We start from the raw sequence: 54,175 nt of genomic DNA, 5'->3' as shown, positions 1-54,175 counted from the left end.
CGAAGGCGGCGCTGTCGCCGCGTTGCACCCGCGCGACCAGGGCCTGGTCCGCGTCCTTGAACGCATGTTCCTCGGCCATGCCGGGCCGGCTCTCCTCGGATGTCAGCTCGGCCAAGGCCGGGCAATGGGACAACGGCGCGGCGGAAAAGTTCACCGCGGATGGGCGGGCCGGGCCCGCGCCCCGGCCCCGCCGGGGCATGCGCCAGCGGGTGCCGCGGCGTGCGTGCACAGCTTACAGGCAGCGGCCGGGCGCCCTCGCGCCGCGGCGATGCGGCATTGACGCCGCGGGAACCGCGCCGGGATCATAGCCGCCTTCCCGTACGGCAACGGATGGTGACGCATGATCGCCGGCCTCGACGGACTGCGCTTCCGCCACTGGCAGGCCGAACTGCGCGACGACGGCATCGTCGTGCTCGCCTTCGACCGCGAGGGCGAATCGGTCAACACCCTGGCGCAGGAAGTCCTGCTCGAACTCGACGCGCTGCTGGAGCGGCTGGCGCTGGACCCGCCCAAGGGGCTGGTGATCCGTTCCGCCAAGCCCACCGGGTTCATCGCCGGCGCCGACATCCGCGAGTTCCAGGAGTTCGACGCCAAGGGCACGGTGAACGACGCGCTGCGGCGCGGGCAGCTGGTGTTCCAGCGCCTGGCCGAGCTGCCCTGCCCCACGGTCGCGGCGATCCACGGCTTCTGCATGGGCGGCGGCACCGAGCTGGCGCTGGCCTGCCGCTACCGCGTGGCCTCGCGCGACGCCTCCACGCGCATCGGCCTGCCCGAGATCAAGCTCGGCATCTATCCCGGCTGGGGCGGCAGCGTGCGTCTGCCGCGCCTGGTGGGCGCGCCCGCGGCGATGGACCTGATGCTGACCGGCCGCACGCTCTCGGCCCAGGCCGCGCACGCGATCGGCCTGGTGGACAAGGTGGCCGAAGCAGCGGTGCTGGTGGACGCCGCGGTCGAACTGGCCAGGCGCGGCGCGCAGCGCCCGTTCAAGCAACGCTTCCTGGCCTGGCTCACCAACACCTGGCCGGCGCGGCAGGTGCTGGCGCCGATGCTGGTCAAGCAGGTCGGACGCAAGGCGCGGCGCGAGCACTATCCCGCGCCGTATGCGCTGATCGAGACCTGGCGCCGCAGCAGCGGCCCGGTCCTTGCCCTGCTCGAAGCCGAGCGCCGCGCGGTGGCGAAACTCGCCGCCACCTCCGCCGCGCGCAACCTGACCCGTGTGTTCTTCCTGATGGAGCGGCTGAAGAACCTGGGCGGCAGGGAGCACGGCATCGCCCGCGTGCACGTGGTCGGCGCCGGAGTGATGGGCGGCGACATCGCCGCGTGGGCGGCCTACAAGGGCTTCACGGTCACGCTCAACGACCGCGAGCAGCGTTTCATCGACGCCGCGCTCGCGCGCGCCGGCGAGCTGTTCGCCAAGCGGGTGAAGGACGAGGCCAGGCGCCCCGAGGTCGCCGCCCGCCTGCGCGGCGACCTGGTCGGCGACGGTGCCGCCGAGGCCGACCTGGTGATCGAGGCGATCGTCGAGAACGCCGAGGCCAAGCGCGCGCTGTACGCGCAGCTCGAGCCGCGGATGAAGCCCGACGCGCTGCTGACCAGCAACACCTCCTCGATCCCGCTCACCGAACTGCGCGCGGGGCTGGCGCGGCCGGCGCAGTTCGCTGGCCTGCACTACTTCAATCCGGTGGCGATGATGCCGCTGGTGGAGATCGTGCGGCACGACGCGATGGCGCCGGAGACCGAGCGCCGCCTGGCCGCGTTCTGCAAGGCGATCGAGAAGCTGCCGGTGCCGGTGGCGGGCACGCCGGGCTTCCTGGTCAACCGGGTGCTGTTCCCGTACATGCTCGAGGCCGCCACGGCCTATGCCGAAGGCATCCCCGGCCCGGCGATCGACCGCGCCGCGGTGAAGTTCGGCATGCCGATGGGGCCGATCGAACTGCTCGACACGGTGGGCCTGGACGTGGCTGCGGGCGTGGGCGCGGAACTGGCGCCATTCCTCGGCCTGCCGATCCCGGCCGCGCTGTCGGCGCCGCCGCAGGCCGGCAAGCGCGGACGCAAGGACGGCCAGGGCTTCTACAAGTGGGAGCACGGCAAGGCGGTCAAGCCGCCGCTGCCGAAGGACTACAAGGCGCCCGACGACCTCGAGGACCGCCTGATCCTGCCGCTGCTCAACGAGGCGGTGGCCTGCCTGCACGAGGGCGTGGTCGCCGACGCCGACCTGCTCGATGCCGGCGTGATCTTCGGCACCGGCTTCGCCCCGTTCCGCGGCGGCCCGATCGCGCACATCCGCGCGGTCGGCGCGGATGTGCTGCTGGAACGGCTGCGACGCCTGCAGGCGAAGTACGGCGCGCGCTTCGCGCCGCGCCCGGGCTGGGATTCGCCGCTGCTGCGCGGCGCCTGAGGCCGCGGCGGGCGCCGCAGCGCCCGGCGCGGCGGCGCGGTCACATCGTCTGCGTCGGCTTGTCGGCGTTGAGCGTGCCGGCGAGGATGGTCTCGATCTTGCCCTTGATCGCCTCGCCCTCGGCGCTGTCGCTGAACTGCACGCCGATCCCGGCCACGCGCGCGCCCTGCGCGCCCGGCGGCGTGACCCACACCACCTTGCCGGCCACCGGCAGGCGTTCGTTCGACTCGGGCAGGGTCAGCAGCAGGAAGACCTCGTCGCCGATGAAGTAGCGCTTGGGCGTGGGCACGAAGATGCCGCCGTTGCGCAGGTAGGGCATGTAGGCGCTGTACAGCTGGGCCTTGTCCTTGATGTTGAGCGACAGGATGCCCTGTCGTGCACCGCCCGCTCCCGGGATTCCCGTGGTCATTCTCTCCACCTCCTCACGGCCCGCGCGCGCCCTGGCGCCATGCGAGCAGCAGCTCCACCACCACGAGGTCGGCGCGCACCGTGGTGCGCAGCAGCTCGCGGGCCTGGTTGGCCGCGTCGAACCATGTGGCCAGCCTGCGGGTTCGCCCGCGCGCGGTCAAGTCGCGTGCCGCCCGCGCGGCGACGATGTCCGCCGCATGACGCAGACGCAGCCCGGCGTGCTCGTCGGCCACCCACGCCTGCGCGGTCCCGACCACGTCAGCGGTGCCGCGTTCGATCCGCTCCAGGTCGGCCGCCACCTGGCGACGCAGGGCCATGCCCTCGCCGCGCAGCCAGTCATCGGCCAGGCCCGGATGGCCGCGCGCGGCCTCCAGCGCCTCCTCCGCCGCGGCCGGCGCATGCCCCTGCGCCTGCAGCCAGGCCAGCGCCTCGGCGCGCGGCGGCAGACGGAATTCGAGCCGCTGGCAGCGGCTGCGGATGGTCGCCGAGAGCCGCGCCGGTTCGGCGCTGACCAGCCACAGGTAGCGGCCGGGCACCGGTTCCTCCAGCGTCTTCAGCAGCGCGTTGCTGGCGGCGTGGTTGATGGCGTCGGCGGGGTCCACCACCGCCACCTGGATCGTGCCGTATTGCGGCATCAACACCAGCCGTTCGGAGAGCGCACGGATCTGTTCGATCACGATCTCGGTGCGCAGCTTGCCTTCGCGGTTCGGCTCCAGTCCCACCGCATGGAAATCCGGATGCGTGCCCGCATCCATCAACTGGCAGCCACGGCAGGCCCCGCAGGGCTCACCGCCGGCGCCCGGCTGCCGGCACAGCAGGCGCCGCGCCAGGCGCTCGGCCACCGCCCGCTTGCCGATCCCGGCCGGGCCGCAGAACAACTGCGCATGCCCGAGGCGGCCGGCGTCGAACGCGGCCGCGGCCTGCTCGTACACCCGCTGCTGCCAGGGCGCGAGCGCGCTCACCGCATCGCCTCCCGGTAGGCCTGCAGGGCGGCCAGCGCAGCGGTGGCGACCTGCGCCGCGGGCTGGCCGGCGTCGAGCACGCGGATGCGGTCCGGCGCGGCCGCGGCACGGGCGTGGAAGGCCGCGCGCACGCGCTCGAAGAACGTATCCTGCTCGCGTTCGATCCGGTCCGGGTACAGGTCGCGGCCACGCGTGCGCTCGCGGCCGTGGGCCACGCCGATGTCGAGCAGCAGGGTCAGGCCGGGCTCGATGCCGACCACGCGCCGCTCCAGTTCGGCGATGAAGCCTGGGTCCAGGCCGCGGCCACCGCCCTGGTAGGCGTAGCTGGAATCGGTGAAGCGGTCGCTGAGCACCCAGGCGCCGCGCGCCAGCGCCGGCAGGATCGTCTCGCGCACGTGCTGGGCGCGGGCGGCGAACATCAGCAGCAGTTCGGCCTCGGGTGCGGGCGGTTCGTGGTCGCCGGCCAGCAGCAGGCCGCGGATCTGCTCGGCCAGCGGCGTGCCGCCGGGTTCGCGCGTGCACACCACCTCCTCGCCCGCGGCGCGCAACGCGTCGCGCAGCGCGCCGAGCACGGTGGTCTTGCCCGCGCCCTCGCCGCCCTCGATGGTGATCAGCCGCTCGCAACGGCGCAGGCTCATCGGCGCGCGGCCTCCCCGTCCGCCGGCGTCGCTTCGCGTGCGGCCTGCAGCGCCTGGCGGTAGTTGCGGTGATAGGTGCGGATGTTCGCCTGGTGTTCGGCGTAGGTGCGCGCGAACAGATGGCGCCCGCTGCCGTCGCCCACCGCCACGAAGAACAGCGCCTCGCCCGGCGCGGGGTTGGCCGCGGCCTCGAGCGCGGCGCGCCCGGGCATCGCGATCGGCGTCGGCGGCAGGCCGGCGCGGGTGTAGGTGTTGTACGGCGTGTCGGTGGTCAGGTCGCGCTTGCGGATGTTGCCGTCGTAGGCCTCGCCCAGGCCGTAGATCACGGTCGGGTCGGTTTCCAGGCGCATGCCGAGCTTGAGCCGTCGCGCGAACACGCCGGCGATCTGCGGACGCTCGTCGGCCACGCCGGTCTCCTTCTCCACGATCGAGGCCAGGGTCAGCAGCTCCTCCGGCGAACGCAGCACCGTGTCCGGGCTGCGCTTCTCCCAGGCCTGCGCCAGCGCCCGTTGCATCGCCTGGTGCGCGCGGCGCAGCAGGTCGAGGTCGCTGTCGCCGCGGGTGTAGTGGTAGGTCTCGGGCAGGAAGCGTCCTTCCGGATGCTGTCCCGGATGGCCGAGCGCGGCCATCACCTCGGCGTCGCTCATGCCGGCGGTTGCGTGCTTGAGCGGTTCGGCCCTGGCCAGCGCCGCGCGCAGGGTGCGGAAGTTCCAGCCCTCGACGATGGTGAAGGCGTGCCGGATCACCCTGCCGTCGCGCATGCGCACGAGCAGCTCGCGCGGGGTGAGGCCGGGCTCGAGCGCGTATTCGCCCACCTGCAGCCGGCCGGCGGCGCCGAGCCGGCGCGCCAGCAGTTGCCATTCGATCCGTTCGCCCTCGTGCACGCCGAGCGCGCGCAGCTTGGCCAGCACCGCCGGCAGCGAATCACCGCGCTCGACCAGCAGCGTCTCGCCCGGCTCGATCCCGGTCAGCGGACGATCGGCGAAACCGGCGTGGCGCTGCCACAGCCAGGCCGCGCCGAGCGCGAGCGCCCCCAGCAGCAGCACGAACACCAGTTTGGACAGGGCGCCGGACTGGCGGCGACGTCGGCTCACGCGGACTCCTCGGCGAAGGCGGGATGCACGGCCGCCAGGCGCCGGCGCAATGCGTGCACCGCCGGATGCGGGGCCCATGCGCGCGCGCCGAGCCGTGCCACCGGGAGGATACCGCGCACCGCGTTGCACAGGATCACGGCGTCCGCGGCTTCGACCTCCTCCGGCGCGAGCCGGGCCTGTTCCGCATCCGTCTCCTGCAACAGCCAGGCGCGGCACACGCCGGCCACGCCGCAGTGGTCCACCGGCGGCGTGCGCCAGCGCCCCTCGCGCAGCACGAACAGGTTGGCGGCGGTGGCGCAGACCACATCGCCCGCGGTGCTGCGCATCAGGCCCTCGTCGGCCGCGGCCATGCCCGCCTCGGCCCGCGCCAGCACCTGCTCCAGGCGGTTGCAGTGCTTGAGCCCGGCCAGCGCCGGCTGCAGCGCGAGCCGGGTCTCGCACCAGTGCAGCGTCAATCCTGCGCCGGGTGCCGGCGGCGGCAGCGGATGGCGGGCGAGGATCCAGGTCGGCACCGCCGCGTCCGGCGGCGCATAGCCGCGCGCGCCCGCGCCGCGGGTCACGATCAGCTTGAGCACCGCATCGGCGTCGTCGAGCAGCCGTGCGGCCGCCTCGCGCACGCGCCCTTCGTCCGGCAGCGGCAGGTACAGGCGCCCGGCGCCGTGGCGCAGCCGCGCCCAGTGCGCGGCCCACCACGGCACCTGCCCGCGATGCACGCGCATGGTCTCGAACAATCCGTCGCCATACGCCAACCCGCGGTCGTCCGCGGCCACCGCCGCGACCTGGCGATCGCCCATGAAGACGACGGTCGGGACGGGAGAAGGCACTTCAGCCACGGATTGACACGGATGCACGCGGATACAGCGGTGAGAAAGTGGCCAACGCACCAACCGCCACGGTCTTTCTTCCGATTGCCCTATCCGTGCCCATCCGTGTCAATTCGTGGCCAAACATCTCACTCGCCCCCCAGCGCGCGCAGCATGCCGCGCGCCTTGGCGCGGGTTTCGTCCAGCTCGCGCGGCGGGTCGGAGTCGGCGACGATGCCGGCGCCGGTGCGGAAACGCAGCGTGTCGCCTTCGGCCTCGGCGCTGCGGATCAGGATGTTGAGGTCGAGGTCGCCGTCGCGGTTGAGCCAGCCCATCGCGCCGGTATAGGCGCCGCGGCCGACACCTTCGAGTTCCGCGATGATCTGCATGCAGCGCACCTTCGGGCAGCCGGTGATGGTGCCGCCCGGGAACACCGCGCGGATCACCGCCCCGGGCGTGACCCCGGCGCGCAGGCGGCCACGCACGTTGCTGACGATGTGGTGCACGTGGGCGTAGCTCTCCACCGTCATCAGCTCGTCCACCTCGACGCTGCCAGGCGCGCACACGCGGCCCAGGTCGTTGCGCTCGAGGTCGATCAGCATCACGTGCTCGGCGCGCTCCTTGGGATGACCCACCAGCTCGCGGATCCGCGCCTGGTCGTCGTCGCCGGGGAACCGCGGGCGGGTGCCGGCGATCGGGCGGGTCTCGACCAGTTCGCCGCGCACCGACACCAGCCGCTCCGGCGAGGCGCTCACCACCGCCCAGCCCTCGCCCGCGAACAGGCCGGCGAACGGCGCCGGATTGGCGCCACGCAGGCGCGCGTGCAGCGCGGCCGGGTCGAGCGGCGCGTCGAAACGCGCGCGCCAGCCGCGCGAGAGATTCACCTGGAACACGTCGCCCGCAGCGAGGTAATCGAGGATCCGCGCCACCCCGTCGGTGAACCGCGCCGGGTCGTCCTCCTCGAGCCGCGACGGCCCCTGCCACGGCGGCAGCGCGGGCAGCCGCGCCGCCGCGGCCAGGTCGGCGGCGATGCGCTCCAGCCACGACGCTTCCCCCGCTTCCGCCAATGCCACGCACTCGCCGGTGGCGTGGTCGCGGAGCAGTGCCGCCGGGCAGCGCAGCGCGACCGCGACCGGCAGCGCGCCCGGCGCGGGCGGCAGGCGCAGCACCGGCTCGACCTGCGCCGCCAGCTCGTAGCCGAGCAGCAGCGCCCAGCCGCCGCGGAACGGCCAACGCGGCTCCTCGCGCGGCAGCCGCAGCGCGGCCCAGCAGGCATCGAGCGCATCGAGGAACCCGCCCGGCTGCACCGCGCCGCGGGTGTCGCGGGTGCGGCCGTCGGTCCCGAGCCGCAGCGACTCGCCGTCGCCGGCCAGCAGCAGGTCCCAGCGCCCCTGCGCGGTGCCGTGCGCGCTGGATTCGAACAGCACCGGATAGCGCGTCGGCACCAGCCGGTGCAGGGCCAGCAGGTCGGTGTCCGGCGGCAGCGCGCGGGTGACGATCATGCAGACTGCGGTCCGGCCGCGGGCTCACCCGGAGCGGCGCCGCCTCCGCGGCCGGAGACCGCTCCTGGCCTCAGATCCGCCGGAACACCAGCGTGCCGTTGGTGCCGCCGAAGCCGAAGCCGTTGGACACCGCCACGTCCACGCGCTTCTCGCGCGCCACGTTCGGCACGTAGTCGAGGTCGCAGCCCTCGCCCGGTTCGTCCAGGTTGATGGTCGGCGGGATGATGCCGGCGTGCAGCGCCATCACGGTGAAGATCGCCTCGACGCCGCCGGCCGCGCCGAGCAGGTGCCCGGTCATGGACTTGGTCGAGGACACCATGGTCCGGTAGGCGTGCTCGCCGAGCGCGCGCTTGATCGAGAGCGTCTCGGCCACGTCGCCGAGCGGGGTGGAGGTGCCGTGGGCGTTGATGTAGCCCACGTCCTCGGGGTTCACCCCGGCGTCGCGGAAGGCCGCGACCATGCAGCGCGCCGGGCCCTCGCCGTTCTCGCTCGGCGCGGTCATGTGGAACGCATCGGAGGAAGCGCCGAAGCCGGCCAGCTCGCAGTAGATGCGCGCCCCGCGCTTCTTCGCGTACTCGTACTCCTCCAGGATCAGGATGCCGGCGCCGTCGCCGAGCACGAAGCCGTCGCGGTCCTTGTCCCACGGGCGCGAGGCCCGGGTCGGCTCGTCGTTGCGGGTGGACATCGCCTTCATCGAGCAGAAGCCGCCGACCGAGGTCGGCGAGGAGCCGCGCTCGGCGCCGCCGGCGATCATCACGTCGGCGTCGCCGTACTGGATCATCCGCATCGCCATGCCGATCGAGTGGTTCGAGGTGGCGCAGGCGGAGACCGCGGAGAAGTTCGGGCCCTTGGCGCCGGTGATCAGCGACACCTGCCCCGGCAGCATGTTGATGATCGTGCTCGGCACGTAGAACGGCGAGATCTTGCGCGGGCCGCCCTCGTGGTAGCGGATGGTCTGCTCCTCGATCCCGAGCAGGCCGCCGATGCCCGAACCGATCAGGGCGCCGACACGCTCGGCGTTGGACTCGTCCACGGTCAGCCCCGCGTCCTCCAGCGCCATCAGCGCCGCGGCCACGCCGTAATGGATGAACTCGTCCATCTTCTTCGCCTCCTTCGGCGGCACCCAGCGGGTGACGTCGAAGTCCTTGACCAGGCCGGCGATGCGGGTGGTGAAGGCGGAGGCGTCGAAATGCGTGATCGGCCCGATCCCGGAGCGGCCGTTGACGATGCCGTCCCAGGTGCTGGCCAGGTCGTTGCCGAGCGGGGACACGGCGCCCATTCCGGTGACGACGACGCGACGCTTGGACATGTCGGACTCCAGTGCTGTGTCGCCCTACGGCGACGAATGCTCGCTCACAAACGCGCGGGGCCGCGTTCGCGGCCCCGGCTTCACGAAATCAGCCCACCCAACACGATTGCATCGAGGTGATGCTGATCCGCGAAAAGTCCGGCCATGGACGGCCGGGCTCTCGTTCAGGGACGAACATCAAGCCTTCACGTGGGCCTTGATGTAGTCGATCGCCTGCTGCACGGAGGTGATCTTCTCGGCCTCCTCGTCCGGGATCTCGCACTCGAACTCTTCCTCGAGCGCCATCACCAGCTCGACCGTGTCGAGCGAATCGGCGCCGAGATCGTCGACGAACGAAGCGCTGTTGGTGACCTCTTCTTCCTTGACGCCAAGCTGTTCGACCACGATCTTCTTGACGCGTTCTTCGATGCTGCTCATGGGGTCTCGCTCCTCCCGGGAGGGGTGTTCAGACGGATAGTGTAAGGGAATCCCGCGGGGCCGGCGCAGGGGGCCGGACGCCCGCCGGGGGCATCAGGGCATGTACATGCCGCCGTTGACGTGCAGGGTCTCGCCGGTGATGTAGGCGGCGGCCGGGCCGGCCAGGAACGCCACCGCACGGGCGATGTCCGCCGGCTCGCCGAACCGGCCCAGGGCGATCTGGCCGAGCATCGCGTTCCGGGCGTCCTCGGGCAGCGCACGGGTCATGTCGGTGTCGATGAACCCCGGCGCGACCACGTTGACGGTGATGCCGCGCGAGCCGATCTCCTTCGCCAGCGACTTGCTGAACGCGATGATCCCGGCCTTGGCCGCGGCGTAGTTGGCCTGGCCGGCGTTGCCGGTCACGCCGATCACCGAGGCGATGTTGACGATGCGGCCCTTGCGCGCCTTCATCATCCCGCGCAGCACCGCCTTGCAGCTGCGGTAGACGCTGGTGAGGTTGGTGTCGAGGATCGCCTGCCAGTCCTCGTCCTTCATCCGCATCAGCAGGCTGTCTCGGGTGATGCCGGCGTTGTTGACCAGGATCGAGACCGGCCCGAATTCCCTGGCGATGGACTCCACCAGCGCCTCGATCGCGGCGCCGTCGGTGACGTTCAGCACCCGGCCATGGCCGCCCCGCGCCGCCAGGCGTTCGCCGATCGCCTGCGCCCCGGCCTCGCTGGTCGCGGTGCCGATCACGGTCGCGCCCTGTGCCGCGAGCTCGTCGGCGATCGCCGCGCCGATGCCGCGGCTCGCCCCCGTCACCAGCGCGACCTCTCCCTTCAGCACGTCAGTCATCGTGATACTCCGTTAGAAGCGGTGTTGCCACGGATGGACACGGATGAACACGGATCAGAAGTGGCGCCGATTCCGGGAACCCCGATCAACCGCGATCGTGCGGCAATGCCGCATTCTGAGGCCGATCGTTTTCCATTTGCCTTGTCCGTGTTCATCCGTGTCAATCCGTGGCAAAAATCATTCCTTCCAGTCGGCCAGCGCGGCGTCGAACTCGTCGGGTGTGCCGAGCGCGCGCGCGTCGAGCGACTTGTCTATGCGCTTGACCAGGCCCGCGAGCACCTTGCCCGGGCCGCATTCGGCGATGCGCACGGCGCCGCGCGCGGACAGGGCCTGCACGCACTCGGTCCAGCGCACCGGCAGGTAGAGCTGGCGCACCAGCGCGTCGCGGATCGCCTGCACGCCGTCGTGCACCTCGGCGTCCACGTTCTGCACCACCGGCAGCGTCGGCGCCTGCCACTGCATCGCCGCCATCGCCTCGGACAGGCGGTTGGCGGCCTCGCGCATCAGCGGGGTGTGCGAAGGCACGCTGACGGCGAGCCTGACCGCCTTGCGCACGCCGCGCTCGGCCAGCAGCGCGAGCGCGCGCTCCACCGCCGCGGCGTGGCCGCCGATCACGATCTGGCCCGGCGAGTTGTAGTTCGCCGGCACCACCACCTCGCTGCCGGAGGCCTGCTGGCAGACCTCCTGCACCACGGCGTCATCGGCGCCGAGCACCGCGGCCATCGCGCCGGTGCCGGCCGGGGCGGCGTCCTGCATCAGCCGGCCGCGCAGGCGCACCAGGCGCGCGCCGTCGCGCAGCGAGAGCGCGCCGGCCGCGACCAGCGCGGTGTACTCGCCCAGGCTGTGCCCGGCCAGCAGCGCCGGCGACGGGCCGCCGGCGCGCTGCCACGACCGCCACACGGCGACGCCGGCGGCGAGCAGCGCGGGCTGGGTGAACTCGGTGCGGTTGAGCTGCTCCTCCGGGCCCTGTTGCGAGAGCTGCCAGAGATCGGCCTCGGCGCCCTCGGAGGCTTCGGCGAAGGTCTCGCGCACCAGCGGATCGCGCTGCGCGAGTTCGGCCAGCATGCCGACCGACTGCGAGCCCTGGCCGGGGAACACGAAGGCGAGCTGGGTGGAAGGTTCCGTCACGGCGACCCCCTGCGGAAAGGACGCGGCATGATACGGGCGACCGCGCCGGTTCGTCTGTACCGGCGCGTATGCAGCCTCAGTAGCGCAGCAGCGCCGAGCCCCAGGTGAAGCCGCCGCCGAAGGCCTCCAGCAGCAGCAGCTGGCCGCGCTGCACGCGCCCGGAGCGGATCGCCTCGTCGAGCGCCAGCGGCACCGAGCCGGAGGAAGTGTTGCCGTGCCGGTCCACGGTCACGATCACGCGGTCCATCGGCATGTCCAGGCGCTTGGCGGTGGCCTCGATGATGCGCAGGTTGGCCTGGTGCGGGATCAGCCAGTCGATGTCGTGGCGGTCCAGCCCGTTGGCCTCGAGCGTCTCCTCGACCACCGAGTCGAGCGCCTTCACCGCGTGCTTGAAGACCTCGTTGCCGGTCATCAGCACGCGCACGCCGGCGTTCGGCTCGCCGGGCTTGAACCCGGCCGAGACGCCGACCGGGTTCCACAGCAGCTCCTTCTTGGCGCCATCGGCGTGCAGGTGGGTGCTGAGGATGCCAGTCTCGTGGTCGGCCTTCAGCACCACGGCGCCGGCGCCGTCGCCGAACAGCACGCAGGTGGAGCGGTCGCTCCAGTCGAGCATGCGGGTGAGCGTCTCCGAGCCGACCACGAGCGCGGTCCTGGCGTTGCCGCCGCGGATGAACTTGTCGGCGACGGTGAGCCCGTAGATGAACCCCGAGCAGGCGGCGTTGACGTCGAACGCGCCGCAGCCGCTGGCGCCCAGGCGCGCCTGCAGCAGGCAGGCGGTGGACGGGAAGATCAGGTCCGGCGTGGTGGTGCCGACCACGATCAGGTCGAGCTCGTCGGCGGTCACGCCGGCGGCCTCCATCGCGCGGGTGGCGGCATGGTAGGCCAGGTCGCAGGTGGTCTCGCCCTCGGCGGCGACATGGCGCTGGCGGATGCCGGTGCGGGCCGAGATCCACTCGTCGCTGGTGTCGACGAACCTGGCCAGGTCGTCGTTGGTGAGCACCTTGGACGGCAGGTAGCTGCCGGTACCGGCGATGCGCGCGAACACTTGCTGGGTCATGCCTGCCGTACACCTCGTCGGGACGCGGCGGACCGGTTCACGGTGCGCCGCCGGAGGCCCGTGCCGTCTGCGGCGGGGGCCCGAAAGACGGACGCGGCCCGCGGGCCGCATCCCTCCTCACGCTCCGATGCCCGCGCGACGGCGGCCGGGCCGCCGGCCCGCGCAGGCGCCGGGGCTCACTCCTCGTCCACGACCCGCGACTTGGTGTCGATCACCTTGCGGCCGCGGTAGTAGCCGTCGGCGGTGACGTGGTGGCGCAGGTGGATCTCGCCGGTGGTCGGATCGGTCGAGAGCTGCTTGGCGCTCAGCGCGTCGTGCGAACGGCGCTGGCCGCGGCGGGACGGGGTGACACGGGACTTCTGCACAGCCATGGGAATCGCTCCAGCTTGAATTCGGGGTTGCGGTGACGCGTCAGCGGTTGGTGCTGTCCTGCTTCTTCAGCGCAGCCAGCGCGGCGAAGGGGCTCGCGGCGGCCTGCTCGGCCACGCCGGCCGGCCAGTCGCGCTCGACCGCCTCCGTGCCCGGGGCCACCGGCACCACCGGCACGACGAGGATCAGCTCGTCCTCCACCAGCTCGGCCGGCTGCAGCATGCCGTCCTCGGGCACCAGCAGGGCCTCGTAGCCCGGCGGCAGCGCGGCCTCCTCCGCCTCGTCGCGGATCAGGCCCAGCCGCTGCACCAGGGCCACCGGGTGCAGGAACCGCTGCAGGCTGCGCTGGCATTCCAGCGGCAGCTCCGCCTCGATCCGCAGCTCGACGTATGCCACCTGCAGCGCGTCGCGGCCGAACTCGATCCGGACGCGGACGCTGCCCTCGGCATCCACCAGGCTGCCACGCAACCGCGTCATGGCGGCCAGCGGCAACACGCCTTCGAAGCCCCGCCGCGCCGCGACCATGCGCCAGGCGTCGAGCGCCTCGGGCAGCCGGGTCGCGGGTGAATCGGCGGACATAAGCTGCGGAATGTTAGGCGCCCGGGTACCCCCTGTCAAACCGGAACTGCTTGATCCGGAAGCATTCCTCGCCTGGCCGCCGATCGCGGACGGCCGGCGATTGCCGGTCGTGGCCGGCGGCGGCAGACTTCCTCCAGACCTGACGCCCGGGGTTGTGCGTGACCGCGACCGTGATCCTGCTGTTCGTCGCCCTCGGCGCGGCGCTCACCGCCGTCCTGCTGCGCCGGCAGGGGACCCGGCGCCAGCGCGCGGTGCGCGAGCTGCTGGATTCGGCCGACTCGCTCGAGGCCCGGCTGCGCACCGCGCGCAGCGAGATCGAGGCCATCGCCGGCCCCGGCGAGGATCCGGTGCGGGAGGCGATGCAGGAGATGCTGCGCCAGCGGCTGTGGCTGAAGCAGCACGGTGCTTCGGCCAGCCTGGAAGACCTGCGCCGGGTGCGGTCCTCCTTCGACGCCGCCCGCGCCCGCCTCGACCAGCAGCTCGACCGGCTCGAACGGGCCCGCGCGTCCTCCGCATGACCCCGCTGATCCTGGCCTCGACCTCGCGCTACCGGCGCGAGCTGCTGGCGCGGCTGCGGCTGCCGTTCACGGTGGCCCGGCCGGAGGTGGACGAAACCCCGCTGCCCGGCGAGGCGCCCGCCGACCTCGCCCGCCGTCTGGCCCAGGCCAAGGCCGGGGCGATCGCCGCGCGCGCGCCGGAGGCGTGGGTGATCGGCTCGGACCAGGTGGCCGAACTCGACGGCCGGCCGCTGGGCAAGCCCGGCCACGCCGCGGCCGCGGTGGCCCAGCTGCGGGCGATGTCCGGACGCGCGGTGGCGTTCCGCACCGCGCTGTGCCTGCAGCGCGGGGCGACCCGGCTGGAGGCGATGGACGAGACCGTGGTCCGTTTCCGCACCCTCGCCACGGACGAGATCGAACGCTACGTGGCCGCCGAACAGCCGCTGGACTGCGCCGGCAGCTTCAAGTCGGAAGGCCTGGGCATCGCCTTGTTCGAGGCGATCGAAACCCGCGACCCCACCGCCCTCATCGGCCTGCCGCTGATCGCCACCGCCCGCCTGCTGCGCCAGGCCGGCTACGCCCTGCCCTAGCGCACGACCTCGAGCGGCTGCTCGGGCCAGTCCTCCACGCTGCCGTCGTGCCCGTGCAGGCGCAGGCCGAGCCAGTGCCGGCCCGGCGCGAGCCGTTCCGCCGGAACCACCGCATCGAAGCCGACATGCGGATGCGCCGGGTCGGTGCTGATCTTCCAGAAGGCCGCCACGTGCGGCGCCGCCCGCCCGTACTGCGCGCGCGCGACCACGGCGCCGTCGAGCAGCACCTCCACCGCCGCCAGCCCCACGCCGTCCTTGAACGCCCAACCGTGCACGGCGAGCGGTTCCCCGGCGCGGACCTGCGCGCCGGAGACGGGGGCATCCACCCAGGCCATCGCCGGCGCGACGCAGGCGTCCTGCCCGACCCCTGCGCCCAGACGGAACAACAGGAACCGCTGGCGCCCGTGGTCCACCTGCACCACCCGCGGCGGCGGCAGCGGGCCCAGGCGCGCGCACAGGCCGTGGTAGTGCGCGAGCAGATGCTTGTACGGCAGCTCGCTCGCCCCGACCACGAGCAGCTGCGGCGCCTGCGGCAAGGCATCGCGCTGTTCGCGCAACAATCCCCACAACCGCAGTTGCGGCGCGCGGCCGTGGTGTTCGTTGAGCGGATGCGGCAGCACCAGGAGGTCGGGATCGCCGAGCGCGAAGCCGAGCTCGGCGCCGAGCTTGAAATTGTCGGCCAGCACGCGCGTGCCGGCGGGCATCGTCGCCAGCTCATCACGCACCGCGTCCGCCACCATGTCCCAGCCGGCGAAGTTGGCCGGGTACCACTTCATCGCCGCGAGCCTGGCGCGCAGGCCGGCGTCGGAGACCAGGACGTAGTAGCCCATCCCCAGCACGAGCCCGGCCAGCGCGACGATCCGGGTCAGCGCGCGCAGCCACCGCGGCCAGCGTTCGAGCAGCGCCGGCAGCAACGGCAGCAACGCCAGGTAGCCGGGCAGCGGCCAGTGGAAGCTGACCCGCTCGACGTCGGCGAAGAAGCCAAGGACGAAGAAGCCGAGCACCAGGCCGCCGCCAGTCAATGCGAACCAGCGTCGCGACGCCTCGCCGCTGCGCCATCCGTGCCGGGCCGCGAGCAGCAGCGCAGCGAACAAGGGTGGCGTGACCAGCAGCGCCTGCACCGGCAGGAACCACAGACCCTGCGCATGCAGCGCCCACGGATGGCGTTCCACCAGCTGGAAGCGCAGGCCGGCGTCGGCGTTGGCCAGGTTCCAGGCGAGCAACGGCGCCCAGGCCGCGGCGCCGATGGCGATCGCGCCCCACACCCGCGGATCGCGCAATGCACGCCGGCCTTCGGGCAAGGCGAGCAGGGCGAGGAATCCCACCCCGATCACGGCCAGGAAGCGGTAATGACTCAGCGCACCGAGCGCGAGCCCGGCCGCGAGCAGCGCCACCGCGCGCCATTCGACCCCGCGCAGCAGGCGCGCGCCCGCGTCCACGCACAGCAGCGCGGCGAAGGCCATCGGCACGTCGGGCAGGGCCAGCAGGCCGAGCGTGCCGGCCAGCGGCAGCAGCAGCGCGAAGAGGCCCGCCTGCCAACCGGCACGAACTCCGAATTCGCGCCGCGTAATCCACACCACCCACCACGGCAGCAGCGCGCCGAGCAGCAGGAACGGCGCACGCAACGCGAGCGGGGCATGACCGCCAAACTCCACCCCGATCCGGGTGAGCCAGGCCGTGAGCCCCGGCAGGTCCGAATACGCCAGCGCCGGATGCTGGCCCTCCTGCCAGTAGAACGCCTCGTCCACGAACAGCGGCAGACGGGCGGCGACCAGGAGCTTGACCGCAGTCAGAAGCGTCCACGCGGCGAGGAACCACCGCCGCAGGGCACCCGCCGCGCCGTCGTCCGTCGGGGTCTCGTACCGCATCGGTGGACGTCCTCGCTACACTCGCTCGACCGGGTTCCCGAAGGCGCGCGCCATGTCCGCAGTCCCCGCAGCGAAGATGCTACCCGATGCCCTGCGCGCCTCGCTCCGCGATGCCCTCGCCCAGGTCAACACGCTCGTGCTCGGCAAGTCGCACGAGGTGCGCCTGGCCTTCGTCGCGCTGCTGTCCGGCGGCCACCTGCTGATCGAGGACCTGCCCGGCCTGGGCAAGACCACGCTCGCGCACGCGATCGCGGCCACCCTGGGCCTGGGCTTCCAGCGCGTGCAGTTCACCTCCGACCTGCTGCCGGCGGACATCCTCGGCGTGTCGGTGTACGACGCGCAGACCCGGCAGTTCGCGTTCCATCCCGGCCCGATCTTCACCCACGTCCTGCTCGCCGACGAGATCAACCGCGCGCCGCCGCGCACCCAGAGCGCGCTGCTGGAGGCGATGGCCGAGCAGCAGGTGACGGTGGACGGCACCACCCACGCGCTGCCCAACCCGTTCTACGTGATCGCCACCCAGAACCCGGTGGACCTCGCCGGCACCTACCCGCTGCCGGACTCGCAGCTCGACCGCTTCCTGCTCCGGCTCACCCTCGGCTATCCGGACGAGCAGGCCGAGCGCGAACTGCTGGCCGGCGAGGACCGGCGCCTGCTGATCGCGCAGACCACGCCGGTGCTCGAGCGCGGCGACGTGCTCGCGCTGCGCAAGGCCGCATCCCAGGTGCATGCGAGCGAGGCGCTGGTGACCTACGTGCAGGCACTGCTCGCGCGCAGCCGCCGCCATCCCGGCGTACGCGTGGGCCTGTCGCCGCGCGCGGGGCTGGCCCTGCTGCACGCCGCGCGCAGCCACGCCCTGCTGCTCGGCCGCGAGCACGTGCTGCCCGAAGACGTGCAGGCCCTGTTCGTGCCCGTCGCCTCGCACCGGCTGGTCGCCGACGCCGATGCCGGCAGCGGCGAGGCGCTGGCCAAGGCGATCCTGCACGCGGTGCCGGTGGACTGAACATGCGCGGGCAGGCGCTGGCCGCGCGCTTCGAGGGCTGGGCGCGGCCGCGCGCACGGGAAACGTTCCCGGTGCGTCTGGACCGGCGCCGCATCTATGTGCTGCCCACCCGCTTCGGCCTGTTCTTCCTGCTGCTGCTGGGCACGATGACGCTCGGCGCGCTGAACTACAACAACAACCCGGCGCTGCTGCTCGCACTGCTGCTGGCGGGCGCGGCGTTGAGCAGCCTGTTCGCCGCGCACCTGCAGCTCAGCGGCCTGGAGTTCCATGCCCTCGACGCCGAACCGGTGGCGGCCGGCAGGCCGATGCAGGTGCGCCTGCACGCGCGCGCGGACGATGGCCGCGAACGGCGCGGGTTGCGGGTGCGGCTGGCGCAGGCAGAAGCGCCGCTCTCGCTGGAGGACGGACGCGGCGTGGCCACGTTCGCGGTGCCGACCGAGTGCCGCGGCTGGCTGCGGCTGCCGCGGCTGCAGGTTTCGACCACGCAACCGCTCGGCCTGGCGCACGCCTGGGGCTACGTGTGGCCGGCGCAGGCGCTGCTGGTGTATCCGGCCCCCGAGGCTGCCGGGCCGCCGCTGCCCGAGGGGCGCGGCGAAACCGCCCAACGCCGGCTGCATCCCACCGGCGACGACGTCCACCATCTGCGCGCCTACCGCCGCGGCGACCCGCGCCGCGCCGTGGCGTGGAAGCCATCGGCCAAGCGCGACCAGCTGCTGGTGCGCGAATACGAGCAACCGCTCGGCGCCGACGTGGTGCTCGACTGGCACACGCTGGGCGGGCTGGCCTACGAGGACCGGATCCGGCGCCTGGCGCGCTGGGTGGACGAAGCCGAGCGCGACGGCCGCCGGTATCGCCTGTTGCTGCCGAAGCACCCCCCCATCGGTCCCGATCAGGGTCTGGCGCATCGTCACGCCTGCCTGCGCGCGCTGGCCCTGCTGCCCGAGGTGCACGATGGCACACCGGGCTGAGCCGATCGCACTCGACCCGCCGAGCCGGCACTGGGCCCTCGCTGCCGGCGGCGTCTCGCTGCTGCCCTTGCTGCTGCAGCTGCCGCCGCCGATCGCCTTCGGGATCGGACTGACCGCACTCGCGGTCGCCGCGCTCGCACGCAAGCGGCCGCTGGCCGGGCCGTTGCGCCTCCTGCTCGCGCTGGCCCTGCTCGGCGCGGTGCTGGCGCAGATGCGCTTTGCGATGGGGCGCGACACCGCCTGCGCCCTGCTCGCCGCGATGCTCGCGATCAAGCCGGCGGAGACCGCCAGTTTGCGCGATGCGCGCAGCCTGGTCGGTTTCGCCCTGTTCGCGCCGTTCGCCACCTTCCTGCTCGACCAGGGGCCGCTGTCGCTCACGCTCGGCATCGTCGCAGTCACGGTCGCGCTCGCCGCGCTGCAGCGCCTGGCCGAACTGGAATCGGGCCAGCCGCCACGACGGACGCCGCCGCTGCGGCGTTTCGGCCGGGTCTGGCGGATGATCGCCGTCGGCCTGCCATTGGCATTGGCGGCGTTCTGGCTGTTCCCGCGCATGGCCTCGCCGCTGTGGGGCGTGCCGGAACGCGCGCAGGCGCGCCCGGGGCTGTCGGACACGATGTCGCCGGGTCAATGGCTCGACATCCTCACCGACGACACTCCCGCCGCGCGCGTGCGCTTCTTCGGCGCGACCCCATCGCAGCGCGAGATGTACTGGCGCGGACCGGTGCTGTGGCACTACGACGGCCGCAGCTGGATCCAGCCGCGCTGGCTGCAGGGCGTTCCCGCGCCGGAGTTGCGTACCGCCGGCCCCGGCTGGGAGTACGAACTCGAACTCGAACCGACCGACCGGCACCAGCTGGTCGCCCTCGACCTGCCGCTGGCTGCACCCGACGGCGCCCGCATGAGCCTGGATTTCGGCCTGTACACCAGGCGCCCGCTGATCTCGCTCACCCGCTGGCGGATCCGCTCGGCGCCGCCGGCGGCGGTCGAACCGCAACTGCCGCACACCCTGCGCCGCGCCGCGCTCGAACTACCCGAGGGCTTCAACCCGCGCACGCTCGCGCTCGCGCGGCAGTGGCGCGCCGAAGCCGGCGCCGACGACGCCATGGTCGTGCGCCGCGCGCTGGAGTGGATCCGCGCCGAATTCGCCTACACCCTCGACGTGCCCCTGCCCGGCCGGCACGCGGTGGACGAATTCCTGTTCGGCTACAAGGCCGGCTACTGCGAACACTTCAGCGGCGCGTTCGTGGTGCTCATGCGCGGCGCGGGGATCCCGGCGCGGGTGGTGACCGGGTATGCCGGCGGCTACTACAACCGGCTCGGCGACTATTGGCTGCTGCGCCGTTCCGACGCGCACGCCTGGGCCGAGGTGTGGCTGCCGCAACGCGGCTGGGTGCGGGTGGATCCGACCGCCGCGGTCGCGCCCGAGCGGGTGTTCGACACCCTCGCCGACCGCGCCGCAGCGGCCGGCGGGGTGCTCGACGATCTTGCCCCGGTGCTGGACGCCGGCGACTGGTTGCGCCGCGCCTGGAACGATTTCGTGCTCGGCTTCGATGCCCGCCGGCAGCGGCTGATGTTCCGGCCGCTCGGCGTGGACGAGATGACCCCGCCGCGGCTGGTGCTGGCCTTCGCCGTGGCCGCAGCGCTGGCCCTGCTGGTCGCGTTCTGGCTGGTTGCGCGCGAGCGCGGCGAGCGCGACCCGCTGCTGCGCGCCTGGCACCGGCTGGGTGCGCGTTACGCCCGGCTCGGCCTGGGCCGCCTGCCGCACGAGCCGGCCGGCACCTGGGTCGCGCGGGTGCTGCGCGCCCGGCCGCAGGACCAGGCGCTGGCGGCGCTCAGCCAGCGTTTCGTCCGCCAGCGCTACGCTCCCGGCGGTGGCGATGGACGAGAGTTGCGGGCGCTGATCCGCGCCCTGCGCACCCACCGCCCCGTCTCCCGCCAGGAGTCCCCGTCATGACACCGCGTCTGGCCGTTCCCGTTCTGGTCGCCGCGCTGCTCGCGGCCTGCGCCACCACGCCCACGCCGCTGCAGGGCAGCTTCGCCCAGATCACCCCGCAGGAGGCCGCCGCCGGCGACCGCACCGGCGCGGTGGTGCGCTGGGGCGGGCGCATCGTGCGCACCGAGCCGCTGGCCGACCGCACCTGCTTCGAGATGATCTCCACCCGGCTCGACGCCTACGGGCGGCCGTACTGGGCCACCGACGAGGTCGGCGGCCGGTTCATCGCCTGCCGCGCCGGCTTCTACGACCCGGCCCTGTTCAAGCCCGACCGCGAAGTGACCTTCACCGGCCGCATCGAGGGCTACGAGAACCGCCGCATCGGCGAGTACGACTACCGCTTCCCGCGGGTGGCCGCGGACGTGGTGTACCTGTGGCCGGTGCGCGAGCGTGTGGACGTGATCGAGCGGCCGGTGCCGTGGCCGTGGTGGGGCTGGTGGTGAGGCGCGCGCGCCGGCCTCAGCGCGGCGTGCCGAACCGCCCCAGTGGGGCTCCGGCCAGCAGGTGCAGGTGCAGCTGGAACACCGTCTGCCCGGCGTTCGCGTTGCAGTTGATCACCACCCGGTAGCCGTCCCCGGCGAAGCCCTCGCGCCTGGCGTAGTCCGCCGCGGCCAGCAGCAGCCGGCCGACGACCTCCGCCTGCGCCGGCTGCAGGTCGTCGAGCGTGGGGATGTCGGTCTTGGGCACGAACAGCACGTGCACCGGCGCCTGCGGCGCGATGTCGCGGAACGCGATCAGGTGCTCGTCCTCGTACACGATGTCGGCCGGGATCTCGCGGCGCATGATCCGGTGGAAGATCGTGTCGTTGCTCATCGCGGGGTCCTCCATGGGGGTTCGGGGGCTCAGCCCATCTCGCTGCGGCTGCCGAAGGCGTGCGCCAGGGTGCCGCGGTCCACGTATTCGAGTTCGCCGCCCAGCGGCACGCCATGGGCGGGGCGGCTCGGACGCACGCCGTGCCGGCGCGCGAGCTGGGCCAGGTAGTGCGCGGTGGCTTCGCCCTCGACGGTGGGGTTGGTGGCGATGATCGCCTCCTGCACCTCGCCCTCGGCCAGGCGCGCGGCGAGCAGGTCCAGGCCCAGTTCGCTCGGGCCGATGCCGTCGAGCGGGCTGAGCCGGCCGTGCAGCACGAAGTAGCAGCCGCGGTAGCCGGTGGCCTGCTCGATCGCGAGCCGGTCGGCGGGCGACTCGACGATGCACAGCAGGTGCGCATCGCGCGCCGGGCTGGCGCAGGTGGCGCACACCGGCTCCTCGCTGAAGTCGCGGCAGCGCGCGCACTGGCCGATCCGCTCGACCGCGGCGGCCAGCGCCGCAGCCAGCCGCTGCCCGCCGGCGCGGTCGCGCTCGAGCAGGTGGTAGGCCATGCGCTGCGCCGACTTCGGGCCGACGCCGGGCAGCACGCGCAGGGCTTCGATCAGTTGTTCGAGCAGGGAAGACATGCCTCGATCCCGGCTGTCGCGCACAGGGACGCGTGCGCACGCTGCGGCGACGGCGCGGATGCGGCGCCAGGCCGCCGCAGCGTCCGCATCAGAACATGCCCGGGAGCTTCATGCCCGGCGGCAGCGGCATGCCCGCGGTGGCGCCGGCCATCTTCGCCTGCGCCTCGGCGTCCACCTTGTTCGAGGCGTCGTTGTACGCCGCGGCGATCAGGTCCTCGAGCATCTCCGGGTCGGACAGCACGCTCGGGTCTATCCGCACCTTGCGGCATTCCTTGCGCCCGGTGAGGGTCACGCTGACCATGCCGCCGCCGGCGCTGCCGGTGACCTCGAGCCTGGCGATCTCTTCCTGCGCGCGCTGCAGGGTTTCCTGCATCCGCTGCGCCTGCTGCATGAGTTGGGCGATGTTTCCGCGCATAGGGGGGTCACTCTTCGAAAGGTCGGATCGAATCCGGGACGAGGGTCGCGCCGTGGCGCGACATCAGCTGCTGGACGCCGGGGTCGGACAGGAACGCGCGTTCGGCCGCTTCCTGGCGCGCGTCACGCTCGCGCGCGGTGCGTTCGTGCAGGGTTTCGCCGCTGCCCGCGCCGGTCTCGAAGCGGATCTGCGGCGTGGTGCCCAGCTCCGCGGCGAGTGCCGTGGCCAGTTGCCTGGCCAGCGACGGCGACTGCAGGTGCTCGTCGGCGGGCGACAGGCTCAGCCGCAGCAGGCGGCCGTCCCAGGCCACGAAGCCGGCGTGCTCGGCGAGCGCGCGTGCCGGGCCGCGCAGCGGCAGGCGCGCGGCCAGGCCGACCCAGGCCTCGGCATCGAGCATCACGGCGGACGGCGCGGTGTCGGCGTCGGCCACGGCGGCAGGTGCGGGCTCGGGCGGCCGCGCGGTCACGGGCGCGGCTGTCTCGGCGCGGGCAGGCGGGGCGGATTCGACCGGCCGCGCCGTTCCGGCAGGCGCCGGAGACGCCGGGGCGACACCGCGCACCGGATCGGCCGCGAGCGCGGCGCGTGCGCCGGCCGCCCCGCCCCGCGCCACCGTGCCGGCGCCGGTACCGGCCGCGGCCGCGCCCTCCTCCGCCGGCCGGAACGCCAGCATCCGCAGCAACGTCATCTCCAGGCCCGCACGCGGGCTCGGCGCCAGCGGCAGGTCGCGGCGGCCGTGCAGCGCCATCTGGTACCACAGCTGCACCAGTTCCGGCCGCAGCCGCTGCGCCAGCCCGGAGGTGTCCACGCGCGCATCCTCGACCGCCGCGCCCGGCACCAGCTGCCGCACCTGCACCCGGTGCAGCGCCTCGGCCAGCGCGTCGAGCACGCCGCCCCAGTCGGGCGCGAACTCGGCCAGCGTGGCCACCGTCGCCAGCATGCGCTCGCCGTCGCCGTCGGCGAGCGCGTCGAGCAGCGCGCCGACCCGGGCCCGGTCCACGGTGCCGAGCATCGCCGCCACCGCCGCGTCCCCGAGCCGGCCGCCGGTGTAGGCGATGGCCTGGTCGAGCAGCGACAGGCCGTCGCGCAGGCTGCCGTCGGCGGCCCGCGCCAGCTGCGCGATCGCGCCCTCCTCGGCCTCGATCCCTTCCGCCGCCAGGATCTTGCGCAGCTGCCCGGCGATCTGCGCCTCGTCCAGGCGCTTGAGGTTGAACTGCAGGCAGCGCGACAGCACCGTCACCAGCAGCTTCTCCGGGTCGGTGGTCGCGAACAGGAACTTGACGTGCTCCGGCGGCTCCTCGAGCGTCTTCAGCAGCGCGTTGAACGCCGCCTTCGACAGCATGTGCACCTCGTCGATGAGGTACACCTTGTAGCGCCCGCGCGAGGGCATGTACTGCGCGTTCTCGATCAGCTCGCGGACGTTGTCCACGCCGGTGTTCGAGGCCGCGTCGATCTCGAGCAGGTCGATGTAGCGGCCGGCGTCGATCGCCAGGCAGGTCTCGCACTCGCCGCACGGGTCGGCGGAGGTGCCGCGCTCGCAGTTCAGGCTCTTGGCGAAGATGCGGGCGATGGTGGTCTTGCCCACGCCGCGGGTGCCGGTGAACAGGAACGCGTGGTGGACGCGGCCGGACTGCAGCGCGTTGGTCAGCGCGCGCACCACGTGCTCCTGCCCCACCAGCTCGGCGAAACGCTTCGGGCGCCACTTGCGGGCAAGGACCAGGTAGGACATGCGGGAAGAGGCTCCGGCGGTGCCGACGACGCAGACGCGGAACGCTAGTGTGCCACGCCGCGCGCGCCGACCCGGCGCCGGCGGACGCGCGCTTGTCCGGCCCTGCCCCGGCCGGTAGACTGGCCAGCTCCCGGACACGCTCGCGCAGCGCGCCCGGGCCAGGTTCCGGAGAGGTGTCCGAGCGGTCGAAGGAGCACGCCTGGAAAGTGTGTAAGCGGCTAAACCCCGCTTCGCGGGTTCGAATCCCGCCCTCTCCGCCACTCCCCGCTGCCGTTGTCCGCTGCCGTCCGCCCCGCGGCGTGCGCGCAGCCGCTGCGCAGTTCCATGGTGGCCCCGTCGGCCCCTCGCGACGCTAGGTCGAAAACCCCGCCAGGGCCGGAAGGCAGCAACGGTATCGGCCGATGCGGGCGCCGAGGCAAGCCGGCGGGGTCATCGCCATTCCGGCCCCGGTTCAGGGTCCGGGATGCAGCCAGCCGGCCTCGCCGTCGGCGTAGCGCTCGTGCTTCCAGATCGGTACCCGCGCCTTGACCTCGTCGATGATCCAGCGGCAGGCGGCGAACGCGGCCTTCCGGTGCGCCGCGGTCACCCCCACCCACACCGCGAGTTCGCCCCGGGCCAGGTCGCCGACCCGGTGCACGCAGCGCGCGTCGAGGATGTCGAAGCGCGCCAGCGCCTCCTCCATGATCCGTTCGCCCTCGGCCTCGGCCAGGCGCGCGTAGGCCTCGTAGCGCAGGCCGCGCACGCTGCGGCCCTCGTTGTGGTCGCGCACCCAGCCTTCGAAGCTGGCATAGGCGCCCACCCGCGCGTCCAGCAGCTCCGCGCGCAGGGTCGCGGTGTCGAACGGGGTCGGCGCGAGCGTGAACCGTTTCCTCATGCGATGTTCATCCGCCGCTGACCGGGGGCAGGAATGCGATCTCGGCGCCTTCGCGCGGCGCGTCCAGCCAGTGCGCGAATTCGCCGTCCACCGCCACCCGCACCCGCTCGACCGGCAGCGGGAAGCCGTGGCGCGCGCGCAACTCCAGGTACAGCGCGCGCAGGTCCGGGGCCTCGGTGACGAAGGTCTCGGCGTCCTGGCCGGCGGCATCGCGCAGGCTGGCGAAGTACAGCACGGTGACACGCACGCCCATCAGGTGCTCCCGAAATCGCGCCGGCCGCCGCGCTTGCCGAGCAGCCTCGCCGGGCCGACCACGATCGCGTGCGACAGCGCCTTGCACATGTCGTACACGGTCAGCGCGGCGATGGTGGCGCCGGTCAGCGCCTCCATCTCCACGCCGGTGCGGTGGGTGGTCTTCACCGCGCATTCGATCCGCAGGCTGCGCGCGTCGTGCCAGTCGATCGCGATCCGGCAGCCGTCCACCGGCAGCGGATGGCAGAACGGGATCAGCTCGTGGGTGCGCTTGACCGCCATGGTGCCGGCGATCACCGCGGTGTCCACGATCCCGCCCTTGGCGCTGCGCAGGCCGCTGGCGCGCAGCGCGTCGGCGACCGCAGCCGGGAAACGCACCCGGCATTCGGCCCGCGCCTCGCGCACGCTCACGGCCTTGTCGGAGACGTCCACCATCGCCGGCCGGCCGGCGGGGTCGAGGTGGGTCAGGCGGGAGCGGACGCGGGCCATGCTCAGCCTCCGACCAGGAACATCTCGACGTGCCGGCGCGGGGCCACCGGCGTGCCGCGCAGCTCGCTGTAGCGGTCGGCGCGTTGCGACCACAGCGTGGCCACGTGCCGGGCCAGCGCCGCCTCGCCTTCGGCCAGCGCCGGGCGCAGGTCGTGCCCGGTGGCGGCGAACAGGCAGGTGTAGAGGCGGCCGTCGGCGGACACGCGCGCGCGGTGGCAGTCGCCGCAGAACGGTTCGCTGACCGAACTGACGAAGCCGACCTCGCCCTTGCCGTCGGCGAAGGCGTAGCGCGTGGCCACCTCGCCGCGGTAGTGCGGCTGCAGCGGGCGCAGCGGCCAGCGGGCGTGGATCCGGTCGCGCAGCTCGCGCGAGGGCACCACCCGTTCGCGGCGCCAGCCGTTGCAGGTGCCCACGTCCATGAACTCGATGAAGCGCAGCACGTGGCCGTGCCGGCGCGCGTATTCGAGCAGCGGGAACAGCGCGTCCTCGTTCACCCCGCGTTGCATCACGCAGTTGAGCTTGACCGGGGCGAAGCCGGCCGCGTGCGCGGCGGCGATGCCGGCGAGCACGGCCTCGACCTCGCCGCGGCCGCCCGACAGCGCCCGGAACAGGCCCGGATCGAGCGCATCCAGGCTGACCGTGATCCGCCGCAGCCCCGCCTCGCGCAGCGCCCGTGCCTGGGGCGCGAGCAGCGCGCCGTTGGTGGTCAGGGCCAGGTCCTCGAGCTCCGGGATCGCCGCCAGCCGCGCCACCAGCTCCGGCAGCCGCCGGCGCAGCAGCGGCTCGCCGCCGGTCAGGCGCAGCTTGCGCACGCCGAGGCGGACGAAGGCCCGCACCAGGGTCTCGATCTCGTCCAACGACAGGCGCGAGGCGGCGTCCAGGCCGTAGTCGTCCGGCACCCGCTCGGCCGGCATGCAGTACGGGCAGCGGAAGTTGCAGGCCTCGATCAACGACAGGCGCAGGTCGCGCAGCGGCCGGCCGAACAGGTCGTGCGGCGGGATCGGCGGCGGTGTGGCATTCACGGCGTTTCGACCCAGGGCGCCAGCGGCGGACGCAAGGCGATCACCTCCCCTGGCCGCGCGACGCGGTGGCCGCGCGCGGCCAGGGCCTCGCCGTCGGCGGCACTGGCGTAGTGGTACAGCACGCAGCGCGCCAGCAGCTCCCGAGGATACTCCCGTTCCAGGTCCTCGATGCCGCTGTGCGAGGGGTTGCCCTGCAGCGCGCAGTCGTGCGCGACCAGCTCGCCGGCATCGGCGTGGCGGGCCAGCGCCTCGGGGATCGGGCGGGTGTCGCCGGTCCACACCAGGCTGCCGCGCAGGCGCAGGCCGAAGCTGGTGTCGGGCCAGTGGTGGCGGGTCGGGAACACGTCCAGGCGCACGCCGTCGTGCCAGAAGTGGTCGCTGACGGGGATGAGCTGGAACGCATCCCAGAAGTTCGCCCCGCCCTCGGCCAGGGTGTTCGGGTAGTCGCCCACGCGCCGGTGCAGCAGCGGCACCACCGGCGCCGGCACGTACACGCGCACCCGGCCGCGGCGCGCGGGGTCGAAGTACGCCGACACGAACAGGCGCTCGAAGCCGGCCACATGGTCGAGGTGGACGTGGGTGACGAACAGCGCCTGCGGCATGTCGCCGTAACTGGCCTGGAAGGCGGTCAATCCTTCCGCACCGCAGTCCACGGTCAGCCATGGCGCGCCGTCGCATTCGATCGTGGCCATCGCCGAGCCCAGCTCCACCGCCGAGGCATTGCCGACGCCGTGCAGTCGCAGCGCCCAGTCCATCAGTAGCCCCGTTGCCAGTGCCGGTCGTAGGCCTCGCGCAGCCGCGCGAACTCGCTTTCCACCTGGTCCACGCTGCGTTCGCCGCGCAGTTTCAGCAGCGAACGCCGCAGCCGGGCGAGATTGCGCTCGCGCCAGCCGGTGGCCGGGATCCGCAGCACGCTGCGGTCGAAGTCGATCAGCCAGCCGCGCCCGGCTTCATCGAACAGCAGGTTGTGCGCGTTGAGGTCGGCGTGGTCGAGCCCGGCACGGTGGAAGCGCGCGATCAGGCGCCCGGCCTCCTCCCAGGGCGCGGTGTCGCCCGGCGTGGCCGCGCGGTGCGCGAGCGAGTGCACGCCCTCGATCCGCTCCAGCAGGATCGCGGCGCGGTACCACCAGCCGCCCTCGCGCCGGTACCAGGCCGCGATCGGCCGCGGCACCGGCAACCCGCGTTCGAGCAGCGCGCGCAGCAGGCGGAACTCGGCGAAGCTGCGCACCCGGTCGCTGCCGTGCCACAGGTGGCGGTCGCGGTTGAAGCGGGCGACCAGCCCGCCGCGCAGGTAGTGCCGCAGCACCGCCGCACCGAACACCGGCGAGTCCACGAACCACGCCCCGCCCCGGCCGCCGGCCGCCACCGGGCGCGCGTGCCCGCCCCAGTGCGCGGGATCGAACCAGGCCGGCTCGGCATGCCGCAGGCGGGTGCGGTCGAACAGGACCGCGCCATACGCGGCGTCTTCCTGGAACGGGGTCAGGCTCTCGCTGGCGTCGAACGCGGCCATCCGCCGAGTCTAGCAACGGCCTGCGCGCATTGCCGCGACCGCTTCGGCAGCTGGCCACGACGCACCGAACTTCCTATGCTTCCGGCCCCGTGGCGCCCGGCCGGCACGCGCCATGTCCCCTCCGGGCCGCCGCGCCCCACCGACTGGACCAGCCATGCAGACCGTCAACGTCCTTTGCATCAAGTGGGGCAGCAAGTACGGCCCGGAATACGTCAACACCCTGCGCTCGATGGTGCGGCGCAACCTCACCCGTCCGCACCGGTTCGTGTGCCTCACCGACGACCGCACCGGCATCGAGCCCGACATCGAGGTCTTCGACATCCCCAAGGTCGGCATCCCCGATTTCGACGCGCGCAAGCCGTGGACCTTCGCCCACGGCTGGCTGAAGCTGACCAGCTTCGCCGATCCGCTCTACGACCTGCGCGGGCCGACCCTGTTCATCGATCTCGACGTGGTCATCGTGGACAGCATCGACTGCTTCTTCGACCTGCCGGGCGAGTTCCTGGTGATCAAGGAGTGGGACAAGCGCGACGAGACCGGCAACACCTCGGTGTACCGCTATGAGATCGGCCGCCACGCCGATGCGCTGGCGTACCTGCGCGACCACCAGCAGGAGGCGCTGGCGAAGGTGCGCAACGAACAGGAGTTCATCACCGGCTACCTCGCCCGCCAGGGCAAGCTCGGCTACTGGCCGCAGGCCTGGTGCCGCAGCTTCAAGCGCCATTGCGTGCGCGGGCTGCTGCTGGGCTGGTTCCTGCCGCCGCGGATCCCGGAAGGGGCGAAGATCATCGCCTTCCACGGCAAGCCCAATCCCCCCGACGCGATCGCCGGGCGCAGCGGCAAGTGGTACCGGCGGGTGCTGCCCACGCCGTGGGTGGCCGAGCATTGGCGCTGAGGGGCGCAGCTGCCCGAACCGGCCTCCTGCCGATTTGTCGAACCCGAATCGGGCCCGTCCACACACCGCTCTCCCAGACATGCGAACGCCCCCTTGCGGGGGCGTTCGCATGTCTGGCGGAGAGGGTGGGATTCGAACCCACGGTACGGTAGAACCGTACACCGGATTTCGAATCCGGCGCATTCGACCACTCTGCCACCTCTCCGATGGCGGGTCCGGGAGGCCCCGGACAGCCGCGCATGATACGGGGTCGTCCCGGCCCCAGACAAGGCGCGCCGGTCGTCGCCTTGCCTGGCGGCCGACCCCCGTCGAAACTTCCGTTCTTCACCTTCGACAGCCACCTGCCACCCGCGGCCGCCGCATGATCGAGTTCGGACACCTGACCCACGTCGGCCTGCGGCGCGAGCTGAACGAAGACACCTATTACGGCGACAGCGACCTCGGCCTGTGGCTGGTCGCCGACGGCATGGGCGGCCACGAGTACGGCGAGGTCGCCAGCGCGCTCGCGCGCGAGACGATCGTGCGCGAGATCCGCAACGGCACCCCGCTGGCGCAGGCCATCCGCATCGCCGACGAGGAGATCATCCGCGCCTCGCGCCGCCGCAACGACGCGCTGCCAATGGGCACCACGGTGGTCGCCGCGCGGGTCACCGGCAACCGCTTCGAGGTCGCCTGGGTGGGGGACAGCCGGGTGTACCTGTGGCGCAACGGCCAGCTGGTCCAGCTCTCGCAGGACCACAGCTACGTGCAGGAGCTGATCGCCCAGGGCGCGATCACCAGCGAGCAGGCCCGCTCGCACCCGCACCGCAACGTGGTCACCCAGGCGCTCGGCGTCACCGACCCGGCCCAGCTCAACGTCGAGACCCTCACCGGCGAGCTCAAGCCCGGCATGCAGCTGCTGCTGTGCAGCGACGGGCTCACCGAGGAAGTGGACGACCGCAGCATCGCCCGGGTCCTGGCGCAACAGGACTCCAGCGCGCAGGAATGCGTGGACACCCTGGTCGCGGCCGCGCTCGACGGCGGCGGCTCCGACAACGTCACCGTGGTGCTGGTGCGCCGACACTGAGGCCGGTCGCCGCCGGTTCGCGCCTCAGGCCGGTTCCGCCGCCGGGGCCTCGGCTTCCTGCTCCAGCCACAGGCAACGGCCGGCCTTGCGCCGGATCGCCTCGAGCCTGGCGGCATGCGCCTGCGCTTCCTCCGCATCCACGGCCACCCGCGGACGCCCCCCCGCCTGGACCGTGGCGGTGAACTGCACGCTGGTGGTGGCCCGCTCGGCGGTTTCGGGCAGGGCGAAGCCGATCTCGCCCTGCCCGGAGGTCAGCGCCAGGTACACCTCGGCCAGGATCTGTGCGTCGAGCAGCGCGCCGTGCAGGTGCCGGTGCGAATTGTCCACGCCGAGCCGGCGGCACAACGCGTCGAGCGAATTGCGTTGGCCTGGGAAACGCTGCCGCGCCAGTTCGAGCGAGTCCTCGACCGTGCAGCGGTCGCGGATGCGGCCCAGGTGCGGTCCGACCAACGAGAGTTCGTAGTCGAGGAAGCCCAGGTCGAAGGCCGCGTTGTGGATCACCAGCTCGGCGCCGTCGATGAAGGCGAGGAACTCGTCCACCACCTCGGCGAAGCGCGGCTTGTCGGCAAGGAACTCGCGGGTCAGACCGGTCACCTCCTGCGCCCCGGCCTCGAAATCGCGGTCGGGATTGAGATAGCGCTGGAAGGTGCGCCCGGTCGGCCGCCGCTCCACCAGCTCGACGCAGCCGATCTCGACGATCCGGTGGCCCTTTTCCCAGCTCAGGCCGGTGGTTTCGGTGTCGAGGACGATCTGGCGCATGCGGAGGAGCGAAATGAGGAGTGGGCAGTGAGGGAAGGGGCGCGGGGAGGATGGTCGCACGGGATCAGCGGGCGGGAGGGGCCGCGGACGGTTCGCGCTGCCGCTGGGCCTGTTCCCGGGCGAGCCTGTCCACGCGTTCGTTGTCGGGGTCGCCGCTGTGGCCGCGCACCCATTTCCACACGATCCGGTGCCGTTGCGTCGCGGCATGCAGGCGCTCCCACAGGTCGCGGTTCTTGACCGGGTCGCCGCCGGCGGTGCGCCAGCCGCGCCGGACCCAGGTCGGCAGCCACTCGGTGATGCCCTGGCGCAGGTACTGCGAATCGGTGTGCAGGGTCACCGCGCAGCCCTCGGTCAGCGCCTCGAGCGCGACGATCGCCGCCATCAGCTCCATGCGGTTGTTGGTGGTGTGCGGCTCGCCGCCGGCGAGCTCGCGCTCGCGGCCGCGGTAGCGCAGCAACGCGGCCCAGCCGCCGGGGCCGGGGTTGCCCAGGCAGGCCCCGTCGGTATGGATCTCCACGGTCTTCATGAAACGGTCGGCACCCCGGGTTGCCAGCGCAGGCGCGGCTGCAGCCGCACCGGCGTCAGCGGGATCACGCGCTTCACCGCCTCCAGCAGGAATGCGGCGCGGATCCCGGCGCCCTCCTGCGCGTCCGCGGCCAGGGCGACCTGCCAGCGCGGCCCCAGCCCCTGGGCCACGCTCGCCACCTCGAAGCCGGCCCGCCGCAGCCGCCAGCGCCAGGTGATCGGCTCGGCCGTGCGCGGCCCCGCCCCGGCCCAGCGCAGGCGATACGGCGCCAACGGGTTCAGCGCCAGCAGCCACAGGCGCCCGCCGTCCACCAGCACGCGCTCGCATTCAGCCAGTACCGCGTCCATCGGCAGGCAGCCGTCGCCCACGTGCTGGAGCAGGATCGCGGCCACGCTGCCGCTGGCCAGGGGCAACGGAAGCGTGCAGGCCAGGCTGCCGGAGAAGCCCTCGCCCTCCGGCCACAGGCACAGCGCCCGCGGCGGCACCTTCCGCGGCGGCAGCGGCGTGAACCACAGCCATGGCTGGCCCGGACGTTCGCGCGCCACCGCCTGCACCACCGCGTCCTCGCTGGCCAGCACCGCCTGTCCGGCCGCGTCGGCGAACCAGCGCGCCGCGGCGGCAGGTGCGGATTGACGCTGGAACGGCATGGCGGGCATGGTCGGATTCTGCGCGAAAGCCGCCACAGCGTCACCCGACATGCGCCTGCACCCCCTGCCCGCCTTCGCCGACAACTACATCTGGACGCTGGCCGACGCGCGCGGCGCGGCGCTGGTGGTGGATCCGGGCGAGGCCGCGCCGGTGCTCGCCGCCGCCGAACGCGGCCTGCGGCCGCTGGCGATCCTGCTCACCCACCACCATCCCGACCACATCGGCGGGGTGCCGGCGCTGCTCGCACGCTGGCCGCAACTGCCGGTGATCGCGCCGGACGACGCCCGCATCACGCACGCCACGCGCACGGTGCAGGACGGCGAGCACGTCGCCGTCGGCGAATGGCGGTTCGAGGTGCTGGCGGTGCCCGGCCACACCCGCAGCCACATCGCCTTCCACGGCGCGGGCCTGCTGTTCTGCGGCGACACCCTCTTCAGCCTCGGCTGCGGGCGCCTGTTCGAGGGCACGCCGGAGCAGATGCTGGCCTCGCTCGACCGGCTGGCCGCGCTGCCCGCACAGACGCGCGTGTGCTGCGGCCACGAATACACCCTGGCCAACGCCGCCTTCGCACGCAGCGTCGAGCCGGACAACCCGGCCCTGCGGGCGCGCACGGCGCAGGCGCGCGCGCAGCGCGAGGCCGGCCAGCCCACCCTGCCGAGCACGCTCGGCGACGAACGCGCGGCCAACCCGTTCCTGCGCGTGGACGCACCGGCTGTGCGTGCCGCGCTCGCCGCGCGCCTGGGCCAGGCCCCGCGTGACCGGGTCGAGGCCTTCGCCGAGCTGCGCCGCTGGAAGGACGGCTTCCGCGCCTGAGGCCGGGCCGATCGGGCCGCCCCCGTTGCTAAACTGGAGCATTCACTCTACCCGCCCCGCGAGCGGGGCCAGCAACGGAGGCCACATGGGATTCCTGCAGGGCAAGCGCGCGCTGATCACCGGCATCGCCAGCCAGCGTTCGATCGCCACCGGCATCGCCGAAGCGATGCACCGCGAGGGCGCCACTCTCGCCTTCACCTACCAGAACGAGAAGCTCCGTTCGCGCGTCGAGGATGCGGCGAAGGAGTTCGGCAGCGACATCGTGCTGCCGCTGGACGTGTCCTCCGACCAACAGATCGCCGACTGCTTCGCCGAGCTGGGCAAGCGCTGGGACGGGCTCGACATCCTCGTCCACGCCATCGCCTACGCTCCGCGCGAGGCGATCGAAGGCCAGTTCCTCGACGGCCTGACCCGCGAGAACTTCGCCATCGCCCACGACATCTCGGCCTATTCGCTGGCGGCGCTGGCCAAGGCCGCACGGCCGATGATGGCCGGTCGCAACGGCGCCATCGTCACCCTGTCCTACCTCGGGGCGGTGCGCGCGCTGGAGAACTACAACGTGATGGGCGTGGCCAAGGCCAGCCTGGAGGCGACGGTGCGCTACCTGGCGCTCAACCTCGGCCCCGAGGGCACCCGCGTCAACGCGATCTCCGCCGGCCCGATCAAGACCCTGGCCGCGGCCGGCATCGCCAACTTCCGCAAGATGCTCGGCCACTTCGAGAAGCACGCGCCGCTGCGCCGCAGCGTCAGCATCGAGGACGTGGGCAACGTGGCCGCGTTCCTGTGCTCGGACCTGGCCGCCGGCATCACCGGCGAGGTCACCTACGTGGACGCCGGCTACAACATCCTGGGCATGACCGGGATCGGCGACGACGACTGATTCCCGACACCGGAAACGCGACGGCCCTGGGCAACCGGGCCGTCGCGCCAAAGCCGTCGGGACGCGGCGCTCAGAGCCGCGTCTCCGCGATCTTCACCTGCATCCGCTTGCGCATCGCCTCGACGAAGGCGCGCGCATCCTCCGCGCCCAGCATCTGCGCAAGCTGCATCTGCACGAACATCCGCTCCTGCGGAGAGGCCGCGGCCGGATCGGCCGGGGTGACCTTGGTCACCGCGAACACCGCGATGCTGCCGTCCGGCAGCGTCACGTACCCCGCCGAAACCTTGCCTGCCGCCGGCGCCGGCACCGAGAAGAACGCCCGGTTGGCCTCGGCCGTCGGCGTGGGCATGCCGCGGCGCATGCCGCTCGCCACCACCGGCGAAAGCTGCCGTTCCACCGCCATCGCTTCCAGCGTCTGCCCGCCCTCACGCAAGCGTCGCACCAGCGCTTCGGCAGTCTGCACGGCGAGCTTCCTGGCACGGTCGGCGCGCACGGCCGCGATCACCTGCTCGCGCACCTGCGCCAGCGGCTTGATGCTCGCGGGGGTGTGCTGGGCCACGCGGATCAGCACCACGTGGTCCTCGCCGACCTCGATCGGGTCGCTCACGGTGCCGTCCTGGATCAGCGTCTCCGAGAACGCGGCACGCTGCACCGCGGGGTGCGCGAGCACGCCCTCGCCCTGGCCGCGCGCGATCGGGCCGGCGCGCCTGACTTCCAGCCCCACCTCGCGCGCGGCCGGGGCGAGCGCGGTCGGGTTCTTGTAGACCAGGTCCACCAGGCGGCCGCTGAGGTCGTTGAACACACGTTCCCGGTCGGCCTCGACCTGCTCCTGCGCCAGGCGCTCGCGCACCTGCTCGAAGGGCACGTCGGCGGCGGCCTTGACCTCGCGCAGCTGGATCACGTGCCAGCCGGCGTCGGTGCGGACCGGCCCGCGCACCTCGCCCGGCCGCATCGCGAACAGCGCCTGCTCGAATGCCGCCGGCATCACGCCCTTCTCGATCCAGCCCAGGTCGCCGCCGGCGGCCTTCGAGCCGACGTCGTCTGAGTGCGCGCGCGCCAGCGCGGCGAAGTCCGCGCCCGGCGCCCTGGCCTGCTGCGCCAGGCGCTGCGCCTCCTGCTCGGCTGCCTTCTGCGCGGCCGCGTCGGCACCCTGCGGCACCTCGACCAGGATGTGCGAGGCCAAGCGCTGCTCCGGAGCGGCCAGCTTGCCGCGTTCCTGCTCGTAGCGCTGGCGCAGCGTGGCCTCGTCTGCCGGCGCCGGCTGAGGCAGCGCGGCGGCCGCGATCTCCACGTACTCGAGCGTGACCTGCTCCGGAGCGCGATACGCATCCTGGTGGCTGCGATACCAGCGTTCGATCTCCTCGGCGCTGACCGGGCCGGTGTCCGGGGCCGGCGCAGGCAGCACGACGTAGGACACGTCGCGCATCTCCCCGAGCAGGCGCATCGCCCGCTCCACCTCGCGCGTGGTCACGAAGCCGGACGTGGCGATGCCGCGCGGAATCAGGGACCGCTGCAGATCGCTGCGCACCAGCTCCTGGAATTCCTGCGGCGTGCGTGGCGGAAAACCGGAGGCGAGGACGAGGCGGTAGCGCTGCGGGTCGAACTTGCCGGCGACCTGGAACGCCTCGATCCCCTCGATCGCACTGCGCACCTGCGCGTCACTGGCGACCACGCCGGCATGCGCCGCGGCGATGCGCAGCACCCGCTCGTCGATCATCGCGTCGAGCACCTCGCGCTTGCGCTCGGGGGTGTCGAACGCGCGCGGGTCGAACGCCTCGCCCTGCCGCTGGCGCTCGGCCTGGCGCACCTGCTCGAAGCGCTCGCGGAACTCGTCGGCGCCGATCTCCTCGCGCTGCCACAGCAGCGAGACCGGCCACCACGACGGCGCGGAAGGCCACCAGCGCGGCGGGGCCTCCACCTTGGCCACCCAGGTCTCGACCCGCTGCGTCAGGTACGACTCCATGCCGAAGAAGGCCATCACGATGATGATCAGGCCGAGGATGACGGTGGCGATCAGGCCGGTGGTCTTTTCACGGATCTTCTGCAGCATGGGGCTGGACCGGTGGCTCGGTGACGGGCGGCCGCGCAGTTTAACGCGGCGCCGCGCGCCGCTGCGGGCGGCGGAAAAAACAGGGGCGCCCTTGCGGGCGCCCCTGGAAAGAGTGGCGGAGCGGACGGGACTCGAACCCGCGACCTCCGGCGTGACAGGCCAGCATTCTAACCGGCTGAACTACCGCTCCGCGAAGAACCGAAATGATAGCGGGCCGATTTCGGTCACGCAATACTTCCGGGATCCGTCCCCGCGACGCTCCGGCCCGCGACCGGCAGGCAAGCCGACGCGGGCGGGGCTGGTGGGTGCTGAGGGGATCGAACCCCCGACCCTCTCCTTGTAAGGGAGACGCTCTACCGCTGAGCTAAGCACCCGGCCACGAAACGATAACGCACTCGGGCACGACGCAAGGGATCCCCGCCCCCAACGAAGAAGCCCGGCGCGCGCCGGGCTCCCCTGCTCCGCGCGGCCTGAACCGCGTTCAGTTCACGGCATCCCGCAGCGCCTTGCCGGCCTTGAACGCCGGATTCTTCGACGCCGGGATCGAGATCTCCTGGTTCGTGCGCGGATTGCGGCCAGTGCGCGCGGCGCGCTCGCGCACCGCGAAGGTGCCGAAACCGACCAGGTTGACGCTCTCGCCGCTCTTAAGCGTGTTCGTGATGGTCGAGATCACCGCATCCACGGCGCGCCCGGCGTCGGCCTTGCTGAGCGATGCGGCCTCGGCCACGGCGGCGATGAATTCGGCTTTGTTCATGGGCATGGGATGGACTCCTCGCGGCAGGTCACCGCAGACAAAGGGGGAAACCGAGCATGGCACCGGCATGCCGGGCGGCTCGCGACGACCGAAGCGGCGCGCGCGACGCGGCGCCGAAGTCGCGGCCGTTATACCAGCGGGGGCATACCCCGGCAAGCCGCGGCCGCGCACGATGTGCACTCACGCACCGCACGAACGCGCCCGCGCGCACGGCGGATCAGTGCTTGAGGTCCGGTTGTGGCGCTGGCTTGGCCTCGGGCGCGGGCGCCGGCGCGGATGCTTCGGCCTTCTCCGGCAGCGCGATCGGGCGCTCCAGCGCGACATCGAGCACCTCGTCTATCCAGCGCACGAACACGATCTGCATGCCCTGCGTGACCGTCTTCGGGATCTCCGCCATGTCCTTGCGGTTCTCCTCGGGGATGATCACGGTACGGATGCCGCCGCGCATCGCCGCCAGCAGCTTCTCCTTCAGGCCGCCGATCGCGAGCACCTTGCCGCGCAGGGTGATCTCGCCGGTCATCGCCACGTCCGCGCGCACCGGCACCTTGGTCAGCGCCGACACCAGCGCGGTGGCCATCGCGATGCCCGCGCTCGGGCCGTCCTTCGGCGTCGCGCCCTCCGGCACGTGCAGGTGCACGTCGAGCTTCTGCAGGAAGTCGAGATCGATGCCGAGCCGCTCGGTGCGCGCGCGCACCACCGACAGCGCGGCCGAGGCCGATTCCTTCATCACGTCGCCGAGCTGGCCGGTCAGGATCAGGTGGCCCTTGCCGGGCACCAGCGTGGCCTCGATCTGCAGCAGGTCGCCGCCGACCTCGGTCCAGGCCAGGCCGGTGACCAGGCCGATCTCGTTCTCGGCTTCCGCGCGGCCGTAGTCGTAGCGGCGCACGCCGAGGTACTTCTCGAGGTTCTTCGAGGTGACGTTGACCGCGCCGATCCGGGCCTTCTGCCGCGCCCCGGCGAGGGCGAGCTCGCGCACCACCTTGCGGCAGATCTTGGCGATCTCGCGCTCGAGGTTGCGCACGCCGGACTCGCGCGTGTAGTAGCGGACGATGTCGCGGATCGCGCTCTCGGCGATCTTCAGTTCCTCCGGCTTGAGGCCGTTGGCCTTGAGCTGCTTGGGCACCAGGTAGCGGGTGGCGATGTTGAGCTTCTCGTCCTCGGTGTAGCCCGGGATGCGGATCACCTCCATGCGGTCCAGCAGCGGGCCGGGGATGTTCAGCGAGTTCGAGGTGGCCACGAACATGATCTCGCTCAGGTCGAGATCCACCTCGAGGTAGTGGTCGTTGAAGGCGTGGTTCTGCTCGGGGTCGAGCACCTCCAGCAGCGCCGAGGACGGGTCGCCGCGGAAGTCCATGGACATCTTGTCGATCTCGTCGAGCATGAACAGCGGGTTGCGGGTGCCGGCCTTGACCAGGTTCTGCACGATCCGGCCCGGCATCGAGCCGACGTAGGTGCGGCGGTGGCCGCGGATCTCGGCCTCGTCGCGCACGCCGCCCAGCGACATGCGCACGAACTTGCGGTTGGTGGCCTTGGCGATGGACTGCCCGAGCGAGGTCTTGCCCACGCCCGGCGGGCCGACCAGGCACAGGATCGGGCCCTTCATCTTCTGCACCCGCGACTGCACGGCCAGGTACTCGAGGATGCGCTCCTTGACCTTCTCCAGGCCGTAATGGTCGGCGTCGAGCACTTCCTGCGCCAGCTTGAGGTCCTTGCGCACCTTGGTGCGCTTCTTCCACGGCACGCCGAGCAGCCAGTCGAGGTAGTTGCGCACCACCGTCGCCTCGGCCGACATCGGCGACATCTGCTTGAGCTTGTTGAGCTCGTTCCTGGCCTTGGCCTCCACCGCCTTCGGCATGCCGGCGTCTGCAATCTTGCGCGCGAGCTCCTCGATGTCGTTGGGCGAATCGTCGAGCTCGCCGAGCTCGCGCTGGATCGCCTTCATCTGCTCGTTGAGGTAGTACTCGCGCTGGCTCTTCTCCATCTGCGACTTGACCCGGCCGCGGATGCGCTTCTCCAGTTGCTGCACGTCGATCTCGCCGTCCACCAGCCCGACCAGCAGCTCCAGGCGCGCGCCGACCTCGAGCGTCTCCAGCAGGCGCTGCTTCTCGGCCATGCGCACGCCCAGGTGCGCGGCGACGGTGTCGGCCAGGCGGCCGGGCTCGTCGATGCCGCTCAGGGTCTGCAGCAGTTCCGGCGGCAGCTTGCGGTTGCTCTTGACGTACTGCTCGAACAGGTTCATCAGCGAGCGCACCATCGCCTCGATCTCGCGCTCGTCGCGCTCGACCACCGACTCCACCACGCGGCCGGTGCCGGACAGCGCGCCGTCGCGCAGCTCGATGCGGTCCACGCGCGCGCGCGCCACGCCCTCGACCAGCACCTTGATGGTGCCGTCGGGCAGCTTGAGCAGCTGCAGGACGTGGGCCAGCGTGCCGATCGGGTGCAGGTCGGCCGCGCGCGGGTCGTCGGTCTCGGCCGACTTCTGCGCGACCAGCAGGATGCGCTTGTCGCCCTCCATCGCCAGGTCGAGAGCGCGGATGGACTTCTCGCGACCCACGAACAGCGGGATCACCATGTGCGGGAAGACCACGACGTCGCGCAGCGGCAGGACCGGCAGGACGAGGGTTTCGGAATGGTCGGTCATGGCGACTCCGGAAAGAGGCGTTGCGGACTCCGGCCGCAGCGGGCGGCCGCGGCGCTCGAGGCTCAGGGTAATGGGGGTGGCGTGGCCGCGATGCAAGCGCGCGCCCCGGCGGCGGGCGGCGGTTCAGCCGCCCCCAATGGAATCAGGCACTTGCCCGGCCAGGCGTCCGGATTTCCGGACGAGTGGCAGGCGCCCTACTCGCCGCTGGCGGCCTTCGGCGCGGCGGGCGGGCTCTGGTAGATCAGGTACGGCTCGGAGCGCTGCTCGATCACCGACTCGTCCACCACCACCTTGCTCACGTTCTCGAGCGAAGGCAGCTCGTACATGGTGTCGAGCAGCACCGACTCGACGATGGTGCGCAGGCCGCGCGCGCCGGTCTTGCGCTTGAGCGCCTTGCGCGCGATGGCGGCGAGCGCGTCGGGGCGGAACTCGAGCTCCACGCCCTCCATCTCGAACAGCTTCTTGAACTGCTTGGTGATGGCATTGCGCGGCTCGGTGAGGATCTTCACCAGCGCGGACTCGTCCAGCTCCTCGAGCGTGGCGACCACCGGCAGGCGGCCGACGAACTCGGGGATCAGGCCGAACTTGATCAGGTCCTCGGGCTCGACCTCGGACAGGACCTTGCCCACGTCGGCCTTGCGCTGGCTGCTCTTGACCTTGGCGCCGAAGCCGATGCCGCCGGCATCGGTGCTGCGCTGCTGGATGATCTTCTCCAGCCCGGCGAAGGCGCCGCCGCAGATGAACAGGATGTTGCGCGTGTCCACCTGCAGGAATTCCTGCTGCGGGTGCTTGCGCCCGCCCTGCGGAGGCACCGAGGCGATGGTGCCCTCGATCAGCTTGAGCAGCGCCTGCTGCACGCCTTCGCCCGAGACGTCGCGGGTGATGGACGGATTCTCGCTCTTGCGCGAGATCTTGTCGATCTCGTCGATGTAGACGATGCCGTGCTGCGCCTTCTCGACATCGTAGTCGCACTTCTGCAGCAGCTTCTGGATGATGTTCTCCACGTCCTCGCCGACGTAGCCGGCCTCGGTGAGGGTGGTGGCGTCGGCGATGGTGAACGGAACGTTGAGCAGGCGCGCCAGGGTTTCGGCGAGCAGGGTCTTGCCCGAACCGGTGGGGCCGATCAGCAGGATGTTGGACTTGGCCAGCTCGACGTCGTCGTTGCGCTGGCGGCTCTCGATCCGCTTGTAGTGGTTGTACACCGCGACCGCGAGCGTCTTCTTGGCGCGCGACTGGCCGATGACGTACTGGTCGAGCACGTCGAGGATCTCGCGCGGCTTGGGGAGATGGCTGCGGGTGGACTGCGCCTTCTCCTCCAGCTCCTCGCGGATGATGTCGTTGCAGAGCTCGACGCATTCATCGCAGATGAACACGCTCGGGCCCGCAATCAGCTTGCGGACCTCGTGCTGGCTCTTCCCGCAGAAGGAGCAGTACAGGATCTTGGTGCTGTCGCCGGATCTGCCCTGACGGTCTTCGCTCATTCCCCTGCTACCCGCTGCTGACGGCCGGTTGCGGCCGAGGATACCACATGGCTCCGGGACCGCACCCGGGGCCGGACGATGTCGAAATATGCTGGAAAATCAGCCAGTTGAGCCTCAACCCACCTGGATGGATTCCTCCGGGCGGCGCTCCAGCACCTGGTCCACCAGGCCATAGTCGCGCGCCGCCTCGGCGCTCTTGAAGTTGTCGCGCTCGGTGTCGCGGGCGATGGTCTCGAACGACTGCCCGGTGTGCCGCGCCAGGATCTCGTTGAGCCGTTCCCGCAGCGACAGGATCTCGCGCGCGTGGATGTCCACGTCGGTGGCCTGGCCCTGGAAGCCGCCCAGCGGCTGGTGGATCATCACCCGCGAGTTCGGCAGCGCGTAGCGCTTGCCCTTGGCGCCGGCCGCCAGCAGCAGCGCGCCCATCGAGGCCGCCTGCCCGACGCAGATCGTGCTCACGTCGGGCTTGATGTACTGCATGGTGTCGTAGATCGCCAGGCCCGCGGTGACGATGCCGCCCGGGGAGTTGATGTACAGGTGGATGTCCTTCTCCGGGTTCTCCGCCTCCAGGAACAGCAGCTGCGCGACCACCAGGTTGGCCAGGTAGTCGTCGATGCCGCCGACCAGGAAGATCACCCGCTCCTTGAGCAGGCGCGAGTAGATGTCGTAGGCGCGTTCGCCGCGGCTGGTCTGTTCGACCACCATCGGGACCAGGTTGAGGGCTTTGGTTTCCATGTGCGGCGTGGGACCTGTGACTGCGGGAACCGGTGCCCCACGATGGGGGCGCCGGGGACGGACGTCAACCGCGGATGGCGTCCTGGAACGAGAGCTGCTGCTCGGTATGGCGGGCGCGCTCGGCGATCCAGTCGATCACCTGCTCCTCCATCACCCGCGACTGCAGCCCGGCCATGAGCTGGGGATCGTTGCGGTACAGGGCAACGACCTGCTCGGGCTCCTCGTAGGTGGAAGCGATCAGGCGCAGGGTTTCGTTCAGGCGGCGCGGATCGAGCTTGAGCTCGTTGCGGCGGGCGACTTCGCCCACCAGCAGGGCCACCAGCACCCGCTTGCGCGCCGCGTCCATGAACGGCAGATGGGCGTCGGCCGGGATCTCGCCGACCGCGCGGCCGGCGCGGCGGGCCTGTTCGATGGCCTGGGCAGCCATCGCCCGGGCCTCGTTCTCGACCAGGCGCGGCGGCATCTCGACGTGGCCCCAGGTGGCGATCAGCTGCTCGCCGACCTCGCGCCGCAGGCGGTTCATCAGCGCGCCCTTGAGCTCGCGCTCGAGGTTGGCGCGGATTTCGCTGCGGAACTGGGCCAGTTCGCCGCTTTTCACGCCGAAACTGCGGATGAAGTCGGCGTCCACCTCGGGCAGCACCGGCTCGGAGACCTCGGCCACGCGCAGGCTGACCTCGGCGGTGCGCCCGGCCAGGTTGGCCGCGCCCCAGTTGGCCGGGAACTCGACCGACACGGTCTTCTCCTCGCCCTTGCGCATCCCGACCAGCGCCGCCTCGATCTGCGGCAGCATCGCGGCCGAACCGATGATGGTGGCGCCCTTCTCGGCGCCCTCGGCCGGCAGGCGCGTGCCGTCCACCTGCGACCAGGTCTCGAGCGCGACCAGGTCGCCCTCCTTCGCCTCGCGCTCGACCGGGCGGAAGCTGCGGCGCTGCAGGCGCAGGTTCTCGATCATGCGGTCGATGTCCTCCTCCTCGACCTGGGCGGTGTGGCGCACCACCTCGAGCTTGCTCACGTCAATCTCGCCGAAGTCGGGAACGACCTCGAAGGTGGCGACGTAGGCCAGCTCGCCCTCGGCGGCCTCGTTGCTCGGCATGATCTGCGGGTTGCCCGCCAGGCGCAGGGCGTTCTCGCGCACCGCGGACTCGAAGCTCTCGCGCAGCAGGTCGTCCAGCACCTCGGCGCGCACCTGCTGGCCGTAGCGCTGCTCGATCACCTTCGGCGGCACCTTGCCGGGGCGGAAGCCCTTGATCCGGGCGGTGCGGGCGATCTCGCGCAGACGGCCGCCGACCTGGGTGTCCACCCGCTCCGCCGGCAGGCGGAAGGTGATGCGGCGTTCGAGGGTGCCGAGCGTTTCGACCGAGACTTGCATGGCTCACGACTCCTGCCGCGGCCTCCGGCCGCGGTGCTGAATAGGGGTTGGCTGGCGCCGGCGACACGCGGACGACCCGTCGCCCGCCAGCGGAACGGGATAGTGTCGCCGATCCGGGGCGGGCATGCCAATGCGGGACAGGGGGGGGGCACGCGCCGGAGCGCGCTGCCGGCCGCCACGGGCGCCCCCCGGAGGTGGTGCGAAAGGTGGGACTCGAACCCACACGCCTTGCGGCGCTGGAACCTAAATCCAGTGCGTCTGCCAGTTCCGCCACTTTCGCCCGGCGGGCATTGTGCGCGCCGATCGCCGGAAACGAAAACGCCCGGGCCGGGCCGGGCGTCGTCGGATCGGGTGGTGGGCCGTCTAGGATTCGAACCTAGGACCTACTGATTAAGAGTCAGCTGCTCTACCAACTGAGCTAACGGCCCGAGCCGGAAATTGTAACAGGTCGCAACCGCCCGACAAGGCACCGCGACCGGAAGATGGGGTGGCTGAGGGGACTCGAACCCCCGACAACTGGAATCACAATCCAGGACTCTAACCAACTGAGCTACAGCCACCGTGGAACGGCGTTTCGCATCTGGCGCGCCCGACAGGACTCGAACCTGTAACCGCCGGCTTAGAAGGCCGGTGCTCTATCCGGTTGAGCTACGGGCGCGAGGCGAGGATTCTCGCATCGTACCCGGCGCTGCGTCCGGCCGTGCTGGACGGGGGTGGTCGGGGTAGAGGGATTCGAACCCCCGACATCCTGCTCCCAAAGCAGGCGCGCTACCAGACTGCGCTATACCCCGACAGCTACGGTGGCTCGGGTCTTTCGCGACGCGCCGGCGCGGCGAAAGGCGGATCATTGTCCGGAGCGGGGGCCGGGCTGTCAACGCGCGCGGGCGCCTGTGTATGCTGGCCGGGCGGCCGGGCGACGACGGCCGCATCCAACGACAACAGGGAGGCTCCATGCGCAGCGGCAATCCGGCTCTCGGCGAATCCACCTTCCTCGACCTCGGCAGCGGCGCGGTGGTGCGCGGCAGTGCCGGGGCGATGACCCTCAACGGCACCGTCAACAAGACCGCGTTCCTGCTGGTCCTGACTCTGGTCGGAGCGATGTACACCTGGGGGCAGTTCTTCGCCTCCGGCGGCACCGCCAACCTCATGCCGTGGATCCTCGGCGGCGCGCTCGGCGGCTTCGTCGTGGCCCTGGTCACGGTGTTCAAGAAGACCTGGGCCCCGGTCACCGGGCCGCTGTACGCGGTGCTGGAGGGGCTGTTCATCGGCGCGGTGTCGGCGATGTTCGAGCAGCGCTTCCCGGGCATCGTGATGCAGGCGGTGGCGCTGACCTTCGGCACCCTGGCCGCGCTGCTGCTGGCCTACCGCTCGGGCCTGATCCGCGCCACCGAGAACTTCAAGCTCGGCGTGGTCGCGGCCACCGGCGGCATCGCGATCCTGTACCTGGTCAACATCGGCATGCGCCTGTTCGGCTTCGAGGGCATGGGCTTCATCCACGAGAGCAGCGGGATCGGCATCGCCTTCTCGGTGTTCGTGGTGGTGATCGCGGCGCTCAACCTGGTGCTCGACTTCGACTTCATCGAGCAGGGCGTGGAACAGGGCGCGCCGAAGTACATGGAGTGGTACGCCGCGTTCGGCCTGCTGGTGACGCTGGTCTGGCTGTACCTGGAGATCCTGCGGCTGCTGGCCAAGCTGCAGTCGCGCGATTGACCGGCCGGTACGGCTGAACGACGAAGGGCGCCCGCGGGCGCCCTTCGTGTGTCAGCCGACCGGGGTAGCCGCTTCCGCGGACGGCCTCAGACGCGGGCGGCGATGGCCCGGGCGAAGCCCAGGGTGGTGCCGGTGCCGCCCAGGTCGGGGGTGAGCGAGTCCTTCGCCTCGAGGGTGGCGACGATCGCCTCGCGCAGGCGGGTGGCGTCGGCCGGGCGGCCCATGTGGTCGAGCATCTGCGCGGCGGCCAGCAGCAGCGCGCAGGGGTTGGCGATGCCCTTGCCGGCGATGTCCGGGGCCGAGCCGTGCACGGCCTCGAAGATCGCCGCCTCGGTGCCGATGTTCGCGCCCGGGGCCAGGCCCAGGCCGCCGACCAGGCCGGCGCAGAGGTCGGAGATGATGTCGCCGAACAGGTTGGTGGTGACGATGACGTCGAACTTCTCCGGCTCCATCACCAGCTTCATGCAGCAGGCGTCCACGATCATCTCGTTGCACTCGATGTCGGGATACTGCGCCGCCACCTCGCGCGCGGTCTTGAGGAACAGGCCGGAGGTGGACTTGAGGATGTTGGCCTTGTGCACCACCGTGACCTTCTTGCGGCCGATGCGGCGGGCCATGTCGAAGGCGTAGCGGACGATGCGCTCGGAGCCGCGGCGGGTGACCTTCTGGGTCAGGGTCGCGGTCTCGCCGTCGGCGGAGAGGGTCTGGCCTTCGCCGATGTAGGCGCCCTCGGTGTTCTCGCGCACGGTGATGATGTCCACGCCGCTGGGGAAGCGCGATTTGGTGTTCGGGAACGACTTCGCCGGGCGGACGTTGGCGTACAGGTCGAAGCGCTTGCGCAGCTCGACGTTGATCGAGGAGAAGCCGCCGCCGACCGGGGTGGTCAGCGGGCTCTTCAGGGCGATGCGGTGGGTGCGGATCGAGTCCAGGGTGGCCTGCGGCAGCAGCTCGCCGTGCTGCTCCAGGGCGGCCATGCCGGCTTCGGCGAATTCGTACTGCAGCCCCAGCTGCATCGCGTCGAGCACGTGCAGGGTGGCCTCCATGATCTCCGGGCCGATGCCGTCGCCGCGGATGACCGTGATCGTCTGCGTCATTTCGGGGGTTCCAGACAGGACGACAGCACGCGCGGGGCGTGCTGTCGGGTGGGGGGATTGGCAGGGCGCGAATTATGCCAGATGCGGCATACGCGGCCGGATTGTCGGGCCCCGGCACCCCCACCCTCCCCTGCCAGGGGCGGGATGGCGCAGGGTTCAGCCGTGGTCGTGCGCGGCGGGCGCTTCGCCCTCGCCGGTTTCCAGGCGGTCGAGGAAGTCCACCGCACGGCGCAGGTGCGGGATCACGATCGAGCCGCCGACCACCAGGCCGACCGAGAACGCCTCGAAGAACTGCTCGCGGGTGACGCCGGCCTGCCGGCACTGGGCCACGTGGTAGCTGATGCAGTCGTCGCAGCGCAGCACCAGCGAGGCCACCAGGCCCAGCAGCTCCTTGGTCTTCACGTCCAGCGCGCCGGGCTGGTAGGTCTGGGTGTCGAGGGCGAAGAAGCGGCGCACGACCTGGTTCGGCTCGGCCAGGATGCGCTCGTTCATGCGCTTGCGGAATTCGGTGAACTGCTTCACCCGGTCGTCGGCGGGTTCGCTCATGGATGGCTCCGTGCGGCGGGCCCGCGGCCCGCGGTGGGTCGGGAAAAAATCGGGCGGCGCGCGGCCTCAGGCGCCGGCCAGCAGCGGTTCGAGCCTGCCCTCACGGTGCAGGGCCATCAGGTCGTCGTAGCCGCCCACGTGCACGTCGCCGATGAAGATCTGCGGCACGCTGGTGCGGCGCGCCCGCGCCACCATGCGTTCCCGCTCGGCCGGATCGGTGTCCACGCGCACCTCGCGCCAGGACAGGCCCTTGCTCTTGAGGAAGTTCTTGGCGGCGACACAGTAGGGGCAGATGGCGGTGGTGTAGAGGGTGATGTCGGGAGTGCCGACGGTGGGGGTCTCGCTCAAGGCGGGCTCCGTGAACTCATGCGGTAGGCTGTGGTCAATATGGGCTGCCGCTGCGGGCATTTCCAGCCTGCGGCTGCAACACTGCATCCTTCACCGCCGGTTCATGCCGGCACGGACGCCGCTCGGCATGCTGCCCGCGTCCGCCCCCTTCGTCCGGAGCGATCCCTTGCGCCGATCCCTGCCGCTCGCCGCCGCCCTCGCCTTCGCCGCCGCGCTGTCGGCGCCGGCGCAGGAGCCGCGCCTGCCCGACATCGGCTCGTCCGCGGGCGAGGTGCTGCCGCCGGCGCGGCAGGCCGAGTACGGGGCGATGCTGCTGAGCCAGCTGCGGCACTACGACTACGTGCTCGAGGACCCGTTGCTCGAGGACTGGCTGCAGGGCGTGGGCCAGCGCCTGGCGGCGAGCAGCGACCAGCCGCGCCGCGACTTCACCTTCTTCCTGCTCAAGGAGCGGGAAATCAACGCCTTCGCCACCCTCGGCGGCTACATCGGCATGAACGCGGGCCTGATCCTGGCCGCCGAGCGCGAGGACCAGGTGGCCAGCGTGCTCGCGCACGAGATCGCGCACGTGACCCAGGACCATGTGCTGCGCGCGGTCGAGCGTGCGCAGCGCGAGCGCATCCCGATCCTGCTGGCCACGATCGCCGCGATCGCGGTGGCCCAGGGTGCGGCCAGCGAGAACTCGCAGGACGATGCGGCGCTGGCGGCAGCCGCCATCGGCCAGGGATTGATGGTGCAACGGCAGATCGACTACACCCGGTCGAACGAGGCCGAGGCCGACCGGATCGGGATCCAGAACCTGGCCCGCGCCGGTTACGACCCGCACGCGGCAGCCGAGTTCTTCTCGACCCTGCAGGCCGCGGTGCGGGTCAACCGTGGCGGGGAGCGGGAACGGGTGCCGGACTACCTGCAGACCCACCCCGTCACCACCCTGCGCATCAGCGAGGCGCGCGAGCGGGCGGCGCGCCTGCAGGGGCAATCGGGCTTCTCGGTGGGTACGAACGCCTCCGACAACCCGCTGCTGCCGTCCGGCCTGCGCCTGCCCGGCAGCGCGGCCCTGGCCCGCGGCGGCAGCGGCCAGTTCGGCTGGGCGCGCGAACGGCTGCGGGTGCTGAGCGCCAACACGCCCGCGCAGGCGATCCGGGAGTACGAGGCGATGCGCGAGAAGGGCCCGCTCGACGACGCCCGCCGCTACGGCCTGGCCGTGGCCCGGCTGCGGGCGGGGCAGGCCGGTGCGGCGGCGGAGGACCTGGCCGCCCTGCTCGCCCGCCACCCCGGCGACTTGTGGCTGACCCTCGCCCTGGCCGAAGCCGAGGCCCGGGCCGGCCGCAGCGAGGCCGCCGACCGCCGTTTCGAGACCCTGCTCGCACGCATGCCGGACAACCGTGCAGCCGCCCTCACCTACGCCCAGGTGCTGGCCGAGCGTGGCAACGCGGAGGCCGGCCGCCGGGCCCAAACGGTGCTGCGCCCGCTGGCGACGACCGGCGCAGCGCAGGATCCGCTGTACCAGCGCACCCTCGCCCGGGTCAGCGAACTGGCCGGCGACCCGGTGCGGGCCGGCGAGGCCTGGGCCGAGGCCGAGTTCCTGAACGGCCGCCCGGAGCGGGCCCTGGTGCAGCTGGAGACGCTGAAGAAGCGCCAGGACCTGGACTACTACGCCCGGGCCCGGATCGAGGCCCGGATCGCCGCCATCACCCCCACCGTGCTCGAGCTGCGGCGCCAGGGCATCCGCGACGAGGAGCTGCGGCGGCGCTGAGCCGCGTCCCCTGTTCGTCCGCTGTCACCGGATGGTCATGAAACCGTCGTGTACTGGTATCGTCCCCCGCGAACGAACCGGAGCCCGCGTGCAGAAACGCATCCTGATCGTCGACGACGAGCCCGCGATCCGCGAGATGGTGGCCTTCGCCCTGCGCAAGGGCGACTACGAACCCGTCCACGCCGGCGACGCCCGCGAGGCGCAGACCGCGATCGCCGAGCGCGTGCCCGACCTGATCCTGCTCGACTGGATGCTGCCCGGCACCAGCGGCCTGGAGCTGGCCCGCCGTTGGCGCAAGGACGCGCTCACCCGCGAGGTGCCGATCATCATGCTGACCGCGCGCGGCGAGGAGGACGACCGCGTCGGCGGGCTCGAGGCCGGGGTGGACGACTACGTGGTCAAGCCGTTCTCGGCGCGCGAGCTGCTGGCGCGGATCCGGGCGGTGATGCGCCGCTCGCGCGAGGACGACGAGCACGGCAACGTGCGGGTCGGCGCGCTGCGCATCGACGGCGCCGCGCACCGGGTGTACGCGAACGAGGCCCCGGTGCAGATCGGCCCCACGGAGTACCGCCTGCTGCACTTCTTCATGACCCATCCCGAGCGCGTGTACAGCCGCGCGCAACTGCTCGACCACGTCTGGGGCGGCAGCGTGTACGTGGAGGAGCGCACCGTGGACGTGCACATCCGGCGCCTGCGCAAGACGCTGGAGCCGCACGGGCTGGACATGATGGTGCAGACCGTGCGCGGCGCGGGCTACCGTTTCTCGGCCTCGGCCTGACCCTCCGCCCCGCGCATGCCGCCCGATACCCGCGCCGCCTGGCTCCGCACCCTGGGCCACTTGGCGCTGGTGCTGGCCGCCGCGCTCGCGGCCGGCGTGCTCGCCGGACACCCCTGGCCGGTGCTGGCCGCCGCCGCGCTCGGGGTGCTGGGCTGGCACTACTGGAAGCTGCACCGCCTGCTGCGCCGGCTGACCGCGCGCCGGCGGCTGGCGCCGCCCGCTGGCCACGGCGTCTGGAGCGAGCTCGAACGTCTGCTGCACCGCAGCCAGAGCGAGATGCGCGCGCGCAAGCGGCGCCTGCTGGGAATCCTGCGCGCCTACCGCGCCGCCGCCGCCGCGCTGCCCGACGCGGTGGTGGTGCTCGAACGCAACAGCCAGCGCGCGCTGTGGTTCAACGAGGCCGCCGAGACCCTGCTCGGGCTGCGGCACCCGCGCGACATCGGCGCGCCGCTCGGCGAGCGGCTGCAACCGCTGCGGCTGTCGCCCTGGCTGGCCGCCGGCCGCCACGCCGAGCCGATGCTGGACGTGCCCTCCCCCGCGGATCCGTCGCTGCGCCTGAGCCTGCGCCTGATCCCCTACTCCGACGAGTACTGGCTGCTGGTGGCGCGCGACGTGACCAAGCTGATGCGGCTGGAGCAGATGCGCCGCGACTTCGTCGCCAACGTCTCGCACGAATTGCGCACGCCGCTGACCGTGGTGCACGGCTACCTCGACCTGCTCGACCCCGCCGAGCACCCCGAGTGGGCGCAGATCCTGGGCGAGCTGCAACGGCAATCGGCGCGCATGACCCAGCTGGTGGAGGACCTGCTGACCCTGTCGCGACTGGAGGCGCAGGAGCGGTTGCAGGACGAGCCGGTGCCGATGGCGCCGATGCTGGCCACGCTCAGGCGCGAAGCCGAGGCGCTGAGCCAGGGCCGGCATACGGTGGCGGTGGAGGACCAGGCCGCGCTCGACCTGTGGGGCTCCACGCGCGAGCTGCACAGCGCGTTCTCCAACCTGGTCAGCAACGCGGTGCGCTACACCCCGGCCGGCGGCGCGATCACGATCCGCTTCGCGCGCGAGGGCGAGGGCGCGGTGCTGTCGGTGCGCGACACCGGCGCCGGCATCCCGGCCGCGCACCTGCCGCGCATCACCGAGCGCTTCTACCGCGTCTCCACCAGCCGCTCGCGCGACAGCGGCGGCACCGGCCTGGGCCTGGCGATCGTCAAGCACGTGCTGAACCTGCACCAGGCGCGGCTGGAGATCGAGAGCGAGGTCGGCCGCGGCAGCGTGTTCTCCTGCCACTTCGGGCCCGAGCGCGTGCAGCCGCGCGCGCGCCCGGACGCGGGCCGGGCGGAAGCGGCGGGCACATGAGGCAGAATGGGGCCGACGGAGCCCCCGACATGCACGCTGCGCACGACATCCCCCCCGAAGCCGACCCGCTGCGCGACCCGGCGCTGTACTTCAACCGCGAGCTGTCGCAGCTGGACTTCAACTTCCGCGTGCTGGCGCAGGCGCGCGACCCGCAGGTGCCGCTGCTGGAGCGGCTGCGCTACCTGTGCATCTCCTGCACCAACCTGGACGAGTTCTTCGAGATCCGCGCCGCGACCATGCGCCACGCCCAGGACTACGGCCTGCCGGCGGCGGCCGACGGCCTGCCCCCGGGCGAGGTGTTGAAGCGGATCTACGCCCGCACCGCCGAGCTGGTCGAGGCGCAGTACCGCTGCTGGAACGAGGAACTGCGCCCGCAGCTCACCGCCGCCGGCGTGCGGATCCTGCCGCGCGATGCCTGGAACGCGCGCCAGACGCGCTGGCTGCGCCAGTACTTCTGCGACGAGATCCTGCCGGTGCTCTCCCCGCTCGGGCTGGATCCCGCGCACCCGTTCCCGAAGATCCTCAACAAGTCGCTCAACATCGTGGTGGTGCTGAAAGGGCGCGACGCGTTCGGGCGCGCCGGGCACCTGGCCATCGTGCGCGCGCCGCGCTCGCTGCCGCGCATCATCCAGCTGCCGCAGGAGGTCTCGGGCGGGCCGCACGACTTCGTGTTCCTGTCGGCGATGCTGTCGGCGTTCGTGGACGAGCTGTTCCCGGGTATGGAGGTCAAGGGCGCCTACCAGTTCCGGGTCACGCGCAGCTCGGAGCTGGTGGTGGACGAGGAGGAGGTCGAGAACCTGGCGCTCGCGCTGCGCGACGAGCTGCCCGGCCGCGGCTACCAGCGCGCGATGCGGCTGGAGATCGCCGAGCAGTGCCCGAAGGCGATCGTGCAGACGCTGCTGCAGAACTTCGACCTGCCCGAGCACGCGGTGTACCGGATCAACGGCCCGGTCAACCTCAACCGGGTGATCCAGGTGTACGACCTGGTGCAGCGCCCGGACCTGAAGTTCCCCGCCTTCCAGCCGCGCCAGCCCGTCGAGGGCGAGAACATGTTCGAGCGCGTGGCCGAGGGCGACGTGCTGCTGCACCACCCGTTCGACTCGTTCACGCCGGTGCTGGAGCTGATTCGGCAGGCGTCGGAGGATCCGAACGTGCTGGCGATCAAGCAGACCCTGTACCGCACCGGCCGGGATTCGCCGATCGTCGAGCACCTGGTCCAGGCCGCGCGCAACGGCAAGGACGTGACCGTGGTGGTGGAGCTGCGCGCGCGCTTCGACGAGGAGGCCAACCTCGGCCTGGCCGACCGGCTGCAGGACGCCGGGGTGCAGGTGGTGTACGGCGTGGTCGGCTACAAGACCCACGCCAAGATGCTGCTGATCGTGCGCCGCGAGGGCCGCGCGCTGCGCCGTTACGTGCACCTGGGCACCGGCAACTACCACGCCGGGACCTCGCGCAACTACACCGACTTCGGCCTGATCACCGCGCATCCGGAAATCGGCAACGACGTGGACCTGGTGTTCCGCCAGCTCTCCGGCATGGCCCCGGCGATCCGGCTCAAGCGCCTGCTGCAATCGCCGTTCACCCTGCACCGGGGCGTGCTGGAGCGGATCGAGCGCGAGACCGCGCACGCGCGCGCGGGCCGGCCGGCGCGCATCGTCGCCAAGATGAACGCGCTCAACGAGCCGCAGGTGGTGCGCGCACTGTACGCGGCCTCGCAGGCCGGCGTGCAGGTGGACCTGATCGTGCGCGGGGCCTGCACCCTGCGCCCCGGCGTGCCGGGCGTGTCGGAGAACATCCGCGTGCGCTCGATCATCGGCCGCTTCCTCGAGCACAGCCGGGTGTACTGGTTCGCCAATGACGGCGCGCCGGAGCTGTTCTGCGCCAGCGCCGACTGGCTGGAGCGCAACCTGCTGCGGCGGGTGGAGACCGCCTTCCCCGTGCTCGACCCCGACTGCGCCGCGCGCGTCCATGACGAGGCGCTGGCCAACTACCTGGCCGACAACCTCAACGCCTGGGAACTGCTGCCCGATGGCGGCTACCGCAAGCTCGCGCCGGGCGAGGACGAGATGCCGCATTCGGCGCAGGCCACGCTGCTGGCCAGGTACTGCACATGAACGAGGCCGCCGTGCGCCCGGCCCCGGCCGCCTCGCCGCTGCAGGACGGCGAGCTGATCGCGGCAGTGGACGTGGGCTCCAACAGCTTCCACATGGTGGTGGCGCGCTACGTGCTGGGCCAGCTGCGGATCGTGGACCGGCTGCGCGAGACGGTGCGCCTGGCCGAGGGCCTGGACGGCCGCGGCGGGCTGCGCGCCGACAAGCAGGCGCAGGCGCTGGAGTGCCTGGCGCGGTTCGGCCAGCGCCTGCGCGACATCCCGCCGCAGCGGGTGCGCGCGGTGGCCACCAACACGGTGCGCGCGCTGGCGCGGCCGGAGCAGTTCCTGGTGCCGGCGGAAGCCGCACTCGGACACGCGATCGAGGTCGTCTCCGGCCGCGAGGAAGCGCGCCTGATCTATCTCGGCGTGGCCCATGCGCAGCCGCCCAGGCCCGGCCAGTTGCGGCTGGTGATCGACATCGGCGGCGGTTCGACCGAATGCATCATCGGCGCCGGGCTGGACGCGATCGAACGCGAGAGCCTGCAGGTCGGCTGCGTGGCCAGCACACGCCGCTTCTTTCCCGACGGGCGGCTCACGGCCAGGCGCTGGCAGGCGGCGCTGACCGAGGTGACCGCGGAGTTCCAGCAGTTCGCCAGCCTGTACCGCGCGGTGGGTTGGCACGAGGTGCTCGGCTCCTCCGGCACGATCCGCGCCATCGGCGAGATCTGCGCGGCGATGAAACTGACCAAGGGCGCGGTCACCGCCGAGGCGCTGCCGCAGGTGCGCGAACGGCTGCTGCGCGCGCGGCACGTGGACGAGATCGACCTGCCTTCGCTCTCGCGCGAGCGGCGCCCGATCATCGCCGGCGGCGTGCTGATCCTGGAGGCCGCGTTCGCCGCGCTGGGCCTGGCGCGCATGGCGGTGAGCAAGGCGGCGATGCGCGAGGGCGTGCTGTACGACATGCTCGGCCGCGGCGGCGCGGACGATCCGCGCGATGCCTCGGTGAAGGCGCTGATGCAGCGCTACGGCATAGACGCCGAGCAGGCGCAGCGGGTGGAGGACACCGCGCTGCGCCTGTTCGACCAGGTGGCCGCGGCCTGGGCGCTGTCGGACGACGACCGGCGCATGCTCGCCTGGGCCGCGCGCCTGCACGAACTCGGCCTGGCCATCGCCCACAGCCAGTACCACGTGCATGGTGCGTATGTGCTCAGCCATTCGGACATCGCCGGCTTCTCGCAGCAGGAGCAGCGTTACCTGGCGGCCCTGGTGCGCACCCACCGCCGCGGCATCCCGAAGTCGGCCTTCGAACTGATCCCCGACCGCCTGCTGGCCGCGGTGCGCCGCACCGCCGCGCTGCTGCGGCTGGCGGTGCTGCTGCACCGCTCGCACGAACCGCACGTGTTCCCGCGCCTGGACCTGGCCGCCGACGGCGACACGCTGACCCTCGCCCTCGACCGCGCCTGGCTCGAGGCGCGGCCGCTGCTGCGCGCCGACCTGTCGGGCGAGCCCGAGGACATGGCCGGGCTCGGGGTGAAGCTGCGGATCGCGACCGTGCCGGGTTGAGCGGGGCGCTCCCTGGGAAAGGCAGGAGTGTTTTTGCCACGGATTCGCACGGCGGGCTCAGGCGGTCGTTGCAACACACTCGCCGAGCTTGTAGGCCGGCGTCCTGAAGCCCAAGGTCTTCCTCGGGCGCTGGTTCAATCGTAAAGCAATCTCGTCGAGCTGAGCTTGGGAGTGGAC

At 72.1% G+C, this 54,175-nt stretch carries 54 protein-coding genes, 9 tRNA genes, 1 other RNA gene and 1 pseudogene (1 of these 65 cut by a window edge); 19 read left to right on the top strand and 46 right to left on the bottom strand.

The window, feature by feature from the left end:
• Positions 1-79 carry the beginning of an RNA polymerase sigma factor RpoE gene (rpoE, locus tag FPV26_RS01750; protein ID WP_147651876.1) on the bottom strand. Its footprint begins 539 nt before the window's first position, so the window shows 79 of its 618 coding nt (coding positions 1-79); it begins with the start codon at positions 77-79; its stop codon lies beyond the left edge, outside the window.
• A 261-nt stretch (positions 80-340) separates the two neighbouring features.
• Here rpoE and FPV26_RS01745 point away from each other — a divergent pair, with 261 nt between their 5' ends.
• Positions 341-2,398 (top strand): 3-hydroxyacyl-CoA dehydrogenase NAD-binding domain-containing protein, encoded by a 2,058-nt coding sequence (locus tag FPV26_RS01745; protein WP_147651874.1) that lies wholly within the window; start codon positions 341-343, stop codon positions 2,396-2,398.
• A 40-nt stretch (positions 2,399-2,438) separates the two neighbouring features.
• On the opposite strand, the gene FPV26_RS01740 is transcribed toward FPV26_RS01745, so the two are convergent.
• From FPV26_RS01740 to FPV26_RS01680, 13 genes are all read right to left on the bottom strand, one after another.
• A complete protein-coding gene (locus FPV26_RS01740) occupies positions 2,439-2,807 on the bottom strand; it encodes a PilZ domain-containing protein (RefSeq protein ID WP_147651872.1) in 369 nt (122 codons plus the stop codon).
• Between the two features lie 13 nt (positions 2,808-2,820).
• Positions 2,821-3,768 carry a DNA polymerase III subunit delta' gene (locus FPV26_RS01735; protein ID WP_147651870.1) on the bottom strand — a complete coding sequence of 316 codons (948 nt, stop codon included), beginning with the start codon at positions 3,766-3,768 and terminating at the stop codon, positions 2,821-2,823.
• Positions 3,765-4,406: a dTMP kinase gene (gene tmk, locus FPV26_RS01730; protein WP_147651868.1), complete on the bottom strand. Its 642-nt coding sequence runs from the start codon at positions 4,404-4,406 to the stop codon at positions 3,765-3,767. Before tmk ends, FPV26_RS01735 begins: the two co-directional genes overlap by 4 nt.
• Positions 4,403-5,500, bottom strand: a complete 1,098-nt coding sequence (mltG, locus tag FPV26_RS01725) for an endolytic transglycosylase MltG (RefSeq protein ID WP_246109177.1) — start codon at positions 5,498-5,500, stop codon at positions 4,403-4,405. The genes tmk and mltG overlap by 4 nt, the downstream gene beginning before the upstream one ends.
• On the bottom strand, positions 5,497-6,294 hold the full coding sequence (gene pabC, locus FPV26_RS01720; RefSeq protein WP_147651863.1) for an aminodeoxychorismate lyase: 798 nt from the start codon (positions 6,292-6,294) through the stop codon (positions 5,497-5,499). The genes mltG and pabC overlap by 4 nt, the downstream gene beginning before the upstream one ends.
• Before the next feature lie 158 nt (positions 6,295-6,452).
• Positions 6,453-7,805, bottom strand: coding sequence for an aminodeoxychorismate synthase component I (locus tag FPV26_RS01715; RefSeq protein ID WP_147651861.1), 1,353 nt, complete (start codon positions 7,803-7,805; stop codon positions 6,453-6,455).
• Between the two features lie 70 nt (positions 7,806-7,875).
• The gene (gene fabF / locus FPV26_RS01710; protein ID WP_147651859.1) at positions 7,876-9,114 is read right to left on the bottom strand and encodes a beta-ketoacyl-ACP synthase II; all 1,239 of its coding nucleotides are present in this window, start codon (positions 9,112-9,114) and stop codon (positions 7,876-7,878) included.
• A 177-nt stretch (positions 9,115-9,291) separates the two neighbouring features.
• Positions 9,292-9,531 carry an acyl carrier protein gene (gene acpP / locus FPV26_RS01705; protein WP_137265142.1) on the bottom strand — a complete coding sequence of 80 codons (240 nt, stop codon included), beginning with the start codon at positions 9,529-9,531 and terminating at the stop codon, positions 9,292-9,294.
• 93 nt (positions 9,532-9,624) lie between these two features.
• Positions 9,625-10,368: a 3-oxoacyl-ACP reductase FabG gene (fabG, locus tag FPV26_RS01700; protein ID WP_147651857.1), complete on the bottom strand. Its 744-nt coding sequence runs from the start codon at positions 10,366-10,368 to the stop codon at positions 9,625-9,627.
• A gap of 177 nt (positions 10,369-10,545) precedes the next feature.
• The gene (fabD, locus tag FPV26_RS01695; RefSeq protein WP_147651855.1) at positions 10,546-11,496 is read right to left on the bottom strand and encodes an ACP S-malonyltransferase; all 951 of its coding nucleotides are present in this window, start codon (positions 11,494-11,496) and stop codon (positions 10,546-10,548) included.
• Positions 11,497-11,572: 76 nt separating this feature from the next.
• Positions 11,573-12,553, bottom strand: coding sequence for a beta-ketoacyl-ACP synthase III (locus tag FPV26_RS01690; protein ID WP_147651853.1), 981 nt, complete (start codon positions 12,551-12,553; stop codon positions 11,573-11,575).
• Positions 12,554-12,729: 176 nt separating this feature from the next.
• Positions 12,730-12,924, bottom strand: coding sequence for a 50S ribosomal protein L32 (gene rpmF / locus FPV26_RS01685; protein ID WP_147651851.1), 195 nt, complete (start codon positions 12,922-12,924; stop codon positions 12,730-12,732).
• A gap of 40 nt (positions 12,925-12,964) precedes the next feature.
• Positions 12,965-13,501, bottom strand: a complete 537-nt coding sequence (locus FPV26_RS01680; protein WP_147651849.1) for a YceD family protein — start codon at positions 13,499-13,501, stop codon at positions 12,965-12,967.
• A 158-nt stretch (positions 13,502-13,659) separates the two neighbouring features.
• On the opposite strand from FPV26_RS01680, the gene FPV26_RS01675 reads away from it, so the two are divergent.
• Positions 13,660-14,019, top strand: a complete 360-nt coding sequence (locus FPV26_RS01675) for a hypothetical protein (RefSeq protein ID WP_147651847.1) — start codon at positions 13,660-13,662, stop codon at positions 14,017-14,019.
• Positions 14,016-14,588 carry a Maf family protein gene (locus tag FPV26_RS01670; RefSeq protein WP_147651845.1) on the top strand — a complete coding sequence of 191 codons (573 nt, stop codon included), beginning with the start codon at positions 14,016-14,018 and terminating at the stop codon, positions 14,586-14,588. Before FPV26_RS01675 ends, FPV26_RS01670 begins: the two co-directional genes overlap by 4 nt.
• On the opposite strand, the gene FPV26_RS01665 is transcribed toward FPV26_RS01670, so the two are convergent.
• Positions 14,585-16,456, bottom strand: a complete 1,872-nt coding sequence (locus FPV26_RS01665; RefSeq protein ID WP_147651843.1) for an ArnT family glycosyltransferase — start codon at positions 16,454-16,456, stop codon at positions 14,585-14,587. The genes FPV26_RS01670 and FPV26_RS01665 overlap by 4 nt on opposite strands.
• Before the next feature lie 52 nt (positions 16,457-16,508).
• On the opposite strand from FPV26_RS01665, the gene FPV26_RS01660 reads away from it, so the two are divergent.
• Genes FPV26_RS01660 through FPV26_RS01645 form a run of 4 tightly spaced genes read left to right on the top strand, consistent with a single transcriptional unit; the run spans position 16,509 to position 20,863 of the window.
• Positions 16,509-17,459, top strand: a complete 951-nt coding sequence (locus tag FPV26_RS01660) for an AAA family ATPase (RefSeq protein WP_246109176.1) — start codon at positions 16,509-16,511, stop codon at positions 17,457-17,459.
• Positions 17,460-17,461: 2 nt separating this feature from the next.
• The gene (locus FPV26_RS01655; RefSeq protein ID WP_147651841.1) at positions 17,462-18,427 is read left to right on the top strand and encodes a DUF58 domain-containing protein; all 966 of its coding nucleotides are present in this window, start codon (positions 17,462-17,464) and stop codon (positions 18,425-18,427) included.
• Positions 18,411-20,381 carry a transglutaminase TgpA family protein gene (locus FPV26_RS01650; protein ID WP_147651839.1) on the top strand — a complete coding sequence of 657 codons (1,971 nt, stop codon included), beginning with the start codon at positions 18,411-18,413 and terminating at the stop codon, positions 20,379-20,381. Before FPV26_RS01655 ends, FPV26_RS01650 begins: the two co-directional genes overlap by 17 nt.
• Entirely contained in the window at positions 20,378-20,863 is a 486-nt protein-coding gene (locus FPV26_RS01645) for a Slp family lipoprotein (RefSeq protein WP_147651837.1), read from the top strand. The genes FPV26_RS01650 and FPV26_RS01645 overlap by 4 nt, the downstream gene beginning before the upstream one ends.
• Before the next feature lie 16 nt (positions 20,864-20,879).
• Here FPV26_RS01645 and FPV26_RS01640 read toward each other — a convergent pair whose 3' ends face one another.
• The 4 genes from FPV26_RS01640 to dnaX all read right to left on the bottom strand — a co-directional run bounded on the left by FPV26_RS01640 (position 20,880) and on the right by dnaX (position 23,997).
• On the bottom strand, positions 20,880-21,233 hold the full coding sequence (locus FPV26_RS01640) for a histidine triad nucleotide-binding protein (RefSeq protein WP_147651835.1): 354 nt from the start codon (positions 21,231-21,233) through the stop codon (positions 20,880-20,882).
• 29 nt (positions 21,234-21,262) lie between these two features.
• Positions 21,263-21,856, bottom strand: coding sequence for a recombination mediator RecR (gene recR / locus FPV26_RS01635; RefSeq protein ID WP_147651833.1), 594 nt, complete (start codon positions 21,854-21,856; stop codon positions 21,263-21,265).
• Positions 21,857-21,944: 88 nt separating this feature from the next.
• On the bottom strand, positions 21,945-22,271 hold the full coding sequence (locus FPV26_RS01630; protein ID WP_147651830.1) for a YbaB/EbfC family nucleoid-associated protein: 327 nt from the start codon (positions 22,269-22,271) through the stop codon (positions 21,945-21,947).
• A gap of 7 nt (positions 22,272-22,278) precedes the next feature.
• Positions 22,279-23,997 (bottom strand): DNA polymerase III subunit gamma/tau, encoded by a 1,719-nt coding sequence (dnaX, locus tag FPV26_RS01625; protein WP_147651828.1) that lies wholly within the window; start codon positions 23,995-23,997, stop codon positions 22,279-22,281.
• A gap of 167 nt (positions 23,998-24,164) precedes the next feature.
• Here dnaX and FPV26_RS01620 point away from each other — a divergent pair.
• Positions 24,165-24,257: transfer RNA gene (locus FPV26_RS01620), tRNA-Ser, on the top strand.
• A 73-nt stretch (positions 24,258-24,330) separates the two neighbouring features.
• Positions 24,331-24,427, top strand: an RNA gene (ffs, locus tag FPV26_RS01615) — signal recognition particle sRNA small type.
• A 21-nt stretch (positions 24,428-24,448) separates the two neighbouring features.
• Here the strand turns inward: ffs and FPV26_RS01610 are convergent.
• From FPV26_RS01610 to FPV26_RS01585, 6 genes are read right to left on the bottom strand one after another with little or no spacing between them, the layout of a single operon-like run.
• Positions 24,449-24,871 (bottom strand): molybdenum cofactor biosynthesis protein MoaE, encoded by a 423-nt coding sequence (locus tag FPV26_RS01610; protein ID WP_147651826.1) that lies wholly within the window; start codon positions 24,869-24,871, stop codon positions 24,449-24,451.
• A gap of 7 nt (positions 24,872-24,878) precedes the next feature.
• Positions 24,879-25,124 (bottom strand): MoaD/ThiS family protein, encoded by a 246-nt coding sequence (locus FPV26_RS01605; protein WP_147651824.1) that lies wholly within the window; start codon positions 25,122-25,124, stop codon positions 24,879-24,881.
• Positions 25,124-25,612, bottom strand: a complete 489-nt coding sequence (gene moaC, locus FPV26_RS01600; protein WP_147651822.1) for a cyclic pyranopterin monophosphate synthase MoaC — start codon at positions 25,610-25,612, stop codon at positions 25,124-25,126. The genes FPV26_RS01605 and moaC overlap by 1 nt, the downstream gene beginning before the upstream one ends.
• A 2-nt stretch (positions 25,613-25,614) precedes the next feature.
• Positions 25,615-26,634: a GTP 3',8-cyclase MoaA gene (gene moaA, locus FPV26_RS01595; RefSeq protein WP_147651820.1), complete on the bottom strand. Its 1,020-nt coding sequence runs from the start codon at positions 26,632-26,634 to the stop codon at positions 25,615-25,617.
• Positions 26,631-27,389, bottom strand: a complete 759-nt coding sequence (locus FPV26_RS01590; RefSeq protein WP_147651818.1) for an MBL fold metallo-hydrolase — start codon at positions 27,387-27,389, stop codon at positions 26,631-26,633. The genes moaA and FPV26_RS01590 overlap by 4 nt, the downstream gene beginning before the upstream one ends.
• Entirely contained in the window at positions 27,389-28,144 is a 756-nt protein-coding gene (locus FPV26_RS01585; protein ID WP_147651816.1) for a 3-deoxy-D-manno-octulosonic acid kinase, read from the bottom strand. The genes FPV26_RS01590 and FPV26_RS01585 overlap by 1 nt, the downstream gene beginning before the upstream one ends.
• Positions 28,145-28,298: 154 nt before the next feature.
• Between FPV26_RS01585 and FPV26_RS01580 the strand changes: the two genes are divergently transcribed.
• Positions 28,299-29,039, top strand: coding sequence for a glycosyltransferase (locus tag FPV26_RS01580; protein WP_181952532.1), 741 nt, complete (start codon positions 28,299-28,301; stop codon positions 29,037-29,039).
• A 114-nt stretch (positions 29,040-29,153) separates the two neighbouring features.
• On the opposite strand, the gene FPV26_RS01575 is transcribed toward FPV26_RS01580, so the two are convergent.
• Positions 29,154-29,244: transfer RNA gene (locus FPV26_RS01575), tRNA-Ser, on the bottom strand.
• A 156-nt stretch (positions 29,245-29,400) separates the two neighbouring features.
• Between FPV26_RS01575 and FPV26_RS01570 the strand changes: the two genes are divergently transcribed.
• A complete protein-coding gene (locus FPV26_RS01570) occupies positions 29,401-30,105 on the top strand; it encodes a Stp1/IreP family PP2C-type Ser/Thr phosphatase (RefSeq protein ID WP_147651812.1) in 705 nt (234 codons plus the stop codon).
• A 24-nt stretch (positions 30,106-30,129) separates the two neighbouring features.
• Here FPV26_RS01570 and dnaQ read toward each other — a convergent pair whose 3' ends face one another.
• The 3 genes from dnaQ to FPV26_RS01555 all read right to left on the bottom strand — a co-directional run bounded on the left by dnaQ (position 30,130) and on the right by FPV26_RS01555 (position 32,046).
• Positions 30,130-30,864 (bottom strand): DNA polymerase III subunit epsilon, encoded by a 735-nt coding sequence (dnaQ, locus tag FPV26_RS01565; RefSeq protein WP_147651810.1) that lies wholly within the window; start codon positions 30,862-30,864, stop codon positions 30,130-30,132.
• 64 nt (positions 30,865-30,928) lie between these two features.
• Positions 30,929-31,390, bottom strand: coding sequence for a ribonuclease HI (gene rnhA / locus FPV26_RS01560; protein WP_147651808.1), 462 nt, complete (start codon positions 31,388-31,390; stop codon positions 30,929-30,931).
• A complete protein-coding gene (locus FPV26_RS01555) occupies positions 31,387-32,046 on the bottom strand; it encodes a class I SAM-dependent methyltransferase (protein WP_147651806.1) in 660 nt (219 codons plus the stop codon). Before FPV26_RS01555 ends, rnhA begins: the two co-directional genes overlap by 4 nt.
• 40 nt (positions 32,047-32,086) lie before the next feature.
• Between FPV26_RS01555 and gloB the strand changes: the two genes are divergently transcribed.
• Complete coding sequence (gloB, locus tag FPV26_RS01550) at positions 32,087-32,851, top strand: hydroxyacylglutathione hydrolase (protein WP_147651804.1); 765 nt, start codon at positions 32,087-32,089, stop codon at positions 32,849-32,851.
• Positions 32,852-32,936: 85 nt separating this feature from the next.
• A complete protein-coding gene (locus FPV26_RS01545) occupies positions 32,937-33,731 on the top strand; it encodes an enoyl-ACP reductase FabI (protein ID WP_147651802.1) in 795 nt (264 codons plus the stop codon).
• Between the two features lie 70 nt (positions 33,732-33,801).
• Here FPV26_RS01545 and FPV26_RS01540 read toward each other — a convergent pair whose 3' ends face one another.
• From FPV26_RS01540 to FPV26_RS01480, 13 genes are all read right to left on the bottom strand, one after another.
• Positions 33,802-35,781, bottom strand: a complete 1,980-nt coding sequence (locus tag FPV26_RS01540; RefSeq protein WP_147651800.1) for a peptidyl-prolyl cis-trans isomerase — start codon at positions 35,779-35,781, stop codon at positions 33,802-33,804.
• Between the two features lie 113 nt (positions 35,782-35,894).
• A tRNA-Asp gene (locus FPV26_RS01535) sits at positions 35,895-35,971 on the bottom strand.
• A gap of 109 nt (positions 35,972-36,080) precedes the next feature.
• Positions 36,081-36,155: transfer RNA gene (locus tag FPV26_RS01530), tRNA-Val, on the bottom strand.
• A 107-nt stretch (positions 36,156-36,262) separates the two neighbouring features.
• Positions 36,263-36,535 (bottom strand): HU family DNA-binding protein, encoded by a 273-nt coding sequence (locus FPV26_RS01525; RefSeq protein ID WP_147652121.1) that lies wholly within the window; start codon positions 36,533-36,535, stop codon positions 36,263-36,265.
• Positions 36,536-36,752: 217 nt separating this feature from the next.
• On the bottom strand, positions 36,753-39,176 hold the full coding sequence (lon, locus tag FPV26_RS01520; RefSeq protein ID WP_147651798.1) for an endopeptidase La: 2,424 nt from the start codon (positions 39,174-39,176) through the stop codon (positions 36,753-36,755).
• 194 nt (positions 39,177-39,370) lie between these two features.
• Positions 39,371-40,657 (bottom strand): ATP-dependent Clp protease ATP-binding subunit ClpX, encoded by a 1,287-nt coding sequence (gene clpX / locus FPV26_RS01515; RefSeq protein WP_147651796.1) that lies wholly within the window; start codon positions 40,655-40,657, stop codon positions 39,371-39,373.
• A gap of 114 nt (positions 40,658-40,771) precedes the next feature.
• Positions 40,772-41,392 (bottom strand): ATP-dependent Clp endopeptidase proteolytic subunit ClpP, encoded by a 621-nt coding sequence (gene clpP, locus FPV26_RS01510; RefSeq protein ID WP_147651794.1) that lies wholly within the window; start codon positions 41,390-41,392, stop codon positions 40,772-40,774.
• A gap of 64 nt (positions 41,393-41,456) precedes the next feature.
• Positions 41,457-42,761: a trigger factor gene (gene tig, locus FPV26_RS01505; protein WP_147651792.1), complete on the bottom strand. Its 1,305-nt coding sequence runs from the start codon at positions 42,759-42,761 to the stop codon at positions 41,457-41,459.
• 195 nt (positions 42,762-42,956) lie between these two features.
• Positions 42,957-43,041: transfer RNA gene (locus FPV26_RS01500), tRNA-Leu, on the bottom strand.
• 72 nt (positions 43,042-43,113) lie between these two features.
• Positions 43,114-43,189 (bottom strand) — tRNA-Lys (locus tag FPV26_RS01495).
• 55 nt (positions 43,190-43,244) lie between these two features.
• Positions 43,245-43,321: transfer RNA gene (locus FPV26_RS01490), tRNA-His, on the bottom strand.
• Positions 43,322-43,342: 21 nt separating this feature from the next.
• Positions 43,343-43,419, bottom strand: a tRNA-Arg gene (locus FPV26_RS01485).
• A 56-nt stretch (positions 43,420-43,475) separates the two neighbouring features.
• Positions 43,476-43,552, bottom strand: a tRNA-Pro gene (locus FPV26_RS01480).
• Positions 43,553-43,712: 160 nt separating this feature from the next.
• Between FPV26_RS01480 and FPV26_RS01475 the strand changes: the two genes are divergently transcribed.
• Positions 43,713-44,471, top strand: coding sequence for a Bax inhibitor-1/YccA family protein (locus FPV26_RS01475; protein WP_147651790.1), 759 nt, complete (start codon positions 43,713-43,715; stop codon positions 44,469-44,471).
• A gap of 86 nt (positions 44,472-44,557) precedes the next feature.
• On the opposite strand, the gene FPV26_RS01470 is transcribed toward FPV26_RS01475, so the two are convergent.
• From FPV26_RS01470 to grxC, 3 genes are all read right to left on the bottom strand, one after another.
• A complete protein-coding gene (locus FPV26_RS01470; protein WP_147651788.1) occupies positions 44,558-45,565 on the bottom strand; it encodes an isocitrate dehydrogenase in 1,008 nt (335 codons plus the stop codon).
• 156 nt (positions 45,566-45,721) lie between these two features.
• The gene (locus FPV26_RS01465; RefSeq protein WP_147651786.1) at positions 45,722-46,111 is read right to left on the bottom strand and encodes a carboxymuconolactone decarboxylase family protein; all 390 of its coding nucleotides are present in this window, start codon (positions 46,109-46,111) and stop codon (positions 45,722-45,724) included.
• 66 nt (positions 46,112-46,177) lie between these two features.
• Positions 46,178-46,459 (bottom strand): glutaredoxin 3, encoded by a 282-nt coding sequence (gene grxC / locus FPV26_RS01460; RefSeq protein WP_342781796.1) that lies wholly within the window; start codon positions 46,457-46,459, stop codon positions 46,178-46,180.
• 127 nt (positions 46,460-46,586) lie between these two features.
• On the opposite strand from grxC, the gene FPV26_RS01455 reads away from it, so the two are divergent.
• From FPV26_RS01455 to ppx, 5 genes are all read left to right on the top strand, one after another.
• Positions 46,587-48,212, top strand: coding sequence for a M48 family metalloprotease (locus tag FPV26_RS01455; protein WP_147651780.1), 1,626 nt, complete (start codon positions 46,587-46,589; stop codon positions 48,210-48,212).
• A gap of 88 nt (positions 48,213-48,300) precedes the next feature.
• A complete protein-coding gene (phoB, locus tag FPV26_RS01450; protein WP_147651779.1) occupies positions 48,301-48,990 on the top strand; it encodes a phosphate regulon transcriptional regulator PhoB in 690 nt (229 codons plus the stop codon).
• Between the two features lie 15 nt (positions 48,991-49,005).
• A complete protein-coding gene (gene phoR / locus FPV26_RS01445; protein WP_147651777.1) occupies positions 49,006-50,343 on the top strand; it encodes a phosphate regulon sensor histidine kinase PhoR in 1,338 nt (445 codons plus the stop codon).
• A 29-nt stretch (positions 50,344-50,372) separates the two neighbouring features.
• A complete protein-coding gene (ppk1, locus tag FPV26_RS01440; RefSeq protein ID WP_147651776.1) occupies positions 50,373-52,457 on the top strand; it encodes a polyphosphate kinase 1 in 2,085 nt (694 codons plus the stop codon).
• On the top strand, positions 52,454-53,998 hold the full coding sequence (gene ppx / locus FPV26_RS01435; protein ID WP_147651775.1) for an exopolyphosphatase: 1,545 nt from the start codon (positions 52,454-52,456) through the stop codon (positions 53,996-53,998). Before ppk1 ends, ppx begins: the two co-directional genes overlap by 4 nt.
• 57 nt (positions 53,999-54,055) lie before the next feature.
• Here the strand turns inward: ppx and FPV26_RS12985 are convergent.
• Positions 54,056-54,175 (bottom strand): annotated as a pseudogene (locus tag FPV26_RS12985) (IS30 family transposase); the annotation flags it as partial.

Source organism: Vulcaniibacterium gelatinicum, assembly GCF_008033445.1.
GTDB classification, from domain to species: Bacteria; Pseudomonadota; Gammaproteobacteria; order Xanthomonadales; family Xanthomonadaceae; genus Vulcaniibacterium_B; species Vulcaniibacterium_B gelatinicum.
The sequence above is the reverse complement of the archived record's forward strand: the minus strand, read 5'-3'. Positions and strand labels throughout refer to the sequence as shown.

Coding starts and splice junctions, on each gene's coding strand:
- FPV26_RS01745 (WP_147651874.1), top strand. CDS start 341: ATGATCGCCGGCCTCGACGGACTGCGCTTCCGCCACTGGCAGGCCGAA.
- FPV26_RS01740 (WP_147651872.1), bottom strand. CDS start 2,807: ATGACCACGGGAATCCCGGGAGCGGGCGGTGCACGACAGGGCATCCTG.
- tmk (WP_147651868.1), bottom strand. CDS start 4,406: ATGAGCCTGCGCCGTTGCGAGCGGCTGATCACCATCGAGGGCGGCGAG.
- pabC (WP_147651863.1), bottom strand. CDS start 6,294: ATGGGCGATCGCCAGGTCGCGGCGGTGGCCGCGGACGACCGCGGGTTG.
- FPV26_RS01715 (WP_147651861.1), bottom strand. CDS start 7,805: ATGATCGTCACCCGCGCGCTGCCGCCGGACACCGACCTGCTGGCCCTG.
- fabF (WP_147651859.1), bottom strand. CDS start 9,114: ATGTCCAAGCGTCGCGTCGTCGTCACCGGAATGGGCGCCGTGTCCCCG.
- acpP (WP_137265142.1), bottom strand. CDS start 9,531: ATGAGCAGCATCGAAGAACGCGTCAAGAAGATCGTGGTCGAACAGCTT.
- fabG (WP_147651857.1), bottom strand. CDS start 10,368: ATGACTGACGTGCTGAAGGGAGAGGTCGCGCTGGTGACGGGGGCGAGC.
- FPV26_RS01690 (WP_147651853.1), bottom strand. CDS start 12,553: ATGACCCAGCAAGTGTTCGCGCGCATCGCCGGTACCGGCAGCTACCTG.
- rpmF (WP_147651851.1), bottom strand. CDS start 12,924: ATGGCTGTGCAGAAGTCCCGTGTCACCCCGTCCCGCCGCGGCCAGCGC.
- FPV26_RS01680 (WP_147651849.1), bottom strand. CDS start 13,501: ATGTCCGCCGATTCACCCGCGACCCGGCTGCCCGAGGCGCTCGACGCC.
- FPV26_RS01670 (WP_147651845.1), top strand. CDS start 14,016: ATGACCCCGCTGATCCTGGCCTCGACCTCGCGCTACCGGCGCGAGCTG.
- FPV26_RS01665 (WP_147651843.1), bottom strand. CDS start 16,456: ATGCGGTACGAGACCCCGACGGACGACGGCGCGGCGGGTGCCCTGCGG.
- FPV26_RS01660 (WP_246109176.1), top strand. CDS start 16,509: ATGTCCGCAGTCCCCGCAGCGAAGATGCTACCCGATGCCCTGCGCGCC.
- FPV26_RS01655 (WP_147651841.1), top strand. CDS start 17,462: ATGCGCGGGCAGGCGCTGGCCGCGCGCTTCGAGGGCTGGGCGCGGCCG.
- FPV26_RS01650 (WP_147651839.1), top strand. CDS start 18,411: ATGGCACACCGGGCTGAGCCGATCGCACTCGACCCGCCGAGCCGGCAC.
- FPV26_RS01645 (WP_147651837.1), top strand. CDS start 20,378: ATGACACCGCGTCTGGCCGTTCCCGTTCTGGTCGCCGCGCTGCTCGCG.
- FPV26_RS01640 (WP_147651835.1), bottom strand. CDS start 21,233: ATGAGCAACGACACGATCTTCCACCGGATCATGCGCCGCGAGATCCCG.
- recR (WP_147651833.1), bottom strand. CDS start 21,856: ATGTCTTCCCTGCTCGAACAACTGATCGAAGCCCTGCGCGTGCTGCCC.
- FPV26_RS01630 (WP_147651830.1), bottom strand. CDS start 22,271: ATGCGCGGAAACATCGCCCAACTCATGCAGCAGGCGCAGCGGATGCAG.
- dnaX (WP_147651828.1), bottom strand. CDS start 23,997: ATGTCCTACCTGGTCCTTGCCCGCAAGTGGCGCCCGAAGCGTTTCGCC.
- FPV26_RS01610 (WP_147651826.1), bottom strand. CDS start 24,871: ATGAGGAAACGGTTCACGCTCGCGCCGACCCCGTTCGACACCGCGACC.
- FPV26_RS01605 (WP_147651824.1), bottom strand. CDS start 25,124: ATGGGCGTGCGTGTCACCGTGCTGTACTTCGCCAGCCTGCGCGATGCC.
- moaC (WP_147651822.1), bottom strand. CDS start 25,612: ATGGCCCGCGTCCGCTCCCGCCTGACCCACCTCGACCCCGCCGGCCGG.
- FPV26_RS01590 (WP_147651818.1), bottom strand. CDS start 27,389: ATGGACTGGGCGCTGCGACTGCACGGCGTCGGCAATGCCTCGGCGGTG.
- FPV26_RS01585 (WP_147651816.1), bottom strand. CDS start 28,144: ATGGCCGCGTTCGACGCCAGCGAGAGCCTGACCCCGTTCCAGGAAGAC.
- FPV26_RS01580 (WP_181952532.1), top strand. CDS start 28,299: ATGCAGACCGTCAACGTCCTTTGCATCAAGTGGGGCAGCAAGTACGGC.
- FPV26_RS01570 (WP_147651812.1), top strand. CDS start 29,401: ATGATCGAGTTCGGACACCTGACCCACGTCGGCCTGCGGCGCGAGCTG.
- dnaQ (WP_147651810.1), bottom strand. CDS start 30,864: ATGCGCCAGATCGTCCTCGACACCGAAACCACCGGCCTGAGCTGGGAA.
- rnhA (WP_147651808.1), bottom strand. CDS start 31,390: ATGAAGACCGTGGAGATCCATACCGACGGGGCCTGCCTGGGCAACCCC.
- FPV26_RS01555 (WP_147651806.1), bottom strand. CDS start 32,046: ATGCCCGCCATGCCGTTCCAGCGTCAATCCGCACCTGCCGCCGCGGCG.
- gloB (WP_147651804.1), top strand. CDS start 32,087: ATGCGCCTGCACCCCCTGCCCGCCTTCGCCGACAACTACATCTGGACG.
- FPV26_RS01545 (WP_147651802.1), top strand. CDS start 32,937: ATGGGATTCCTGCAGGGCAAGCGCGCGCTGATCACCGGCATCGCCAGC.
- FPV26_RS01540 (WP_147651800.1), bottom strand. CDS start 35,781: ATGCTGCAGAAGATCCGTGAAAAGACCACCGGCCTGATCGCCACCGTC.
- FPV26_RS01525 (WP_147652121.1), bottom strand. CDS start 36,535: ATGAACAAAGCCGAATTCATCGCCGCCGTGGCCGAGGCCGCATCGCTC.
- lon (WP_147651798.1), bottom strand. CDS start 39,176: ATGACCGACCATTCCGAAACCCTCGTCCTGCCGGTCCTGCCGCTGCGC.
- clpX (WP_147651796.1), bottom strand. CDS start 40,657: ATGAGCGAAGACCGTCAGGGCAGATCCGGCGACAGCACCAAGATCCTG.
- clpP (WP_147651794.1), bottom strand. CDS start 41,392: ATGGAAACCAAAGCCCTCAACCTGGTCCCGATGGTGGTCGAACAGACC.
- tig (WP_147651792.1), bottom strand. CDS start 42,761: ATGCAAGTCTCGGTCGAAACGCTCGGCACCCTCGAACGCCGCATCACC.
- FPV26_RS01475 (WP_147651790.1), top strand. CDS start 43,713: ATGCGCAGCGGCAATCCGGCTCTCGGCGAATCCACCTTCCTCGACCTC.
- FPV26_RS01470 (WP_147651788.1), bottom strand. CDS start 45,565: ATGACGCAGACGATCACGGTCATCCGCGGCGACGGCATCGGCCCGGAG.
- FPV26_RS01465 (WP_147651786.1), bottom strand. CDS start 46,111: ATGAGCGAACCCGCCGACGACCGGGTGAAGCAGTTCACCGAATTCCGC.
- FPV26_RS01455 (WP_147651780.1), top strand. CDS start 46,587: ATGCTGCCCGCGTCCGCCCCCTTCGTCCGGAGCGATCCCTTGCGCCGA.
- phoR (WP_147651777.1), top strand. CDS start 49,006: ATGCCGCCCGATACCCGCGCCGCCTGGCTCCGCACCCTGGGCCACTTG.
- ppk1 (WP_147651776.1), top strand. CDS start 50,373: ATGCACGCTGCGCACGACATCCCCCCCGAAGCCGACCCGCTGCGCGAC.
- ppx (WP_147651775.1), top strand. CDS start 52,454: ATGAACGAGGCCGCCGTGCGCCCGGCCCCGGCCGCCTCGCCGCTGCAG.